41 protein-coding genes and 1 other RNA gene are annotated in these 46917 nt (G+C 64.0%); 31 read left to right on the forward strand and 11 right to left on the reverse strand.

All coding sequences use genetic code 11. The annotated features are described in order from the left end of the window. Positions 1-224: 224 nt before the first annotated feature. Positions 225-1400: a lytic murein transglycosylase gene (locus AC0L2M_RS32780; RefSeq protein WP_023798717.1), complete on the reverse strand. Its 1176-nt coding sequence runs from the start codon at positions 1398-1400 to the stop codon at positions 225-227. 80 nt (positions 1401-1480) lie between these two features. Further along, entirely contained in the window at positions 1481-2272 is a 792-nt protein-coding gene (locus tag AC0L2M_RS32785) for a glycoside hydrolase family 25 protein (RefSeq protein ID WP_023798718.1), read from the reverse strand. Positions 2273-2495: 223 nt separating this feature from the next. Between AC0L2M_RS32785 and AC0L2M_RS32790 the strand changes: the two genes are divergently transcribed. After that, positions 2496-3875: a serine hydrolase domain-containing protein gene (locus AC0L2M_RS32790; RefSeq protein WP_473537013.1), complete on the forward strand. Its 1380-nt coding sequence runs from the start codon at positions 2496-2498 to the stop codon at positions 3873-3875. Between the two features lie 551 nt (positions 3876-4426). On the opposite strand, the gene AC0L2M_RS32795 is transcribed toward AC0L2M_RS32790, so the two are convergent. From AC0L2M_RS32795 to AC0L2M_RS32805, 3 genes are all read right to left on the reverse strand, one after another. Next, entirely contained in the window at positions 4427-5113 is a 687-nt protein-coding gene (locus tag AC0L2M_RS32795) for a class I SAM-dependent methyltransferase (protein WP_023798720.1), read from the reverse strand. Next, positions 5110-6357 (reverse strand): BtaA family protein, encoded by a 1248-nt coding sequence (locus tag AC0L2M_RS32800; RefSeq protein ID WP_023798721.1) that lies wholly within the window; start codon positions 6355-6357, stop codon positions 5110-5112. The genes AC0L2M_RS32795 and AC0L2M_RS32800 overlap by 4 nt, the downstream gene beginning before the upstream one ends. Before the next feature lie 82 nt (positions 6358-6439). Beyond that, positions 6440-10357: a hydantoinase B/oxoprolinase family protein gene (locus tag AC0L2M_RS32805; RefSeq protein WP_473537014.1), complete on the reverse strand. Its 3918-nt coding sequence runs from the start codon at positions 10355-10357 to the stop codon at positions 6440-6442. A 200-nt stretch (positions 10358-10557) separates the two neighbouring features. Here AC0L2M_RS32805 and AC0L2M_RS32810 point away from each other — a divergent pair, with 200 nt between their 5' ends. The 3 genes from AC0L2M_RS32810 to AC0L2M_RS32820 all read left to right on the forward strand — a co-directional run bounded on the left by AC0L2M_RS32810 (position 10558) and on the right by AC0L2M_RS32820 (position 12545). Beyond that, positions 10558-10758 (forward strand): hypothetical protein, encoded by a 201-nt coding sequence (locus AC0L2M_RS32810; RefSeq protein ID WP_023798723.1) that lies wholly within the window; start codon positions 10558-10560, stop codon positions 10756-10758. Between the two features lie 309 nt (positions 10759-11067). Beyond that, the gene (locus AC0L2M_RS32815) at positions 11068-11787 is read left to right on the forward strand and encodes a TerB family tellurite resistance protein (RefSeq protein WP_473537015.1); all 720 of its coding nucleotides are present in this window, start codon (positions 11068-11070) and stop codon (positions 11785-11787) included. Beyond that, positions 11784-12545: an N-acetylmuramoyl-L-alanine amidase gene (locus tag AC0L2M_RS32820; RefSeq protein WP_473537016.1), complete on the forward strand. Its 762-nt coding sequence runs from the start codon at positions 11784-11786 to the stop codon at positions 12543-12545. The genes AC0L2M_RS32815 and AC0L2M_RS32820 overlap by 4 nt, the downstream gene beginning before the upstream one ends. A 164-nt stretch (positions 12546-12709) precedes the next feature. Here AC0L2M_RS32820 and AC0L2M_RS32825 read toward each other — a convergent pair whose 3' ends face one another. Continuing rightward, entirely contained in the window at positions 12710-13030 is a 321-nt protein-coding gene (locus AC0L2M_RS32825) for a hypothetical protein (protein ID WP_473537017.1), read from the reverse strand. 7 nt (positions 13031-13037) lie between these two features. Here AC0L2M_RS32825 and AC0L2M_RS32830 point away from each other — a divergent pair, with 7 nt between their 5' ends. The 4 genes from AC0L2M_RS32830 to AC0L2M_RS32845 all read left to right on the forward strand — a co-directional run bounded on the left by AC0L2M_RS32830 (position 13038) and on the right by AC0L2M_RS32845 (position 14858). Then, entirely contained in the window at positions 13038-13520 is a 483-nt protein-coding gene (locus tag AC0L2M_RS32830; protein ID WP_353816965.1) for a lytic transglycosylase domain-containing protein, read from the forward strand. Positions 13521-13579: 59 nt separating this feature from the next. Beyond that, positions 13580-13977, forward strand: an RNA gene (rnpB, locus tag AC0L2M_RS32835) — RNase P RNA component class A. 306 nt (positions 13978-14283) lie between these two features. Then, the gene (locus AC0L2M_RS32840) at positions 14284-14568 is read left to right on the forward strand and encodes a type II toxin-antitoxin system ParD family antitoxin (RefSeq protein WP_091594133.1); all 285 of its coding nucleotides are present in this window, start codon (positions 14284-14286) and stop codon (positions 14566-14568) included. Beyond that, positions 14565-14858 carry a type II toxin-antitoxin system RelE/ParE family toxin gene (locus AC0L2M_RS32845; protein WP_128246406.1) on the forward strand — a complete coding sequence of 98 codons (294 nt, stop codon included), beginning with the start codon at positions 14565-14567 and terminating at the stop codon, positions 14856-14858. The genes AC0L2M_RS32840 and AC0L2M_RS32845 overlap by 4 nt, the downstream gene beginning before the upstream one ends. A gap of 9 nt (positions 14859-14867) precedes the next feature. Here AC0L2M_RS32845 and AC0L2M_RS32850 read toward each other — a convergent pair whose 3' ends face one another. Beyond that, entirely contained in the window at positions 14868-15995 is a 1128-nt protein-coding gene (locus AC0L2M_RS32850; protein WP_473537018.1) for a cystathionine gamma-lyase, read from the reverse strand. Between the two features lie 426 nt (positions 15996-16421). On the opposite strand from AC0L2M_RS32850, the gene mraZ reads away from it, so the two are divergent. From mraZ to AC0L2M_RS32965, 23 genes are all read left to right on the forward strand, one after another. Beyond that, positions 16422-16880 carry a division/cell wall cluster transcriptional repressor MraZ gene (mraZ, locus tag AC0L2M_RS32855; protein WP_473537019.1) on the forward strand — a complete coding sequence of 153 codons (459 nt, stop codon included), beginning with the start codon at positions 16422-16424 and terminating at the stop codon, positions 16878-16880. Beyond that, positions 16877-17908, forward strand: coding sequence for a 16S rRNA (cytosine(1402)-N(4))-methyltransferase RsmH (rsmH, locus tag AC0L2M_RS32860; RefSeq protein WP_023798731.1), 1032 nt, complete (start codon positions 16877-16879; stop codon positions 17906-17908). The genes mraZ and rsmH overlap by 4 nt, the downstream gene beginning before the upstream one ends. A 4-nt stretch (positions 17909-17912) precedes the next feature. Next, entirely contained in the window at positions 17913-18305 is a 393-nt protein-coding gene (gene ftsL, locus AC0L2M_RS32865; RefSeq protein WP_023798732.1) for a cell division protein FtsL, read from the forward strand. Further along, positions 18302-20029, forward strand: coding sequence for a peptidoglycan D,D-transpeptidase FtsI family protein (locus tag AC0L2M_RS32870; protein WP_287173517.1), 1728 nt, complete (start codon positions 18302-18304; stop codon positions 20027-20029). Before ftsL ends, AC0L2M_RS32870 begins: the two co-directional genes overlap by 4 nt. Positions 20030-20083: 54 nt before the next feature. After that, complete coding sequence (locus tag AC0L2M_RS32875) at positions 20084-21541, forward strand: UDP-N-acetylmuramoyl-L-alanyl-D-glutamate--2,6-diaminopimelate ligase (RefSeq protein WP_023798734.1); 1458 nt, start codon at positions 20084-20086, stop codon at positions 21539-21541. Beyond that, complete coding sequence (locus AC0L2M_RS32880) at positions 21538-22971, forward strand: UDP-N-acetylmuramoylalanyl-D-glutamyl-2,6-diaminopimelate--D-alanyl-D-alanine ligase (protein WP_473537020.1); 1434 nt, start codon at positions 21538-21540, stop codon at positions 22969-22971. Before AC0L2M_RS32875 ends, AC0L2M_RS32880 begins: the two co-directional genes overlap by 4 nt. Before the next feature lie 24 nt (positions 22972-22995). Continuing rightward, complete coding sequence (mraY, locus tag AC0L2M_RS32885) at positions 22996-24078, forward strand: phospho-N-acetylmuramoyl-pentapeptide-transferase (protein ID WP_023798736.1); 1083 nt, start codon at positions 22996-22998, stop codon at positions 24076-24078. Between the two features lie 8 nt (positions 24079-24086). Beyond that, a complete protein-coding gene (gene murD, locus AC0L2M_RS32890) occupies positions 24087-25490 on the forward strand; it encodes a UDP-N-acetylmuramoyl-L-alanine--D-glutamate ligase (protein WP_287259785.1) in 1404 nt (467 codons plus the stop codon). After that, entirely contained in the window at positions 25490-26641 is a 1152-nt protein-coding gene (gene ftsW / locus AC0L2M_RS32895; RefSeq protein ID WP_023798738.1) for a putative lipid II flippase FtsW, read from the forward strand. Before murD ends, ftsW begins: the two co-directional genes overlap by 1 nt. Before the next feature lies 1 nt (position 26642). Beyond that, positions 26643-27770 (forward strand): undecaprenyldiphospho-muramoylpentapeptide beta-N-acetylglucosaminyltransferase, encoded by a 1128-nt coding sequence (gene murG, locus AC0L2M_RS32900; RefSeq protein WP_473537021.1) that lies wholly within the window; start codon positions 26643-26645, stop codon positions 27768-27770. Beyond that, the gene (gene murC, locus AC0L2M_RS32905; protein ID WP_473537022.1) at positions 27767-29173 is read left to right on the forward strand and encodes a UDP-N-acetylmuramate--L-alanine ligase; all 1407 of its coding nucleotides are present in this window, start codon (positions 27767-27769) and stop codon (positions 29171-29173) included. Before murG ends, murC begins: the two co-directional genes overlap by 4 nt. Further along, positions 29170-30135, forward strand: coding sequence for a UDP-N-acetylmuramate dehydrogenase (murB, locus tag AC0L2M_RS32910; protein ID WP_473537024.1), 966 nt, complete (start codon positions 29170-29172; stop codon positions 30133-30135). Before murC ends, murB begins: the two co-directional genes overlap by 4 nt. A 303-nt stretch (positions 30136-30438) precedes the next feature. Further along, entirely contained in the window at positions 30439-31365 is a 927-nt protein-coding gene (locus AC0L2M_RS32915; protein ID WP_473537026.1) for a D-alanine--D-alanine ligase, read from the forward strand. Next, positions 31353-32294, forward strand: a complete 942-nt coding sequence (locus tag AC0L2M_RS32920) for a cell division protein FtsQ/DivIB (RefSeq protein ID WP_473537027.1) — start codon at positions 31353-31355, stop codon at positions 32292-32294. Before AC0L2M_RS32915 ends, AC0L2M_RS32920 begins: the two co-directional genes overlap by 13 nt. Next, a complete protein-coding gene (gene ftsA / locus AC0L2M_RS32925) occupies positions 32291-33598 on the forward strand; it encodes a cell division protein FtsA (RefSeq protein WP_023798744.1) in 1308 nt (435 codons plus the stop codon). Before AC0L2M_RS32920 ends, ftsA begins: the two co-directional genes overlap by 4 nt. A gap of 67 nt (positions 33599-33665) precedes the next feature. After that, the gene (gene ftsZ, locus AC0L2M_RS32930; protein ID WP_023798745.1) at positions 33666-35324 is read left to right on the forward strand and encodes a cell division protein FtsZ; all 1659 of its coding nucleotides are present in this window, start codon (positions 33666-33668) and stop codon (positions 35322-35324) included. Between the two features lie 273 nt (positions 35325-35597). After that, positions 35598-36545 carry a UDP-3-O-acyl-N-acetylglucosamine deacetylase gene (lpxC, locus tag AC0L2M_RS32935; RefSeq protein ID WP_473479898.1) on the forward strand — a complete coding sequence of 316 codons (948 nt, stop codon included), beginning with the start codon at positions 35598-35600 and terminating at the stop codon, positions 36543-36545. A gap of 215 nt (positions 36546-36760) precedes the next feature. Continuing rightward, a complete protein-coding gene (locus AC0L2M_RS32940) occupies positions 36761-37630 on the forward strand; it encodes an outer membrane protein assembly factor BamD (protein ID WP_128174186.1) in 870 nt (289 codons plus the stop codon). Between the two features lie 13 nt (positions 37631-37643). Beyond that, positions 37644-39314 (forward strand): DNA repair protein RecN, encoded by a 1671-nt coding sequence (recN, locus tag AC0L2M_RS32945; RefSeq protein ID WP_128174184.1) that lies wholly within the window; start codon positions 37644-37646, stop codon positions 39312-39314. Positions 39315-39503: 189 nt separating this feature from the next. Then, on the forward strand, positions 39504-41654 hold the full coding sequence (gene ligA / locus AC0L2M_RS32950; RefSeq protein WP_473537028.1) for an NAD-dependent DNA ligase LigA: 2151 nt from the start codon (positions 39504-39506) through the stop codon (positions 41652-41654). Then, positions 41654-42346 carry a DUF2461 domain-containing protein gene (locus AC0L2M_RS32955; RefSeq protein WP_287173579.1) on the forward strand — a complete coding sequence of 231 codons (693 nt, stop codon included), beginning with the start codon at positions 41654-41656 and terminating at the stop codon, positions 42344-42346. The genes ligA and AC0L2M_RS32955 overlap by 1 nt, the downstream gene beginning before the upstream one ends. Before the next feature lie 230 nt (positions 42347-42576). Further along, positions 42577-43305: an AzlC family ABC transporter permease gene (locus tag AC0L2M_RS32960; RefSeq protein WP_128167158.1), complete on the forward strand. Its 729-nt coding sequence runs from the start codon at positions 42577-42579 to the stop codon at positions 43303-43305. Continuing rightward, positions 43302-43598, forward strand: coding sequence for an AzlD family protein (locus tag AC0L2M_RS32965; protein WP_023798752.1), 297 nt, complete (start codon positions 43302-43304; stop codon positions 43596-43598). The genes AC0L2M_RS32960 and AC0L2M_RS32965 overlap by 4 nt, the downstream gene beginning before the upstream one ends. Before the next feature lie 24 nt (positions 43599-43622). Here AC0L2M_RS32965 and AC0L2M_RS32970 read toward each other — a convergent pair whose 3' ends face one another. The 4 genes from AC0L2M_RS32970 to AC0L2M_RS32985 all read right to left on the reverse strand — a co-directional run bounded on the left by AC0L2M_RS32970 (position 43623) and on the right by AC0L2M_RS32985 (position 46711). After that, complete coding sequence (locus AC0L2M_RS32970) at positions 43623-44762, reverse strand: DUF1501 domain-containing protein (RefSeq protein ID WP_473537029.1); 1140 nt, start codon at positions 44760-44762, stop codon at positions 43623-43625. A gap of 37 nt (positions 44763-44799) precedes the next feature. Then, positions 44800-46170 (reverse strand): DUF1800 domain-containing protein, encoded by a 1371-nt coding sequence (locus AC0L2M_RS32975; RefSeq protein ID WP_473537030.1) that lies wholly within the window; start codon positions 46168-46170, stop codon positions 44800-44802. A 72-nt stretch (positions 46171-46242) separates the two neighbouring features. Further along, positions 46243-46452: a periplasmic heavy metal sensor gene (locus tag AC0L2M_RS32980; protein WP_473537032.1), complete on the reverse strand. Its 210-nt coding sequence runs from the start codon at positions 46450-46452 to the stop codon at positions 46243-46245. Next, the gene (locus AC0L2M_RS32985) at positions 46430-46711 is read right to left on the reverse strand and encodes a periplasmic heavy metal sensor (RefSeq protein WP_287173496.1); all 282 of its coding nucleotides are present in this window, start codon (positions 46709-46711) and stop codon (positions 46430-46432) included. Before AC0L2M_RS32985 ends, AC0L2M_RS32980 begins: the two co-directional genes overlap by 23 nt. Positions 46712-46917 lie beyond the last annotated feature (206 nt).

Consider the following 46917-nt stretch of genomic DNA (forward strand, 5'->3'; position numbering starts at 1 on the left):
TCAGTAGTCAGTAGTCAGTAGTCAGTAGTCAGTAGTCAGTAGTCAGTAGTCAGTAGTCAGTAGTCAGTAGTCAGTAGTCAGTAGCCAGTAGTCAGTGGTCAGTAGTCAGTAGTCAGTAATCAGTAATCAGTAATGCGCACCTAGTTCCATTCACCATTTACCATTTACCATTTACCACTCACTACTCACTACTCACTACTCACTACTCACTACTCGCTAACCTGCTACAGCTTCGCCAAAAGCTCCGGTGTCGGCCAGCCGTCGACCGGCAGGCCTAGCCGCATCTGCTCCTTGCGGATCGCTTCGCGGGTGTTGGTGCCCAGGATGCCGTCGACCGTTCCCACGTCATAGCCTCTGGCCTCGAGCTTTGTCTGCAATGCCCTCATCTGGTCGCCGTTGAGGCCGGGTTCGGGATTGCGCGGGTCGAATTGCGGCGCACCCGCCAGCCGCGCGGCGAGATTTGCCGCGGTCAGCGCATAGGTGAAGGACTGGTTCCATTCGAGGTAGACGTCGAAATTGTCGTAGACTAGGAAGGCTGGCCCCTTGCGGCCCATAGGCAGCGCGAGGCCTGCCTTCAGGCCGTTGTCGACAAGCGGCGTGCTGTTCGGGTTGGTGACACCCCACTGAGCCCATTGCGCCAGCGGCAGCTTGTTGGTGCGGCCGGTCTGGTCCCATGGCAAGTCGTCCGGCACGCGGACTTCCTCGATCCAGGGCTGGTCGCGTTTCCAGCCGCGCGACGTGATCTTGTTGGCGGTGGTCATGATCACATCAGGCGCGCTGCCGCGCAGGTCGATCACTTCGTCGCCGTCGCCGTCGACGCCTCGGCCGAGATAGTCGGAAGGCAGCATCTGCGTCTGGCCGATTTCGCCCGCCCAGGCGCCGGTGACGTCGGCCGGGACCACGCCGCGATCGATCAGCGTCAACAATGGCACGATCTGGGGCCGGAAGAGCTGCGGGCGACGACAGTCGTGAGAGAGCGTGACCAACGCGTTCAGCGTTTGGAAATCGCCCTGCACGGCGCCGAAATCGGTTTCCAGCGCCCAGAAGGCGGCAATGACCGGGGCCTGAACGCCGAATTCGCGATCGGCGCGGGCAAACACGTCGGCATATTCCTTTAAAACGACCGCGCCCTGCTTCAGCCGATAGGCCGATATCATGCGGTTCGAAAACTCGATGAAGGTCTGGGTAAAGACGCCTTGGGCGCGATCTCGCGCCAGCACCTTTCCATCGAGAGCGGCGGTTTCCAGCGCCTCAAGTCCGGCAGTGCCGACGCCGGCGTTCTTCGCCTCGGCCACAACGCCCTGCTTCCAGGCCTGGAAATCGCCGCCGCATTGCTGTGCCACCGCCGGCGACGTGGCGGCCAGAAACAGCGCCGCGAGAATTTCCAAGCGCAATCGCATCGCCATCCTCCCGAGAAGATTACCGGCGGTTGCAGGCGTCCTTCATTAGCTGTGTCGAAAAGCAGGCTGCAGGCCCGCTGTCAACGGGTGTTCTGCCGCAGCCATTTGTTCCAGGTGGCTTCCGAGCCGTTGAATACGTTGATATCGGCCTTCCCTGAGATGCCCGGCACAATACCGGTTCCGGTGTACTGCCAGAAGGTGAACGGGTGGCTGCCGTATCTTTTGCGCGGATGGCCGGCCACCGAACGCAGCCAGTAGGGATAGCCGCGGAAGGCCGACAGGCCGTTGTCGTCGAAGAAATCGATCGAGGTGTAGATGATCGGCTTCTTGCCATAGTGCTTTTCGACGATTTCGAGGAAAGTGCTCATCTCGCTGCGCACCGTGGCCGCATTGGGGCGCAGCTTGCAGGTCGGCGATTGCGGGTTCCATTCCATGTCGAGAACCGGTGGCATTGCCGAGCGGTCTCTGGGCACGTTCTGGATGAACCAGCGCGCCTGCGTCGCGGCCGGTGTGCAGAAATAGTAGAAATGATAGGCGGCGCGCGGAATTCCGGCGGCTTTCGTGCGGCTCCAATGCTCGTTGAAATACGCGTCGAAGCGATCGCCACCTTCCGTCGCCTTGACGAAAACGAAGGAAATGCCGCTGGCCCTGGCCGCCGGCCAATCGACCGAGGTCTGGTATTTGGAGACGTCGGTGCCATGGACGGCATAGCTCCACGGCGCGCCGCTGTCCCACTCATGCGGGTCGGAGTCGTCAAAACGGGGTGCGCGCACCGCAACGCTCGGCGCGCCCGATGAGGGAGGCGCAAGATCGTCGACGGTCGAGCAGGCGCCCAGTAGCGTCAGCAAGATGAAAGCCGCGAAACGGCGCATCGCTACTCCTGAACCGGTTTCAGCCGGCCGCTGATGGGTTGTTGCTGCAGGTGGTCCCTCGACCGTGCCCCCAAGCGATCGCCCCACAGGACCGCTCTCCTATCCCTGGTGTATCGCTGATCATGGTTGATATTCCGTTGACAGCGCTCGACCAGAACCGCGATTTTGCCGAAGCAATGACGGCAAATCGATGGCATAGATGAGCTTCCGGGGGAATCGGAAAATGCAGATTGCTCTGAGGCTGGTGAAGTGGCTGCTCGGGCTGGCCGTATTGGCGGTCGCAGCACTCGCCGCCTGGCTTTACATCGCGCCGCCGGAACTGATCCGCGTCGGCTCGGGTTATACGGCCAAGATCGTCTGCTCGAATGTCTTCATCGCCGGACGCGATGCCGATGAGGTGCTCGCAGTCGACGTGCAGGCGCCGGGCCATCCACTGCTGCGGCTGATGAGGATGTCCGTCGACAAGGAACAGGGCACGGTTTCGGCCGGGCTGTTCGGCGTGTTCGGCAAGAGCGTCGCCGTCGTTCGAGACGGGCTTGGCTGCACCGCGGTTCCGGGCGGCGACATCGCCCGGGCCAAAGCAGTCGCCGGGCCGGCGCTGACACCGCCGCCGCCGCTCGACGCGCTCTGGCCGGAGGGCGACAAGGTCGACGCATCGCAAAACCCCGAGATCGCGAAAATCCTCGACGATCCTGCAATGACCGGCGCCGGTATGCGGGCGGTGGTGGTGGTCAAGAACGGCCGCATCGTCGCCGAGCGTTATGGCGCAGGCTTTACCCAAAAGACGCCGCTGCTTGGCTGGTCGATGACCAAGACGGTCAATGCCGCGATCGTCGGCACGCTGGTGAAGGACGGCAAGATGGTGATGACGAACCAGGGCCTGTTCGGGCCCTGGAAAGCGGACGGCCGCGCCGCCATCAGCCTCGCCGACATGATGGCGATGTCGAGCGGGCTGGAATTCAACGAGGATTATGGCGACGTCACCGATGTGACGCGGATGCTCTACCTCGAGCCTGATATGGCGGGCTTTGCCGGATCCAAGCCGCTGACCGGCGAGGTGGGCAAGGTATTTTCCTATTCAAGCGGCACGGCAGCGATGCTGTCGCGGCTTTGGCAGGATGCGGTCGGCGACAAGGACAAGGCGCTGGCGTGGCCAAGGATTGCGCTGTTCGACCCGCTCAGCATGCAGAGCGCGGTGCTGGAGACCGACGAGCACGGCACCTTCGTCGGCTCGTCCTATCTCTACGCCACCGCCCGCGACTGGGCGCGCTTCGGCCAGTTCCTGCTGCAGGATGGTGTCTGGAACGGCCAGGAGGTCCTGCCTGCGGGCTTCGTCGCCTGGATGCGGGAAGCCGCAACCGCCTCGAAAGTCTACGGCAGGGGCCAGGTGTGGATCGAGGGTCCGGGCGACGAGGAGAGCCCCGGCGCCGGCATCGCTGCGGGCCTGCCAAGGGATAGCTATTGGATGGAAGGCCATGACGGGCAGACGGTCGCCATCATCCCCTCGGCGCAGCTTGTGGTGGTGCGGCTCGGCCTGACGCCGGCCAAGCTCGGCTACCGGCCGCAGATCATGCTGGCAGCGCTGGTGAAGGCGCTGCATTAGAGGAATGCGGCGATCGCTCGCCGCAGAGTCTATGCAGCTGTCGCCAAAGGCCTTCCACGATCAATACGCGCCCGCCCGTCGGGCGAGGAGCGAAGCGACGCGACCGATCTTGGGATTCCGTGACCTTGGAGCGCTGCTGCGGTGCAGAACCTTCGATCGCGGAGCGAGGCGCCCCCCTCTGTCCTGCCGGACATCTCCCCCACAAGGAGGGAGATTGGCAGCTCGCGCGCCTCACCCTTCTTTCAACGTTGAAGATTGGCGAAGCCGGACGCGACATCTGATCTCCCCCCAAGTGGGGGAGATGTCCGGCAGGACAGAGGGGGGCGCGAAGGATCGCTACCGTTTTCGTTCTGAGCCGCTGCATCCTTCGGCTGATGTCACGGAATGGATCCCAGGGTCTGCGCCGTCGCTTCGCTCCTTGCTTGACCTAGGATGACGAAGGCGCGGGGGCTTATGGCTAATCGCAGACGTTGGAGATTGGCGGTTGCAGGCCGGTCGGCAGCGACCCTCCACAGGGCTCAGTCAAAGAGCAAATCCTCTGGGCTGCGGAACTAGCTGGCGATCTTGATCACGGCCAGCCAGGCGTAACCGCGATAAAGCGTTCTAAACCGAAGGGTTGCGCCCACTCTTGCAGATTCTGATTGCAGGACGTCCCGCAGGGCCTCGCGCGGCTCGACGTGGAATTTTCTCAGCCAGCCGCGCAGCAGCGTGCGGAACCAGCGGGGCAGGGCCTCCTGCTGGCCGAAATCGACGACGTGCAGCGAGCCGCCGGGTGACAGGGCTGCAAGTGCCGCGGAAATCGTCTTCTCCCAGCCGGGGATCATCGACAGCGAATAGGAGACAAAAATGCGGTCGAAACTTTCGACGGAAAATAGCGCCTTCGCGTCGAAATCGGTGGCGTCGCCGCGCGCCAGCTTGACGCGGCCGGAAAGACCTTCGCGGGCAATGGCAGCAGTGGCCGTTTCCAGCATTTCGGCTGAAATATCGAGACCGAAGAAGCGGGCGTCGGGATAAAGGCGGGCGGCGAGGACTATGTTGCGGCCGGTGCCGCAGCCAAGCTCGAGCACGGTGCCGCCGGCCGGCACTTCCAGCGCTGATATCAACCGGTCGCGGCCGAGCAGGTAATATTTGCGGGTCAGGTCGTAGGCGTGGCGCTGCCAGCGGTAGACGCCGTCCATCAGCTCGGCGTGCCCGGCCGGCGGTTCGCCGTGCCTGGCCGGCAGTTCGGTCGCGCTCATGCGGCTTGCTTCACATAAAGGTGGAAGCCGCCATAGATGGCCGAACGGTCGCGGGCCGAGAATTCGCGCGACGCCTCGTCCGCATAGCTCCACTGGTCGAGCAGCGAATTCGAGACCCGGCCGGGCAACAGGCTGGGTTCGGCCGCGGTGCGGAAGATGACGCGAGCATCGGTCGACGCGGTGCGGGTGATCTCGGCCCACAGCGCATTGAGCTGGTCGTCGGTCATCCAGTCCTGCGCGTCGAGCAGGACGAAGCGGTCGACGGAACCTGCATCCTTGCCGGCAAGGAACTCGATCAGATTGGCATGGTGGATGGCGACGCGGTCGACATTGTTGCGGATCGCCTGGTAGTTGCGTTTTTCGAGATAGGCAGGCAGCGCCGCCTCGCCGGGATTGGGGTAGCGGCGGGCAAAAGCCTGCCAGGCGAAATAGTTGTTCTCCAGCGGAAAATCGCAGGCGAGCTTTTCCAGCCGGGCCTTCAGCACGCTGGCCATGGTGCCGTCGCCCGAGGTGATCAGCGAATCGTACTGCGCCGGCGGAATGCCGAGGCCGAACAGCGAGGCTTTTCGCGATGTTGCCCATTTCAGCAGCGGTTTTTCGAAGACCGGCGCCAGCTCGTCGTCGAAGAAGCGGCGCTGGTCGGCCAGGCTTTTGGCTTCCATGATGCCGGCCGGATCGACGCCGAAGAATTTGGCGGTGCGGTGGCCCATGGCGATGAACAGGCCGAGCAGGCCGGTCTGGTAGAAATTGCGGTCGAAGACGGCGATGCGGCGACGCCGGCGCCAGTTGCGATGTTCCCAGTAATGGCGGCTGACCGGGTCGAGATGCGGCGCGATGAAACGGTCGTAGGCTTGCGAATTGTGACGGGTCTCGGCAGCGCCGAAGAAACGGAACAGGTCGCCCTGCGACGGCAGATGGCGCACCGCTTCGAGCTTCATGCGGTTCAGCGCGATATGGGCGGCGTTGAGATCGACGGCGTCGACCCTTTCGGGTGACCGGGTGAGATAGGCAAGGATGTTGCAGCCGCCCGAGGCGATGGTGACGACGCGGTGGCCCTGGCCAAGCTGCATCGCCTCCATGTCGACGTCGGGGTCTTCCCAGATCTGCGGATAGACGAGGCCGGAAAACAGCAAGGCGAAGAGCCGCTCGGAGAGGCCGGCCTTAGACAGCGGGCGGTTCTGGTAGACGGCCTTGCCAACTTGCTTGCCGCGGCGAAAAACCAGTTCTCCGGAAACATCCGTCATGACAAGGCGATTCCCCGTTTGCTCTGGCGCAAGCGGGTAGCGCAGGTGGATGACAGGCCGGTGACAGTCTGTTGAGGCGAGTTCAGGCGTTGCCAAATCCGCCCGGCGTCGGCGTCGTCACGATGACGGCTTCACCGGCCTCGAGCAGCGTCTGGTCGCAAGCCTTCAGGACTTCGATGCGGCCATCCTTGCGACGGACCTTGGTCGAGCCGACCTCCCCATTGCCGCCGCCGTCCAGGCCTTGCGGCGGGCGGTTGCGATGTGAGGACAGGATCGCGCATTCCATCTTTTCGAGGAAACGGATGGTGCGCTCGGTGCCGTCGCCGGCACTCCATTTGCCTTTGCCGCCGGAGCCTTCGCGGATGTGGAAATCCTCGAGCAGCACGGGGAAGCGCAACTCCAGCACTTCCGGGTCGGTCAGGCGCGAATTGGTCATGTGGGTGTGGACGCCGGAGGTGCCGGCAAAGCCGCGACCGCTGTTCATCCGGCCTGCCGGCGAGCCGGAGCAGATCGTCTCGTAATACTGGTACTGCTTGTTGCCGAAGGTGAGGTTGTTCATCGTGCCTTGCGCATTGGCCATCGCGCCCATGGCGCCGAACAGCGCATTGGTGACATGCTGCGAGGTCTCGACATTGCCGGCGACGACTGCGGCCGGGTAGGTCGGCTTCAGCATGCAACCCTTGGGAATGATGATGTTGATCGGTCTCAGGCACCCGGCATTCATCGGGATCATGTCCTCGACCATGACGCGGAACGCATAGAGCACGGCTGCGCGGGCGACCGGCTCGGGGGCGTTGAAGTTGTTCTTCATGACCGGCGATGTGCCGGTGAAGTCGACGGTCGCCTCACGCTTTTGCCGGTCGACCGATATCTTCACCTTGATGATTTGGCCGGTGTCGGTCGGATACTCGTATACGGAGCTGTCGGGCAACCGCTCCAGCACGCGGCGCACGCTTTCGGCGGCATTGTCCTGGACATGGCCCATATAGGCCTCGACCACGCCAAGGCCGAAATGCGCGACCATCTTGCGCAATTCGGCCACGCCCTTTTCATTGGCGGCAATCTGCGCCTTGAGGTCGGCGATGTTCTGGTGCGGGTTGCGTGCCGGGTAGGGGTGGTCGGTGAGCAGCGTCTCCAGCTCCTTCTCGCGGAACCGGCCGCGATCGACGATGCGGAAATTGTCGAACAGCACGCCTTCCTCGTCGACGGTGGTGGCGAGCGGCGTCATCGAGCCGGGCGCGGTGCCGCCGATATCGGCATGATGGCCGCGCGAGGCGACGTAGAAGAGGATCTTTGGCGATTGGCCGATCTCCCCCCTTGTGGGGGAGATGCCCGGCAGGGCAGAGGGGGGCAACGTCGAGCGCTCAGCTTCGCGGTATGCCGGCTCGCCAATTGGAGGCGTTGGCGGGACAGCGCCCCCCTCTGTCGGCTTCGCCGACATCTCCCCCACATGGGGGGAGATTGGGCGCTCATCCTCAAAGACCGGCGTCACCACCGTAATGTCAGGCAGATGCGTGCCGCCATTATAAGGCGCATTCAGTGCGAAGACGTCGCCGGGGTGAATGTCGCCGGAGTTGAGCCGGATGATGGTTTCCACCGAACGGTCCATGGAGCCGAGATGCACCGGCATGTGCGGCGCATTGGCGACCAGCGCGCCATTGCGGTCGAAGACGGCACAGGAGAAATCCAGTCGTTCCTTGATGTTGACCGAATAGGCGGTGTTTTGCAGCGTCACGCCCATCTGTTCGGCGATCGACATGAACAGGTTGTTGAACACCTCCAGCATGACCGGATCGGCCTCGGTGCCGAGTGCCGCCAGCCGGCGCTTTTTCTCGATGCGACGCAGGAGCACGTGGTTCCTGGCGGTGATTTCGGCCTGCCAGCCCGGCTCGACGACGATGGTCTGGTTCGGTTCGATGACCAGGGCAGGGCCGCCAAGCTTGTGCCCCGGTTTGAGCGCCTCGCGGCGGAAAATGCCGGCGTCTCGCCAGGTGCCGTCGATGAAGATTTGCCGATTTTCCGAAGGGCTTGCGGCGATGTCCTCAAGGATTGAATCACTTTCCTCGCGGCCGGCCGCGCCGCTGTCGATACCTTCGACGCCGACTGATTCCACGATCATCGGCTTGTCGTCATAGACGAAGCCGAACTGCGCCTTGTGCGCTGATTCGAAATCCGCCTTGGCGCGTGCGATCGAACCGTGCTCGAAATTCACCGGCAGCGCGGTGTCGGTGCCGTCGTAGCGGATCTGCAGCACCGGTTTCGAGGCGACGGCGTCCTCGGCAATGCCTTGCGCGGCAAGCTCGTCGATGACGGCTTTGCGCAGCGTCGCGATGAGCTCGTCGATTGCCGGCCTGGACACTTCCGCCAGCGGTTTCAGCAGCGCCTGCTGGCGCGACGAAAAAATCGAGGACAATCCAATGCCATAGGCCGACAGCAGGCCGGAGAAGGGATGGATCAGCACCGCCTCCATGCCGAGTGCGTCGGCAACGAGGCAGGCGTGCTGGCCGCCGGCGCCGCCAAAACAGTTCAGGAGATACTCGGTGACGTCGTAGCCGCGCTGCACGGAAATCTTCTTGATGGCGTTGGCCATGTTTTCGACGGCGATGGTGACGAACCCTTCGGCGACCGCCTCCGGCGTGCGGCCGTCGCCGATTTCGGCGGCGAGTGCGGCGAATTTCTCGCGCACGGTTTGCACATCGAGCGGCTCGTCCTGGCCGGGTCCAAAAATGGCCGGGAAGAAGCCGGGCTGCAGCTTGCCCAGCATGACATTGGCGTCGGTGACGGCCAGCGGGCCGCCGCGCCGGTAGGCGGCCGGGCCGGGATTGGCGCCGGCCGAATCCGGCCCGGCGCGAAAACGGCCGGCCTCGTAGTGCAGGATGGAGCCGCCGCCGGCGGCGACGGTGTGAATGCGCATCATCGGCGCGCGGATGCGCACGCCGGCAACCTCGGTGTCGAAGGCGCGCTCATAGTCGCCGTCATAATGAGCGACGTCGGTTGAGGTGCCGCCCATGTCGAAGCCGATGACCTTGTCGAAACCGGCGAGCTTTGCTGTCTCGACCATGCCGACGACGCCGCCGGCCGGACCGGACAGCAACGCGTCCTTGCCCTGGAACATATCGGCGGCGGTAAGGCCGCCGGATGACATCATGAACATCAGGCGAGGGGATTCCCTCCCACTTGAGGGGAGGGTGGCGGCGAAGCCGCCGGGTGGGGTCGGCTCGACTGGGTTCGACGCTCTGGCGGTGCCTTCTGAGATGACCCCCTCTGTCGGCTTCGCCGACATCTCCCCCTCGAGGGGGGAGAGGACGCCCAGCTCTTGCGCCACCTTCTGCACATACCTTGCCAGAATCGGCGACAGATAGGCGTCGACCACGGTGGTGTCGCCGCGGCCGACCAGCTTGATGAGCGGCGAGACCTCATGACTGACCGAGACCTGCGAAAACCCCAGTTTCCTGCAGACTTTTGCAACCGCCTTTTCGTGGTCGGGATATTTCCAGGCATGCATGAAAACGATCGCCACCGCGTCGATGCCGTCGGCCCTGGCTTGTTCGATAGCCGGGCGCATGGCGGCGATGTCGAGCAGCCTTTCGACGCGGCCGTCGGCGCGCACGCGCTCGTCGACCTCGATGACGCGCTCGTTGAGCTGTTCGGGAAGGATGATCTGCTTGGCGAAGATATCGGGCCGCGCCTGATAGGCGATCCTCAGCGCGTCGCGAAATCCCCTGGTGATGAGCAGCAGCACACGGTCGCCCTTGCGCTCCAGAAGCGCGTTGGTGGCAACGGTGGTGCCCATCTTGATGTCGCCGATCAGGCCGGATGGGATCGGCGCGCCGGATTTTAGCCCGAGCAGATCGCGAATGCCCTGGATGGCGGCGTCGGCATAGGCTTCGGGATTTTCGGATAGCAGCTTGCGCGGGTGCAGTCCGCCTTGCGGGTCCCGGCCGATGACATCGGTGAAGGTGCCGCCGCGGTCGATCCAGAAATCCCATTTGGCGGTCACGGCAGCTCTCCCGGGCATTTTATTGATTCAAATGTGCTAATTCGCCATGGTCTGGTGTTAATTCGCCATGGCTTCGCCGGCAACGCAAAAGCAGATGATGTTACATACGGAAATGCAACGTTATGAAACCCATGGGGCATTTGGTGCATTCTGTCCTCGATCGTCACCGGTAGCGGGGGCGTGATTAGAGGAGAGATGTCATGAAGAAACTCATTCTTGCGTCGGTTTCGGCGCTTGCCCTGCTTGGCGTTGCGGCTTGCAGCGACAGCGGCACGGGCGGGGACGCCACCACCACGCAGAGCACCAATCCTCCGGCGAACGAACAGCCGATGCAGCCGGCTCCTGACGCGACTAAGCCGGCCGAGCCGGCTCCGGCACAGCCATCTGCGCCGGCGCAGTAATTCTTATGTGATGAACAGAAGGCCGGCATCGTGCCGGCCTTCTGACTTCAGGACAATCTTCTTGCGGTCGCCGCCGCAAGCTTGGTCGCCTGTCACTTTTTGGCCCAGCAGAAGGGGCCGAAATGGCGAGGTGGCGAAGGCTTGCAGTTTCGCGCGCTACGCCCCTGCTGCCAGCTAATTTCCATGATCGACGGTTGCGCCGGCTGCTCAGGCGGCCGCGAAATCGGCTGGGCCGGCTTTGCGGCATTGTCTTCCAGCTTGATAGCGGTGGGCTTGATAGCGGCGGCCAGTTAGCCCTAATAGGTGCCCATGTCGATTTGGGATCGCCTCGGCGACTTCATCACCCGCGTTTCGTCCTCAACCTCGTCCGGCGTCGCCGACGTGGTCGAGGCTGTGCGCACGGTTTTCTCCGGCGACCCTGACCTGCGCCGGCGCGTCGCTTTCTCGGTGGCGATGATCGCGCTGTCGGCCAAGATGGCCAAGGCCGACGGCATCGTCACCCAGGACGAGGTGCGCGCCTTCCAGCAGATATTCGAAGTGCCGAAGGAGCAGATGCGCAATGTGGCGCGGCTCTACGATCTGGCCAAGTGCGACATCGCCGGCTTCGAGACTTATGCCGCGCGCATGGCGCAGCTTTGCGGCTCCGGCCATTCGAACTGCGCGATGCTGGAGGACATTCTCGACGGGCTGTTCCATATCGCCAAGGCCGACGGGCTGGTCCACGAGCGCGAAGGTCAGTTCCTGCATCGCATCGCCGAGATCTTCCGGATCGAGGAGGCGCATTACCAGAGCATTCTGGCCCGGCACGTCGATCTGGGTGCGGCCGATCCGTATGTCGTGCTCGGCATCGAGCGGGGAAAAACCTTCGAGGAGGTCAGGAAGCGTTACCGCAAGCTGGTTTCGGACAACCATCCCGACCGGCTGATCGCACGCGGCCTGCCGCAGGAATTCATCAAGATCGCAACCAGCAGGATAGCGGCGATCAACGCGGCCTATGAGATGATCGAACGGGGCCTGCGGCACGCATGAGCGGCTTCCTGCCCGACGAGCCGAGCGCCGAGGTCAGGGTATCGCCGAATTTCGGTCCACGACGCGAGACGGTCGACATGATCGTGCTGCACTACACCGGCATGGAGACCGGCGCCGGCGCCGAAGCATGGCTGTGCGATCCAGCCAGCGAGGTTTCGTCGCACTACCTCGTCCATGAGGACGGCCGCATCGTCCAGATGGTCAGGGAAAGCGACCGTGCCTGGCATGCCGGCAAGAGTTCCTGGTTCGGACGTAGCGACATCAACTCCTGTTCGGTCGGCATCGAGATCGTCAATCCGGGACATTCGCTGGGCTACCGGAATTTTCCGAAACCGCAGATCGATGCCCTGATCGGCCTGTGCAAGGGGATTGTTCAGCGCCATTCCATCCCGGCTCAACGGGTGCTCGCCCATTCCGACGTGGCGCCGGGACGCAAGATCGACCCGGGCGAGAGATTCCCCTGGAAGGCCCTGTTCGAGGCCGGTGTCGGCCATCTTGTCGAAGCGGCACCCGTCAGGCGCGGCGCGGTGGTGAAGGCCGGCGACGCGTTTGCCGAGGTCGAGGCGTTGCAGTCGATGCTGGCGCTCTACGGTTATGGCGTGGAGATATCAGGCGCTTTCGATCGGCAAACCGAAATCGTGGTCGAGGCTTTCCAGAGGCATTTCCGGCAACGCAAAGTGGATGGCGTGGCCGACGGATCGACAATTCGCACGCTGGAACGGCTGCTTGGCTCGGTGAGGGCAGTTCCGTCCAAGTAGTCTTTTCCTGGCTGTAAGTTACAGCCTGTCATTTAAAGTGACTTGCCCCGCCTTTTTTGCCGCCAATTCGACCGTCAAAGGCGATCCGTGCAAGTTGTCGGACCTACAGCCTCCCAAGTGTTCCGACGTTGATTGGCGTAGCTGCGTGAAGTTCTTCGCGCGGTTCAAACAGAACAGGATCCCATGCAGAAATTGACCGTTTTAACGGCAGCTGTTGCTGCCGGCGTAATAACTTTTGCCATCGGTGCGGCCAATGGCACGCCTTTGAGCCAGCGGGCCGACCAGGGTTTCATGACCGCGTCCGATAAGACTGCCACGCCGAAAGCCGGGCAAGATGCCGGAGAAAAAAGGACAGCCTCCGCAACGGCGAAAAAAGTTGCTGCGGTGAAAGCGAAAAAGCCAGCATCCGCAAAGGCGGAAAAGGTCTCTGCAAAGAAGGCAGTCGTTGCAAAGAAGCCAGTCCTTGCAAAGAAGGCAGTCTCCAAGCGGCATGTGGAGCGCAACAGGACCCGCATCGACCAGGCGACGACGGCGTCGATCGGCCGGCAAAGCCGGGCGGCGGCGCCGAAGCCGGCGGCCGCTGGCGATAGCGGCCAGTATTCGACGATCATCGAGCGTCATGCGGCCAGCAATGGTGTGCCGGTCTCGCTCGCCAAGGCCGTCATCATGATCGAGAGCAGGTTTCAGCCGAACCAGGTCGGCCGCGCCGGTGAGATCGGCCTGATGCAGATCAAGCCGTCGACGGCGCGGATGATGGGTTACAGCGGCTCGATCAAGGGTCTCCACGATCCCGAGACCAACATCAAATACGGCATGAAATACCTCGCCATGGCGCGCAACCTCGGCGACGGCACGACCTGCGGCACGATCCTGAAGTACAATGCCGGCCATGGCGCCAAGCGGATGAACCCGATTTCAGCGGCCTATTGCGGCAAGGTCAAAGTGCAACTGGCCGCGCTTGGAGCGCCGGCGTAATAGACCGGGACCTGCTTTTTTGTTTGCGTTTTCGAATGTGAATCCCTTTATACGCCTTGCCAGCTGGCCGGGCGGCCGCACCCGCGAAGCCGAAAGGCTGCGGGTGAGGAAAGTCCGGGCTCCATGGAGACACGGTGCCGGTTAATGGCCGGCGGGGGCGACCCTAGGGAAAGTGCCACAGAAAGCAAACCGCCACGATCCGTCGTGGTAAGGGTGAAAGGGTGGGGTAAGAGCCCACCGCGCGACTGGCAACAGGAGCGGCACGGTAAACCCCACCGGGAGCAAGACCGAATAGGGGCGGTGCGAGGGGAAACCCTCGAGGGCTGTTTCCGGCTCACCGCCCGGGTAGGTTGCGTGAGGCGCATGGCAACATGCGCCCAAGATGAATGGCCGCCACGTTCTCGCGCCGCAAGGGGCGAGGGCCATACAGAACCCGGCTTACAGGCCAGCTGGCAATTTTCGTCCAGATTCTACGTTTTCGTCCAGATTCTTGGGGGGAAACTCCCTGATATCAGCAGGTTGCGTCTTCGGGCGCGCTTGCTGGTTCAGGCGCTTCATTGACCGAAACAGCTTTTACTGGGCTGTGCATGGAGCAAGCGTTTCTTGAAACTGGTGCGATTAAATCGTACTTTCCTAAAGCGCGTCGCGTTCGACCGTCCTCTCGCGACGCGCTTTAGGTTGTTGTTTATGCATGTCGTTATCGCAGAACCGCTGCACACTTTTGCGCGACATGCATTAGTACGGGCGGTATCAGGAGCGCACCATGGGTCAGGTCGACAAACGCAGCATCACGCTTTCGCCGGAATTGGCGGCGGCGGTCGACGATGTGGTCGCCGCCGGCGAATATGCTTCGGCGAGCGAGGTGATCCGCGACGCACTCAGGCAATGGAAGGACCGCCGTGACTTGCACGGCTACACGCTCGAGGAGTTGCGCAAGCTGGTGCAGGAAGGGATCGACAGCGGACCGGCGCTGGACGGCCCGCCAATCATGGAACGACTGCGCGCCAAATATCTGAAAATGGCCGAGGCCAAAGGCCTTGAGGAGTGAAATACCGCCTGCTTCCCCAGGCAGTAATCGACCTCGAACGTATCGGCGACTACATTGCCGAACACAACCCTGATGCAGCGATCCGCCTCGTGAATATCCTGGAGAGGCGCTGTGATTTGCTGACCCTGCATCCTTTCTCGGGCGCACCGCGCGAAGACATTGCGCCCGGCATCCGCCATCTGGTCGTCGGCGAATACCTTACCTTGTACCGTGTCGGCGCGGATGCAGTCGAGATCCTGCGTGTGCTGCATGGCCGGCGCAATATCGAAGCCGACGATCTGGCTTCGTGATCGGTTCGGTCAACCGTCGACGCCGTCCAGCGACGCCTCGATCGCCTGCCAAAGCGCTTCCACCGGCTCGCAGCCGACCGACAGGCGAACAAAGCCGGGCGGCACCGCATCACCCCAGCGGGCGCGCCGCTCGGCCGAAGAGTGGACGCCGCCGAAGGAGGTCGCCGGCTGGATCAGGGCGCAGGCGCCGATGAACGCTTCGGCCCTGGCTTCACTCCCCAGGTCGAGGCCGACAAGGAAGCCGAAACGCTGCATCTGGGTGGTCGCCAGATTGTGTGAAGGGTCATCCTCCAGTCCAGGAAAGCGAACGGAGTTCACGGCCCGATGATTTGTCAGGCGTCGGGCGATCAGTTCGGCCGATGTGCACATGCGGTCGAAGCGGACTTCCAGCGTCTCGAGGCCTCGATGGACCAGCCAGGCTTCGAATGGTCCGGGGATCGAGCCCGACAGTTTGCGCCACTCGCGGATGGCGGTGATGATGCCGGCGTCACGGCTGGCGACATGGCCGAACAGCGCGTCGGAATGGCCATTGGGCGCTTTTGTGTCAGCAGCAACGACGATATCGGCGCCGAGGTCGAGCGGGCGCTGACCGTAAGGCGTCATCGTGGTGTTGTCGGCGACGACCAGCGCGCCGGCCTCGTGCGCAAGGCGCGCCACGCCGGCCAGGTCGCAAATGTCCAGCCCAGGATTGGATGGGGTCTCGACGAACACCAGCCGGTAGCCGGAAAAACCGCCGTCCACAAAGGACTCGGTCGGTCGTGTGTCGAACGGGAGGTCGAACGGTTTGAGGAAGCGTTCGGCAAGCAGGCGCGGCGTGTAGTAACCATCGGATGGCAACAGGATGCGATCGCCGGCCTTGAGCAGCGCGAAGAAGACCGCCGCGATCGCCGCCATGCCCGACGGGAACGCTACGGACGGCGCGTCCTCGAGGTGGCCGAGCATGTCTTCCACCGCCTCCCATGTCGGATTGTCGTAGCGCCCGTACTGGCTGACGCCGGCCGGATTGCCGGGCAGATGGAAAGTGGTCGTCATTGTCAGCGGCAGCGAGACCGGGTCGCCCTTGGCGAGCTTGACGCCACGCAAATGGGCAAGGGTGGCCGCGCGGGTGGCCGCGCGCGATTTGGCTGTTTCGGACATGTATTTTCAACCTTCTGACCGAGAAAAGAACCTGTTTCTGACCGAGAAAAGGCAGGCCGACGCTATGCGTGGTGGCGCTCCGCGGCAAGCCGCCTCCGGTTAGGCCAAACCGCTCTAAACGCTTCGTTAGGCTTAATGGAGCATAAACACGGGAGTGCCGTCAAAGCTGCCCTCATCGGTTGTGGCGCGCGTTTTGTGAAGCCTATTCCCGTTGACGCCCATAGTACCCCATGATATCCCATTCAGATATTCAAGCCTTCGTTCCGCGTCAGGGTGAAGCGTACGCCAATCGGGCAGCCGCGGCGGCTGCGCGTTCGCCTGTTTTTGCCTTTTGGAGCGAAGTGAGTTTTGGGCAGGGACCGCGCTGCGGCGGCGCGGGCGGGAAGATGCAGAGGGGTGCGGCGGCGCAAGCGGCCGTAACGCGTAATGGACCGGTTTCTGTCAAGCGCGGTGAACAGGATCGATGCGAAGGGGCGGGTGTCCGTTCCAGCGCATTTCCGTGCGGTTGTGCAGAAGCGCGGTTGTTCGGAACTCTATGCGCTGCGCTGCCTGGACCGTCCGGCGATGGATGTCGGCGGGCTCGACCTGCTCGACCGCTACGAGCAGCGCATCGCGCAGGAAGACCCCTTCCTGCAGACCTCGGACGACATGTCGTTCTTCTGCCATGGCGATGGAACCTTTCTCAAGCTCGATCAGGACGGCCGCATCTCGATGACCGATTTCATCCGCGAGCATACCGGCATTTCCGCGGAAGTGGCTTTTGTCGGCCGCGGCAATTTCTTTCAGATCTGGGAACCTGGACGGCTCACCGCCTATGGGGCGGAAGCACGCGCCCGGCTTTTGCAGCTTCGGCAGGGGACGAAGCCCGGGGAGCGGCCGGAATGATGGCGGGCTACGGCGATGACCCTCACGCCGTTGGCGGACCAGCCCGTCACATTCCGGTCCTCCTTGCCGAAGTGCTGGAGGCGCTTTCGCCCAAGACGGGCGAGGTGGTCGTCGACGGCACATTCGGCGCCGGCGGCTACTCCAAAGCCATTCTGGCGAGCGGCGCCTCGGTTGTCGCGATCGACCGCGATCCGGATGCGATTGCTGCCGGTCGTGTTCTCGAGCAACAATCGGGCGGCAGGCTCCGGCTTGTTCAGGCGCCGTTCTCGACATTGGACGAGCATGTCGAAAGCGCTGACGGCGTCGTGCTCGACATCGGCATCTCCTCCATGCAGATCGATCAGGCGGAGCGCGGTTTTTCGTTCCGTGCCGACGGACCGCTCGATATGCGCATGGCGCAGGCTGGCCTCAGCGCCGCCGATGTCGTCAACTCTTTCAAGGTGGGCGATCTTGCCCGCATCTTCGGGTTTCTTGGCGAAGAGCGCCATGCCGGCCGCATCGCCCGCATGATTGAAAGCCGTCGCGAAAAACATCCGTTCGAGCGCACGCTCGACCTTGCAGACGCCATTGAGACGCATATCGGCCGCGCGCCGAAGGACAAGATCCATCCAGCGACCCGCGTCTTCCAGGCGCTGCGCATTTTCGTCAATGACGAACTCGGCGAACTGGCCAAAGCGCTGTTTGCGGCTGAACGCGTGCTGAAACCGGGCGGACGGCTGGCCGTGGTGACGTTCCATTCCCTGGAAGACCGCATCGTCAAGCGCTTCATCGCCGATCGCGCCGATGCGGCGACCGGATCGCGGCACCTGCCCGAGGCGCAGGCGCGCAGCGCCACCTTCAAAAAGGTGGGCAGCGGCGTGACGCCCGGTGAGGCCGAGATATCGGCCAATCCGCGGGCGCGCTCGGCAAGGCTGCGCGCGGCGATCCGCACCGACGCGCCGGCGCGCGCCGGCGATTTTTCGATTTTCGGGCTTCCAAAACTTCCTGATCCAAAACTTCCCGGTGCCGAGCGGCCGGGAGAGAGGTGAGCACGTGTTTCGTACCAGCGACATAGTCCTTATCGCCGTCATGGTTTCGGCCGCGGCCTTGACCTTCAAGACCAAGCGCGAGGCCGAGGAACAATTGGCGGCGGTGCACAAGATCCAGGCGCAGATCCGCTACGAGGAGGATACGATCGATCTCCTCAAGGCGGACTGGAGCCTGCTTACCCAACCGTCGCGCCTGCAAAAGCTGGCCGAGACCTATAAATCGCAACTCGAGCTCGAGCCGGTCAGCGCCCGCCAGATCATCGGGCTGGACGATCTGCCGGCAAAACCCCTCACCATCGAGGACCTTTCGTCCGAGCGGCTGGGCGGCATGGCCGACAGTTCCAGCAAGGAACCGATGGGCAACGACCCCGTGGTCACCGGAGGCATCGTCCAATGATCGCCAGACTCCCAGTGATCACCAGTCTGCTGACGCGCCGCGCCAAGTCCGGTGACGACGGATCGATTGTGGTCGAAGGCGCCCGCAAGGCGACCGGCGGCAAGGGCAGGACCCGCGTCGTGATGACGATGGCGGTGTTTTTCGGCATCTATCTGACCATCACCGGGCGGCTGGTCTATCTCGGTTTCCAGAACCCCGACCTGTCCGGCGGTCCGCAGAGCCGGGTGACGGCGTCGCGGCCCGACATCGTCGACCGCAACGGCGAAGTTCTGGCGACCGACATCAAGACGGCGTCGCTGTTTGCCGAACCGCGCCGCATTGTCGACGCCGACGAGGCGATCGAAAAACTGGCGACGGTGCTTCCCGAAATCGACTACGAGCAGACCTATCACAAGCTGAAGAGCGGCGCCGGCTTCGTCTGGCTGCAGCGGCAACTGACGCCCAAGCAACAATCGGAGATTCTGCAGCTCGGCATTCCGGGCATCGGCTTCCGCACCGAAAAGCGCCGCTTCTACCCGGCCGGCGAAACCTCGTCCTACATTGTCGGCCTCACCAACATCGACAACCAGGGCATCTCCGGCATGGAGAAATACATCGACGAACAGGGGCTGAGCGATCTTCAGGCGTCCGGCCTGGCGGTGGCCAAGGATCTGAAGCCGGTGCAGCTCTCGATCGACCTGCGCGTCCAGCATATCGTGCGTGATGAGGTCGCCACCGGCATGGAAAAATACCGCGCAATCGCGGCGGGCGCCGTCGTTCTCAACGTCAAGACCGGCGAAGTGGTCGCGATGGCCTCGGTTCCGGATTTCGATCCGAACAACCCCTATAATGCGCACGACAAGGACCGCTTGAACCGCATGTCGGCCGGGCTCTACGAGATGGGCTCGACCTTGAAGAGCTTTACCACCGCCATGGCGCTCGATTCCGGCAAAGTGACGCTGGAAAGCCGTTTCGACGCTACGCGCCCGATCAGGATCGGCCGCCAGACCATCCATGATTTTCATGGCAAGTCCCGGGTGCTGTCGGTGCCCGAAGTGTTCATCTATTCGTCCAACATCGGTTCGGCCAAGGAAGCTGAAGCGGTCGGCATCGAGGGGCACCGCGAATTCCTGCATCGCCTGGGCATCCTCGAGAGAATGCAGACGGAACTGCCTGAGGTCGCCCGCCCGACCGAGCCAAAAGTCTGGAAACAGGTCCATTCGATCACCATCGCCTTTGGTCACGGTGTGTCGACGACGCCGCTGCAGACGGCGGTCGGCTGTGCCGCGCTGATGAACGGCGGCTATCTGATCCAGCCGACATTCCTGAGACGGGCGCAGGAACAGGCGATGTCGGTGGCCAAGAAAGTCGTCAGCGACAAGACATCCGAGAACATGCGCTATCTCTATGCACTCAATGCCGAGAAAGGCTCAGGCAGGAACGCCAGGGTCCCAGGTTATCGCGTCGGCGGCAAGACGGGAACGGCCGAGAAGGTTGTCAACGGTCGCTACTCAAAGGACAAGAACTTCAACGCCTTCGTCGCGGCGTTCCCGATGGACGATCCGCAATACATCGTGCTTACCATCGCCGACGAACCGAAGCCGGAAAAACCCGGCATGGGTGCGACGGCCGCCTCGAATGCAGGCGCCATGGCTGCAAACATTATCCGACGTTCGGCTTCCATGCTTGGCGTGAAGCCAGATTTCAGCCATGAAAATGGCGCAACGCTGGTTTCCTATCAGTGATTCTGAGGGCGCGCCGGCAACTGCGCGCTATTTTGTTGCTATGAACGGGGTTCGATGAAGCTGAAAGACCTAGCCGGTATCCTGCCTGTCGAGGGGACAGCTTCCTTCGATACGGAGGTTACCGGGATTTCTTCGGATTCCCGCCAGGTAGGACCGGGCGTGGTCTTCTTCGCGCTCGCTGGCACCAAGACCGATGGCGCGGCCTATTCCGCCGATGCCGCCAAGCGCGGCGCCGCAGCGATCGTGACCGGCAAGGGCAGCGGCGCCGTCACCGGACTGCCGGTGCCGGTTTTCGCCGTCGACGATCCGCGCCTGGCGCTGGCGCTGAGTGCGGCCCGCTACTTCGGCAGGCAGCCGCAAACCATGGTCGCGGTGACCGGCACCAGCGGCAAGACATCGGTTGCGGCTTTCACCAGGCAGATCTGGGAGCAGTCAGGCTTTGCCGCTGCTTCGATCGGCACGACCGGCGTGGTGGCGCCGGGCCGCAACGAGTACGGCTCGCTGACCACCCCCGACCCGGTCGACCTGCACAGGCTGCTGCGCGAACTGGCGGATGCCGGCGTCACCCACGCATCGATGGAGGCCTCCAGCCATGGTCTCGATCAGCGCCGGCTTGACGGCGTGAAACTCGCAGCCGGCGGGTTCACCAATCTCGGCCGCGATCATATGGACTATCATCCGACAGTCGAGGACTATCATCGCGCCAAGCTGCGCCTGTTCGACGCGCTGCTGCCGAAGGGCGCGCCGGCCGTCATCTTTGCCGACGATCCCTGGTCGGAGCCGACGATCCAGGCGGCAAGGGCCGCGGGACTGGATGTGCTGACGGTCGGCCGCCACGGCGAGTTCCTGACACTGAAGCGGGTCGAGCACGAGCGCCACCGCCAGCGTGCCGAGGTGGAAGTCGATGGCGTTCTCCACGAGATCGACCTGCCGCTGGCCGGCGATTTCCAGATCGCCAATGCCCTGGTTTCGGCGGGCCTCGCCATTTCTACTGGAACACCTGCCGCCAAAGCCCTGATGGCGTTGGAGAAATTAAAGGGCGCCCCGGGCCGGCTGGACCTTGTTGGCACCGCTGCCAACGGTGCGCCGGTCTATGTCGATTACGCGCACAAGCCGGACGCGCTGGAAAACGTGTTGGCTTCGGTGCGGCCGTTCACCACCGGCCGCGTCATCGTCGTGTTCGGCTGCGGCGGCGACCGCGACCGTGGCAAGCGTCCGATCATGGGCGAGATCGCCACGCGGCTCGCCGATGTCGTCATCGTCACCGACGACAATCCGCGCTCGGAAGTGCCCGAAACGATCCGTGCCGCGATTCTTGCCGCTGCACCCGGCGGCATCGAGATCGGTGACCGGCGCAAGGCGATCCACGAGGCAGTCGCCATGCTCCATGCCGGCGATACGCTGATCGTGGCCGGCAAGGGGCATGAGGAAGGCCAGACCGTCGGCGCCGAGACGCTGCATTTTTCCGACCATGAGGAAGTCCGCGCCGCGCTCCAGGAGCACGCCGCATGAGCTTGCTGTGGACGTCAGAGGATCTCGTCGCCGCCATGGGCGGACGACCGCTCGGTCCGATGCCGGAGGGTATCGGCGGCATCTCGATCGACAGCCGCAGCCTTGAGCCGGGCGATGCTTTCTTCGCGATCAAGGGCGAGGCGATGGACGGCCATGATTTCGCGACCGCCGCCATCAAGGCCGGCGCCGGCGTGCTGGTCGTCGCTGAGGGCAAGTTGCCGTCGCTCGGGCGGCTGACGGCGCCGATGATCGTCGTGCAGGACGTCTTGGCCGCGCTGGAAAAGCTGGGGCTGGCCGCGCGCGCGCGCTCGAATGCCAAGATCATCGCGGTGACCGGTTCGGCGGGCAAGACCACCACCAAGGAAGCGCTGCGCCATGTGCTGTCCGTAGTCGGCAAGGTGCACGCATCGGCGCAGTCTTTCAACAACCACTGGGGCGTGCCGCTGACGCTGGCGCGGCTGCCTGTGGATTGCGACTATGCCGTGTTCGAGATCGGCATGAACCATCCTGACGAGGTCCGGCCACTGGCCAGGATGGTCCGGCCGCATGTCGCCATCGTCACGCTGATCGCCGCGGCACATCTCGGCTTCTTCCGCAACCTGGACGAGATCGCCAGGGCCAAGGCCGAGATTTTCGAAGGACTGGAACCGGACGGCGCCGTCCTTCTCAACCGCGACGACCCGCGCTGGAAGCTTCTGGACAAGATGGCGAGAGCCGCCGGCGTCGAGCACATCTACGGCTTTGGCGAGAATGCCCGTGCGACCTTCAAGCTGCTGACATGCGCGCTGCATGCCGATCATTCCGTCATCACTGCCAAGATCGGCGGTCAGGAGATCACCGCCAGGGTCGGCGCGCCGGGCCGACACATGGTGCAGAATGTGCTGGCCGTGCTGGGCGCCGCGCACCTGGTCGGCGCCGACATCGCCAGGGTGGCGCCGGCGCTGGCCGATCTTTCGGCCGAACGCGGACGCGGCAAGCGCCATGTGCTGCGCCACCCGAAAGGTCCGATCACGCTGATCGACGAGAGCTACAACGCCAATCCGGCGTCGATGAGCGCAGCAATGGCGCTGCTCAACGCGACGCCGGTGTCGGGCGAAGGCAGGCGCATCGCGGTGCTCGGCGACATGCTCGAGCTCGGCGACCATTCGGCGAAGCTGCACGCCGCCCTTGCCGATCTCATCGCCGGCACCGACACGCGCACGGTCTTTCTCGCCGGCCCGCAAATGCGGGCGCTGGCCGATATCCTGCCTGATGAGATCGAGACAGAATATCGCGCCGGCGCAGAGGATCTGAAACTGGTGCTTCTGTCGGCACTGAAGCCGGGCGACGTGGTGATGATCAAATCGTCGAAAGGCATCGGGTTTTCCAAATTGGTCGACGCACTGCTCAGCAAATTTCCGGCGGCAGCCGCAACCGCCAAACAGACCTAGAGCCAGGTCCGGGGACCGAATCGCATGTTCACACTGCTCGTCGAATTCGCGGACAAGATCTCGGTCTTCAACGTCTTCCGCTACATAACCTTCCGCACCGGCGGCGCGCTGATCACCGCGGCGCTGATCGTCTTCATCTTCGGCCCGGCCATTATCAATTCGCTGAGGCTGCGGCAGGGCAAGGGCCAGCCGATCCGCGCCGACGGGCCACAGACGCATTTCAAGAAAGCCGGCACGCCGACCATGGGCGGGCTGATGATCCTGTGCGGCATCATCGGCTCGTCGCTGTTGTGGGCGAACCTGTCCAGCATCTATGTCTGGGTGGTGCTGCTGGTGACCCTGGGTTTCGGCTCGATCGGGTTCTACGACGATTATCTCAAGGTGACGAAGCAATCGCATCTCGGCTTCTCTGGCAAGGCGCGGCTGGGGCTTGAATTCGTCATCGCCGGCATCGCCGCCTGGGTGATCATGCACAATGGCCAGGCGCCGTTCTCATCGTCGCTGACCTTCCCCTTCGCCAAGGAGTTCCTCATCAATCTCGGCTGGTTCTTCATCCCGTTCTCGTGCTTCGTCATCGTCGGCGCCGGCAACGCGGTGAACCTGACCGATGGCCTCGACGGCCTTGCGATCGTGCCGATCATGATCGCGGCGGCGTCCTTCGGCGTCATCGCCTACCTGTCCGGCAATGCGGTGTTCGCCGAGTATTTGCAGATCCATTTCGTGCCCGGCACCGGTGAATTGGCGGTGGTCCTCGGCGCAGTGATCGGCGCCGGCCTCGGCTTCCTGTGGTTCAACGCACCGCCGGCGGCGATCTTCATGGGCGATACCGGCTCGCTGGCGCTTGGCGGCCTGATCGGCACGGTTGCGGTTGCCACCAAGCACGAGATCGTGCTGGTCATCGTCGGCGGCCTGTTCGTTGTCGAGATCCTGTCGGTCATCATCCAGGTCGGCTACTTCAAGATGACCGGCAAGCGGGTATTCCTGATGGCGCCGATCCACCATCATTTCGAAAAGCTCGGCTGGACCGAAAGCCAGGTGGTGATCCGCTTCTGGATCATCGCCGTCATCCTGGCGCTGGTCGGCCTGTCGACCCTCAAGCTGCGATAGGAGGCCGCTTGATCCCCGCCGCATCCTTCGCAGGCAAGCGCGTTTCACTCTTCGGGCTCGGCGGCTCGGGGATCGCCACTGCGCGCGCGTTGATCGAGGGCGGGGCGGAGGTGCTCGCCTGGGACGACAATCCCGGCAGTGTCGCCAATGCCGCGGCCGTCGGTATCGCGACCGGCGACCTGCGTGGCGCCGACTGGGCGAAATTCTCGGCCTTCGTGCTGTCGCCCGGCGTGCCGCTGACGCATCCGAAGCCGCACTGGACAGTGGAACTGGCGCGCGCTTCAGGCGTCGAGATCATTGGCGACATCGAGCTGTTCTGCCGTCAGCGGACCTTGCTGGCGCCGGCTGCACCCTTCGTCGCCATAACCGGCACCAACGGCAAATCGACGACCACGGCGCTGACGGCGCATATCCTGAAATCGGCCGGACGCGACACGCAGATGGGCGGCAATATCGGCCGCGCGGTGATGACGCTCGATCCGCCGGAGCCGGGGCGGCATTATGTCGTGGAATGCTCGTCCTACCAGATAGACCTGGCGCCCTCGATCAATCCGACTGCCGGCGTCCTGCTCAACCTGACGCCCGATCATCTCGACCGTCATGGCACGATGCAGCACTACGCCGCGATCAAGGAGCGGCTGACGGCCGGCAGCGAAACGGCCATCGTCGGCGTCGACGATTCCTGGTGCGCCCAGCTCGCCGACCGGCTGGAGCGGGCAGGCCGGCACGTCATCCGCATTTCGAAGCGCCTGCCGCTGACCGACGGCTATTTCGCCGAGGGCACCGATCTGATGGAGGCGGTGCACGGCCGTTACAGCCGGGTCGCCTTTCTCGAAGGCATCGGCTCGCTGCGCGGCCAGCACAATGCGCAGAATGCGCTGGCCGCTCTCGCCGCCTGCCTCAAGGTCGGGCTCGATCTGGGCGAGATCCAGTCGGGGCTGGAGAGCTTTCCCGGGCTGGCGCACCGTATGGAGCAGGTCGGCCGCAAGGGCCATGTGCTGTTCATCAACGATTCCAAGGCGACCAATGCCGATGCGGCTGCGCCCGCATTGTCCTCCTTTCCGCGCATCTACTGGATCGCCGGCGGGTTGCCGAAAGAGGGTGGCATCGAGCCGTTGCGCGGCCTCTTTCCGCGCATCGCCAAAGCCTATCTGATCGGCGAGGCCGCACCAGCCTTCTCGGCGACGCTTGGCGAGGCGGTGCCCTACGAGATCTCCGGCACTCTGGCGGCAGCTGTCGAGCATGCGGCAAGCGACGCGGCCAGGGACGACTGCAACGGCGAGGTGGTGGTGCTGCTTTCACCGGCCTGCGCCAGTTTCGACCAGTTCAAGAATTTCGAAGTGCGCGGCGAAGCCTTCAGGCAAGCTGCGAGCACTATTGATGGCGTGAAGCTCATCGGAGGGGCACGATAATGCAAAGCCGTCTGGACAAAAGCCCGGTTGCCACTTGGTGGTGGACGATCGATCGCTGGTTCCTGGCTGCGTTCCTGTCGCTGATGGGGCTCGGCATCGTGCTGTCCTTCGCGGCAAGCCCGGCGGTGGCCCAGCGCATCGGCCTGGACAGTTTCCACTTCGCCACGAGGCAGATCATCTTCACCATTCCCGCACTTGGCGTGATGCTGGCCGTCTCCTTCCTGGAATCGCGGCAGATCAGGCGCATGGCCCTGGCGATGCTGTGCATCACGCTGGTGCTGATGTTGGCGGTGCTCTACATCGGCGTCGAGGTGAAGGGCGCGCGTCGCTGGGTGTCGCTCGCCGGGGTGTCGCTGCAGCCGTCGGAATTCCTGAAGCCTGCCTTCGTCGTCATCTGCGCCTGGCTGTTTGCCGAACACAAGCGCCAGCCCGACATTCCAGGCAATCTGTTCGCCATGCTGCTGCTGGCCCTCGTCATCTCGCTGCTGGTGGCGCAGCCCGATTTCGGCCAGACCATGCTGGTGCTCGGCACCTGGGGGGTGATGTTCTTCATGGCCGGACTGCCATGGCTGTGGATCATCGCGCTGGGCGCTGTCGGCATCGGCGGCGTGTTTGCCGCCTATACCGTGTTCCCGCACGTCGCCGGCCGCATCGATCGCTTCATGACCGGCGAGGGAGACACGTTCCAGGTCGACATGGGCCGCGATGCGCTGATCAATGGCGGCTGGTTCGGCGTCGGTCCGGGCGAGGGCACCGTCAAGCGGGTGATACCCGACAGCCATGCCGATTTCGTCTACTCGGTGGCCGGCGAGGAGTTCGGACTGATCATGTGCTTCTTCATCATGATCATCTTCGCCTTCATCGTGCTGCGCGGCCTCGGCACCGCGCTCAAGGAGCAGGACGATTTCACACGCTATGCGGTCGGCGGCCTGGTCACGGTCTTCGGTCTGCAGTCGGTCATCAACATGGCCGTCAATCTGCAGCTGATGCCGGCCAAGGGCATGACCTTGCCGTTCATCTCCTATGGCGGCTCTTCGCAGATCGCCATCGCCATTTCGATGGGCATGGTGCTGGCGCTGACGCGCAAGCGGCCGGAAAAGCGCAAGCAGTTGGGCTTCGCGCCGTCGCAGCGCGCCATGCCGGCGGAGTGAAATGTCGAGGGGCGCGATCCTTTTGGCGGCCGGCGGCACGGGCGGGCATCTCTTCCCGGCCGAGGCGCTGGCGCACGAGCTGATCAGGCGCGGCTGGACGGTGCATCTCGCCGCCGATGATCGTGCCGAGCGTTTTGCCGGCCAGTTCCCGGCCGCGGGTATCCATCCGATCCAGTCGGCGACCATCGGCTCGAAAAATCCTTTCGCCGTGCTCGCCGCCTTCTGGAAGATCTGGGGCGGCGTGCGGCAGGCATCGGCCGTGATCGGCCGGGTCAAGCCAGCCGTCGTGGTCGGTTTCGGCGGCTATCCGACGCTGCCGCCGCTCTATGCGGCGACGCGGCGCAAGGTGCCGACGCTGATCCACGAGCAGAACGCGGTGATGGGGCGCGCCAACCGGGCGCTCGCCGGGCGTGTCGATGCCATCGCCGGCGGGTTTTTGCCAGAAGATTCAAGCGCTGCAGGCGCCAAGACGGTGACGACCGGCAATCCGGTCAGGCCGCAAGTGCTGGAGGCGGCAAAGACGCCCTATGCGGCGTCGACCGGGGAGCAGCGGTTCCGCCTCCTGGTGTTCGGCGGCAGCCAGGGCGCACAGTTCTTTTCCGATGCGGTGCCGGCGGCGGTTCGACAGCTTTCCGATGCACAACGCGGGCGGCTTGATATCACCCAGCAGGCGCGTGCCGACGATGTCGAGCGGGTGAAGGCGGCCTATGCCGCCCTTGGCGTCGAGGCTGAGGTGTCGCCCTTCTTCACCGACATGGCGGCGCGCATGGCTGCGGCGCATCTGGTGATGTCGCGGTCCGGCGCATCGACCGTATCGGAAATCGCGGTGATCGGCCGGCCGGCGCTGCTGGTGCCCTATCCGCATGCGCTCGACCACGACCAGGCGGCCAATGCCGCGGCATTGGCCGCGGCAGGCGGCGCCGAAGTGCATCCGCAATCGACGCTTTCGTCCGAGCGCATCGCCGCGCTCGTCGGAGCGCTGATGGACGATCCGGAGCGGCTGACCACGATGGCAGCGGCGGCGAAATCGGCCGGAAAACCGGACGCGGCACGGTTGCTCGCCGATCTGACAGAGGCTATTGCGTCGAGGAAAAGCGTATCGGAATTCAGGAAGGAGACGCACGTATGAAGATGCCGCAGACGATCGGCCTCGTGCATTTCATCGGCATCGGCGGTATCGGCATGAGCGGCATCGCCGAGGTGCTGCATAATCTCGGCTATCAGGTGCAAGGGTCCGACCAGGCCGACAGCGCCAATGTGCAGCGGCTGCGCGACAAGGGCATCGAGTGCTTCGTCGGTCACCATGCCGACAATATCGGCGATGCCGAAGTGGTCGTCGTCTCGACGGCGATCAAGAAATCCAATCCGGAGCTGAAGGCGGCACGCGAGAAACTGCTTCCCATCGTCCGTCGCGCCGAGATGCTGGCGGAACTGATGCGCTTCCGGCAGGCGGTGGCCATCGGCGGCACGCATGGCAAGACGACGACGACCTCGATGGTGGCGACGGTGCTCGAGGCCGGCGGGCTCGATCCGACCGTGATCAATGGCGGCATCATCAATGCCTACGGCACCAACGCCCGCATGGGCGATGGCGAATGGATGGTGGTGGAGGCCGATGAGAGCGACGGCACGTTCCTGAAGCTGCCGGCCGAGATTGCCGTCGTCACCAACATCGATCCCGAACATCTCGACCATTACGGCTCCTTCGACAAGGTGCGCGAGGCCTTTCGCCAGTTCGTCGAAAACGTGCCGTTCTACGGCTTCGGCGTCATGTGCACCGACCATCCGGAGGTGCAGGCGCTGGTCAGCCGCATCGAGGACCGGCGCGTCATCACCTATGGCGAGAACGCACAGGCCGACGTGCGTTTCATCAATCACCGCATGGATGGCCCGACCTCGGAATTCGACGTGGTGATCCGCGACCGCAAGACCGGCGGCCAGTCGACGATATCAGGCCTGCGCCTGCCGATGCCCGGCCGTCACAACGTCGCCAATGCGACGGCGGCGATCGCCGTCGCGCATGAGCTCGGCCTTTCGGCCGAGGCGATCAGGAAGGGCCTGTCGTCCTTCGCCGGCGTCAAGCGGCGCTTCACCCGTACCGGTTCGTGGAACGGCGTCGATGTGTTCGATGATTACGGCCACCATCCGGTCGAGATCACGGCGGTTCTCAAGGCGGCGCGCGATGCCACCAAGGGCCGCGTCATCGCGATTGCCCAGCCACACCGCTTCACCCGGCTTCACGACCTGTTCGACGAGTTTTCCGTCTGCTTCAACGATGCCGACACGGTGATGGTGGCGCCGGTCTATGCGGCAGGCGAAGAGCCGATCGACGGGGTGACGTCCGAGGCATTGGTGTCGCGCATCCGCTCCGGCGGCCATCGCGACGCGCGCTACATCGAAGGCCCCGCGGCGATTGCGCCGGTTATCCGCGACCTGGCCAAACCAGGCGATTTCATCGTCTTCCTCGGTGCCGGCAACATCACGCAATGGGCCTACGCGCTGCCCAGGGAACTCGGCGGTACTGCCTCATGATGCGTGGCCAGGCATTGATCGACAAGCTTGGCGGCCGGCTTGCCGGCCTGCGCGGCCGCATCACGCCCAATGCCGAGATGGACAAGATCACCTGGTTCCGCGCCGGCGGGCTGGCCGACGCGCTGTTCCAGCCGGCCGACGAAGACGATCTCGCTGCGTTCCTGGGAGCCGTGCCCGAAGAGATACCGCTGACCACCGTCGGTATCGGCTCGAACCTGCTTGTCCGTGACGGCGGTATTGCGGGCTTCGTCATCCGGCTTTCGGCCAAGGGCTTTGGCGAAGCCGAAGTGATTGCGCCGACCACGATCAAGGCGGGCGCGGCCACGCCCGACAAACGCCTTGCCGCTGTCGCCTATCAGGCTGGCATAGGCGGCTTTGAGTTCTACCACGGCATTCCGGGCGCCATCGGCGGTGCGCTGAGGATGAATGCCGGCGCCAATGGCGTCGAGACGCGCGAGCGCGTCGTCGAGGTGCGGGCGCTCGACCGCAAGGGCACTGTGCACACGCTGAGCAACGCCGATATGGGTTACGCCTATCGCCATTCGGCAGCACCTGCCGGGCTGATCTTCACATCAGCGGTGTTCGAAGGCGTTGTGGCAGACAAGGCCGCGATCAAGGCGGCGATGGACGCCGTCCAGCATCATCGCGAGACCGTGCAGCCGATCCGCGAAAAGACCGGCGGCTCGACATTCAAGAATCCGGAGGGCACCTCGGCCTGGAAGGAGATCGACAGGGCGGGCTGTCGGGGGCTGATGATCGGCGGCGCGCAGATGTCGCCGATGCATTGCAACTTCATGATCAACACGGGAACCGCGACCGGCTACGACCTTGAATATCTTGGCGAGACAGTGCGCGCGCGCGTGCTCGAACGGTCGGGCATCCGGCTGCATTGGGAAATCAAGCGCATCGGCAAATTCCGGCCAGGGCACGAGGTCCAGGAATTCCTCGGACAGTTGCTGTAAGGACTCAACAACACAGTTTTCGCGGCCATTTTTGCGGAAAGTGAATCTCGCGGAATCGTAAGGACTTGCCAGCGATTCAACTCTCTGATTCTCTGCCCTGAAGCGTTTCCTGATTTGAGTCGTTTCGACGCGTCACCAGCGTTTTTCCGTCAGGGGCTGCCTGCCGGGAAACTCGGGGACTCGATGGTGCAGAAATCGTCAGAGCAGGGACTGCTCCGAGCGTTTGAGTGTATGGCCCTTTCCGGGGCGTGTGAGATGCAGACCCGCAGTGAAAGGGCCCGCCGTGATAGGGAATGACGGGAAATGAAAAGCAAGCACGTGGCCGTCCTTCTGGGTGGATTCTCGTCCGAGCGGCCCGTGTCCTTGTCTTCGGGGAAAGCCTGTGCCGATGCGCTCGAGACGGAAGGCTACCAGGTCACTCGCGTCGACGTCTCGCGCGATGTTGGATCGGTGCTGGCTGAGCTCAAGCCTGATGTTGCCTTCAATGCGCTGCATGGTCCTTTCGGCGAGGACGGCACCATCCAGGGCATCCTCGAATATCTTGCCATCCCCTACACCCATTCCGGCGTGCTCGCCTCGGCGCTTGCCATGAACAAGGAGCAAGCCAAGAAGATCGCCAAGTCTCACGGCATTCCGGTCGCCGAATCGAAGGTCGTCAATCGCTTCGCCATCCAGAACAAGCACCCGATGAAGCCGCCCTACGTCGTCAAGCCGGTCAATGAGGGGTCGAGCTTCGGTGTCGTCATCGTGCACGAAGGGCAGTCGCATCCGCCGCAGGTCATCGGTTCGTCCGACTGGAAGTATGGCGATACCGTCATGGCGGAGCGCTATGTGCACGGGCGGGAGTTGACCTGCGCGGTGATGGGCGATGTGGCGCTCGGCGTCTGCGAGATCATCCCGACCGGCCATTCCTTCTACGACTATGATTCAAAATACGTCGCGGGCGGATCAAAACACGAATGCCCTGCAAAAATTTCACCGAATATTTACCAAAAAATACAGACACTGACGCTCAGGGCTCACCAAGTTATCGGCTGCCGGGGCGTTTCCCGGTCGGACTTCCGTTATGATGATCGACACTCCGAGAACGGCGAAATTGTCTGGCTCGAGGTCAACACTCAGCCCGGCATGACGCCGACATCCTTGGTGCCTGAGATCGCCGCGCAGGCGGGACACTCGTTCGGCGATTTGTTGAGTTGGATGGTGGAGGACGCTTCGTGTCTGCGTTGAGGTGGGGACAGGGCAAGGGGAAGGGTGCGGCCGGGCCGACGCTGTTCGGTGTGGCGTTGTCGTTCGACCATTTCGTGCTGCCGCGCCTGCTTCGCCGGCCGGCTCGCATGCTGGCGCGTCTGGGCGAGGACGACTTCGAGGTGCCGCCGTTTTCCGCAGCCGTGCTGTCGGCGGCGCTGCTCGTATCGGGCAGTGCCTATGGCGCCTATCTCGGCGGGCATGTCGACGCTATCGTCCAGGGCATCACCGCGCGCACGGGCTTTGCCGTCGACCAGATCAAGGTCGTCGGCAACCGCGCAACCTCCGAGATCGATATTCTCGACAGGATGCAGTTCGATGGCTGGACGTCGCTGATCGGCTTCGATGCCGAAGCCGCGCGGGAACGCATCGCCACGCTGCCCTGGGTCGAGGTTGCGGCGGTGCGCAAGGTCTATCCGCACACGCTGGAGGTGCGCATCGAGGAGCGTGAGCCCTTCGCGCTCTGGCAGCAGGGCAGCGAGCTTTCGGTCATCGAGCGCTCCGGCGCCGTGATCGCGCCATTCTCCGGCGGCAAGCAGTCGCTGCTGCCGCTGATCGTCGGCACCGGCGCCCCGGCCAAGGCGCCGGATTTCCTGGCCAGGATCAAGAAATACCCAGAGCTTGCCGCACGGATCAAAGGCTACATCCGCATCGGCGAACGACGTTGGGACCTGAAGCTGGAAAACGGCATCACGGTCAAGCTCCCCGAGGATGGCGAGGACCAGGCGATCGCCGATCTGCTGAGGATGGACCGAGAGAACGGGCTTTTGACGCGCGATATCGCCGCCGTTGACATGCGCCTTTCCGATCGCCTCGTCGTTCAGTTGACGCCGGAGGCGGCGACGCAGCGTCAGGCCGCGCTCAATGAAAAGCCGAAAATGCCGAAGCGCAAGCCGGAGACGAAGATATGAGCTGGCTTGGCGGCAACAGCGATGCCTCGTCGCGCCGATCCGGCATCATGACGGTGCTGGATGTCGGCTCGAGCAAGGTCTGCTGCGTGGTGGCCAAGCTCAAGCCGCGCGAGGACGGCATGCTGCTGCGCGGGCGCTCGCATCGCATACAGGTTATCGGCATCGGCCACCAGAAATCGCAAGGCGTGAAATCGGGTGTCGTCATCGATCTCGACAGGGCCGAGCACGCCATTCGCCTTGCCGTCGATGCCGCCGAGCGCATGGCCGGGCTGACCGTGGATTCGCTGATCGTCAACATGACGGCCGGCCGGCTGAAGAGCGAAAGCTTCTCGGCAACCATCAACCTTGGCGGCCATGAGGCGGACGAGGCCGACATCAAGCGCGTGCTTGCCGCCGGCGCCAAGCAGGCGCTGCGGGCCGAGCGCGAAGTGATCCATTCGCTTCCCGTCGGCTTTTCGCTGGACGCCGAGCGCGGCGTGCGTGATCCGCGCGGCATGGTCGGCGACCAGCTCGGCGTCGACATGCACGTGCTGACGGGTGACGCGGCACCGTTGCGCAATCTGGAGCTTTGCATCAACCGTTCGCACCTGTCGGTCGAGCGCATGGTGGCGACGCCCTATGCCAGCGGTCTTGCCGCACTGGTCGACGACGAACTCGAGATGGGCGCAGCCTGCATCGACATGGGCGGCGGCACCACGACGATCTCGATGTTTTCGGAAGGCAAGTTCGTTCATGGCGACGCCATCGCCATCGGCGGCAACCACGTCACGCTGGACATGGCCAAGGGCCTGTCAACCTCGCTCGATGCCGCCGAGAGGCTGAAAGTGATGCATGGCTCGGCGCTGCCCGGCAGTGCCGACGACCGCGACCTGGTCTCGATACAGCCGATCGGCGAGGACGGCGAGGTGCCGCTTCAGATCCCGCGTTCGGTGATGACGCGCATCATCCGGGCGCGCATCGACGAGACGCTCGAACTGTTGCGCGACCGGCTGAACAGGTCCGGCTACGGCAACGCGGCCGGCAAGCGCGTCGTGCTGACCGGCGGCGCCAGCCAGCTTTCCGGCCTGCCCGAGGCAGCGCGCCGCATTCTCGGACGCAATGTGCGCATCGGCCGTCCGCTCGGTGTAGCGGGCCTGCCGGAGGCGGCCAAGGGGCCGGCTTTCTCGACGCCAGTCGGGCTTCTGATCTACCCGCAGATGGCGAATTTCGAGAGCCATCCGGCGAAAGGAATTTCTGGTCTCAGGATGACCGGAACTGGCGGAAAACTGCATCGAATGAGTCAGTGGTTGAGAGACAGTTTTTAAATTGACGGGGACAGCCCCATAGGCGGCCGCAGCGGCGAAGCGGCGGGAAAGGCAAAGGACGGAGACAATGACCATCAATCTGCAAAAGCCGGACATCACCGAGCTGAAGCCGCGTATCACCGTGTTCGGTGTCGGCGGCGGCGGCGGCAATGCCGTCAACAACATGATCACCGCCGGCTTGCGCGGCGTCGAGTTCGTGGTGGCCAATACCGATGCGCAGGCGCTGACCATGTCCAAGGCGGATCGCCTGATCCAGCTCGGCGCGCATGTCACCGAGGGCCTGGGTGCGGGGTCGCAGCCGGAAGTCGGACGCGCCGCGGCGGAGGAATGCATCGACGAGATCGTCGATCATCTCTCCAACACCCATATGTGCTTCGTCACTGCCGGCATGGGCGGCGGCACCGGCACGGGGGCCGCGCCGGTCGTTGCACGTGCGGCGCGCGAGAAGGGGATTCTCACCGTCGGCGTCGTCACCAAGCCGTTCCATTTCGAAGGCCAGCGCCGCATGAAGACGGCGGATCTGGGCATCGAGGAATTGCAGAAATGCGTCGATACCCTCATCGTCATCCCCAACCAGAACCTGTTCCGGCTGGCCAATGACAAGACGACCTTTGCCGACGCTTTCGCCATGGCCGACCAGGTGCTCTATTCCGGCGTCGCCTGCATCACCGACCTGATGGTCAAGGAAGGGCTGATCAACCTCGACTTCGCCGACGTCCGCTCGGTCATGCGCGAGATGGGCAAGGCGATGATGGGGACGGGCGAAGCTTCCGGCGAGGGGCGCGCCATGGCCGCCGCCGAAGCCGCGATCGCCAATCCGCTGCTCGACGAGACCTCGATGAAGGGCGCCAAGGGGTTGTTGATCTCGATCACCGGCGGCCGCGACTTGACCCTGTTCGAAGTCGACGAGGCGGCGACCCGAATTCGCGAGGAGGTCGACCAGGAAGCCAACATCATCCTGGGTGCGACCTTCGACGAGGATCTCGAAGGCGTCATCCGCGTCTCGGTGGTTGCTACCGGCATCGACAAATCGGCGGCAGAAATCGCTGCCGCGCCGATCGCCATCCGCACGGCTCCGCCAAAGCCGGTCAGCCGTCCGGCCGCTCCGGTCACGGAAAGCCGTCCGGCGCCTGTCCAGCAGGGAGGCTACGAGCCGCGCGCCGCCGATCCGGTCGCCGAGGCAATCCAGCTCGCCGAGGCGAATGCGGCGGCGATGGCGCGTCCCGCGCCGGCCTCCCAGGCGGAAGATTTCCGCCCGCAGAGCAAGATCTTCCAGGCGCCGCCGGCCCAGCCGCAGCCGATGCTGCAGCCAATGGTTCAGCAAACGATGCAGCCCGCGCCGCAGCGTGAAGTGCTTCAGCCGGCAGCGCCCCAGCGCATGCCGCGCGTCGAGGACTTTCCGCCGGTGGTGAAAGCCGAGGTGGAAGCCAAAAGCCGTCCGGCCGACCACGAGAACAGCGGACCGATGGGACTGCTCAAGCGCCTGACCAACGGCCTTACCCGTCGCGAAGAAGAGCCTGCACGGCTGCAGCCGGCGCAGCCGCGCGAGCCGAAACTGCGCCAGGCGGCACCCGAAGTGCGCCGCCTTGCCAGCCAGGATCCGCAGCTTTACGCGCCACGCCGCGGCCAGTTGGACGACCAGGGCCGGCTGACGCCGCAGAGCAGGGCTGTCCAGGAAGACGATCAGCTGGAGATTCCGGCATTCCTGCGCCGCCAGGCCAACTAACCTGTTAACGGACCGTAACAGTTATTAACAGGCAGACAAGAAATTGTTTGCCTGTTAACGCTAAAAGTGCCTGTAAAACAAGGAGTTATGAGACCGTATCCGGTTCGGATCGCGGTTACAGAAAGTAAGAAACCGTGATTTGGAGACTTCCTGCCGGACCACTATCTTCGCCGCGATCAATTTCGGTTTGCTGGGATTCGGGGAAGTGGCCCTGCCTGCCGATCAAAGAGCCGCGCCCTTGGGCTTATGAAGCGGACGTAGGCAGTATGGGCTATGGGGTTTGTTTTGCACGACTATCAGACGACACTTAGATCGCGTGCGACGCTGACCGGCACCGGCGTTCACAGCGGCAATTCCGTTACCGTTCATTTCCTGCCGGCAGACGCTGATGCGGGTGTCGTGTTCCAGCTTTCGAATGGAAGCGAAGTCCGGGAGTTCCGCGCACTTGTTTCCGAGGTCGGCGCCACCGATCTGTGCACCATGCTCGGCGATCCGGCAGGCGAGCACATCGCCACAGTCGAACATCTGATGGCCACGGTTTTCGGGCTCGGCATCGACAATGTCGTCATCGAGATCGACGGCCGTGAGGTTCCGATCCTTGACGGCAGCGCCATGGCGTTCGTGGAGGCTATCGACCAGGCGGGCATCGATACGCTGCCGGTCAAGCGCCGCTACATCAGGGTGGTCAAGCCGGTTCGCATCGAGAACGGTGCCTCCTGGGCGGAGTTCAGGCCCTATGACGGCACGCGCTTCGAAATCGAGATCGATTTCGAAAGCCCGGCGATCGGCCGTCAGCTGTTTGCATCCGACATGAACGCCGACATTTTTCGCCGCGATATCGCGCGGGCGCGCACCTTTGGTTTCATGAAGGACGTCGAGCGGCTCTGGGCAGCCGGCTATGCGCTCGGCTCCTCGCTGGAAAACTCCCTGGTGATCGGTGACGACAACCGCGTGATCAACATCGGAGGCTTGCGCTATCCCAACGAATTCGTGCGCCACAAGACGATGGATGCCATGGGCGATCTGGCGCTGGCCGGCGCCCGGTTCATTGGCTGCTTCCGTTCCTATCGCGGCGGCCACAGGCTGAATGCGGCAGCCCTGCGCCGCCTTTTGTCGGACCGTTCGGCGTTCGAGATCGTCGAGACGACACGCCGCGAGCGCGGTCGCACCGTCGAAAAGAGCGCCGTCTATGCACCTGTCTACGCGCCCTGGATGATCTGATTCTTTACGTTTTTCGGGTTTTATGGCCGCCGGCCTGTGTTGCATGAATGCACCATCGGCCGGCGAAATCACGCAAGTGTGCGGGTTGCGCCAGGCTGCCACAAAAATGTGCGAATGGCCGGAGATAGCGTTGCCGGGCACGGCGATTATGGTTATGCCTGCTGCCCCAGGGCGAGATGTCGACTGAAATGACGCCGAAAGGGCGGAATCCAATCATGTTCTTTAAGCGAATTGGTCAATCGAAAGCGCCGCATCGGGCTGTTTTCCTGGCGCTTTCGGTGGTTGTTCCATCGCTGTTCCTGTCGGCCTGCATGTCGTCCGAAAAGGATGTCGACCTGTCGACCTATGTCGAGCAGACCGAGCCGGCAGACGTTCTCTACAATCAGGGCCTCGCCAATCTGAATGCCGGGCGCCTGCAGGAGGCGAGCCGCAAATTCGGTGCGGTCGACCGCCAGCATCCCTATTCCGAATACGCCCGCAAATCGATGGTGATGGGCGCCTTTGCCGACTATCGCCAAGGCAACTATACCGAGGCGATCGGTTCGGCCAAGCGCTATCTCACGCTCTATCCGTCGACCGACGACGCTGCCTATGCCCAGTATATCATCGGGCTGAGCTATTACCGGCAAATCAGGGATGTCACCCAGGATCAGAAGGAAGCGCGTCAGACCGTGCAGACGATGCAGGATCTGGTGACGCGCTGGCCCGATTCCGAATATGTCGACGACGCCAAGGAAAAGATCCGCTTCGCCAACGACCAGCTCGCCGGCAAGGAGATGCAGATCGGCCGCTATTATCTCGAGCGCCGTGAATACATCGCCGCCGTCAAGCGGTTCCGCGTCGTGGTGGAGACCTATTCCAACACGCGCCATGTCGAGGAAGCGCTCGCGCGTCTTACCGAAACCTACTACGCGATGGGGCTGACATCGGAAGCGCAGACTGCCGCTGCTGTGCTCGGCACCAACTATCCCGACAGCGTGTGGTACAAGGATTCCTACAAGCTCCTGCAGACTGGTGGGCTCGAGCCGCGCGAGAATGCGGGCTCGTGGATCGCCAAGGCCGGGAAGCTGATCACCGGCGCCTGAGCGGCGCGTCACCATGCTTTCCAGACTGTCGATCCGCGATATCGTTCTGATCGAGAAGCTGGACATCGACTTCTCGTCCGGTCTTTCGGTGCTGACCGGCGAAACCGGTGCTGGAAAATCCATCCTGCTCGATGCGCTGTCGCTGGCGCTTGGCGCCCGCGGTGACGCCTCGCTGGTGCGGCATGGCGCAGCACAGGGCCAAGTCATCGCCGTGTTCGACGTGCCGCGCAACCATCCTGCCCGCATGCTGCTTGCCGACAACGCTATCGAGGACGATGGCGACATCATCCTGCGCCGCGTGCAGACGGCGGATGGCCGTACCCGCGTCTTCGTCAACGACCAGCCTTCCAGCGTGACACTGATGCGCGATGTCGGTCACGCGCTGGTCGAGATCCACGGCCAGCATGACGAGCGTGCCTTGGTCGATCCCGGTGCCCATCGCGAATTGCTCGACAGTTTTGGCGGTCATCTCGGCGCTGTGCGGGCGACCGGCGAGGCATGGCGGTACTGGCGGGCCTGCGAACTGGAACTTTCGCGGCATCGTGCCAAGGTGGAAGCGGCGGCCCGCGAGGCCGACTATCTGCGCGCCGCGGTCGCCGAATTGACGAAGCTCGATCCCCAGCCAGGCGAGGAAGCCGACCTCGCCGAGTTGCGCGCCTCGATGATGCGGGCGGAAAAGATCGCCTCGGAAATCCACGATGCGCAAGATGTGCTCTCGGGCCCGTCTTCGCCCCTGCCGCAACTCGCCAGCCTGTTGCGACGGCTGCAGCGCAAGGTGACCGAGGCGCCCGGCCTGCTCGACGACGTGGTCAAATCGCTCGATGAGGCGATGCTGTCGCTCGACGCAGCGCAATCGGGCGTGGAAGCGGCACTTCGCGCCACCGAGTACGATCCGCGGCGGCTGGAACAGGCCGAGGAGCGGCTGTTTTCGCTACGCGCCGCCTCACGCAAGCACAGTGTGGCGGTCGACGATCTGGCGCAATTGCGCGATACGATGGCCGCCGATCTCGCCGATCTCGACGCCGGCGAGGAGCGCCTGCACGGGCTGCAGAAGCAGGCCGCCGCCGCGTGCGAGACCTATGACATTTCCGCTGCCCAGCTTTCGTCGCTTCGCCATGCGGCGGCGGTCGGGTTGACCAGGGCGGTGATGGCCGAACTGCCGGCGCTGAAGCTCGAACGGGCAGCCTTCATCGTCGAGATGGCAAGCGAGGCCGAGAGCCGCATGGAAGACGGCATCGATCAGGTCGAGTTCTGGGTGCGCACCAATCCCGGCACAAGACCGGGCCCGATGATGAAAGTCGCCTCCGGAGGCGAACTTTCGCGGTTCCTGCTGGCGCTGAAGGTGGCGCTGGCCGACCGCGGCTCGGCGCCGACCTTGGTCTTCGATGAAATCGACACCGGCGTTGGCGGCGCGGTGGCGGACGCCATCGGCCAAAGGCTGGCGCGGCTGTCAAAACGCGTGCAGGTGCTTTCGGTTACGCACGCGCCGCAAGTGGCGGCACGCGCGGCGACGCATTTCCTGATCTCCAAATCCGGCAGCGCCGATCGCGTCGCCACCGGCATCGCCGAGATGGACCGGGCGGCGCGCCAGGAAGAGATCGCGCGGATGCTCGCCGGAGCGACCATCACCGACGAGGCGCGTGCGGCCGCCGAGCGGCTGCTTCGCGAAAACACCGCGGCATAGCAGAGCTCATGCTCGGCGTTGTGGATCGAGTCAGGATGTGGCTCCATCCTGCTGTTCAGCAATGATTTTCTCAAAATCCTGATCTATTGTGGCGCGCCGCGCGTCCTTCGAACGCGCAAGGACGCTGTAGCAATTTGATTTCGCGCATGGCCCAGGAAATCGTTCCGGGTCAGCGTCGAGGAGCCGTGCATGCTCGAAAAACCAGTCGATTCACTCAGCGAAAGTGAAGCAGCCAGCGAGCTGAAGCGGTTGGCCGAGGAAATCGCCGCCCACGACCAGCGTTACCACGCCGAGGACGCGCCGACGATTTCGGACGCGGCCTACGATGCGCTGCGGCGGCGCAACCTTGCCATCGAGCAGCGGTTTCCTGCCCTTGTGCGCGAGGATTCGCCTTCACGCAAAGTCGGCGCGGCGGTGTCGGAGAAATTCCGCAAGATCGTCCATGCCATTCCGATGCTGTCGCTCGACAACGCTTTCGCCGATGCGGACGTGATCGATTTCGTCGGCCGCATCCGCCGTTTCCTCAGGCTCGGCGCCGACGCGCCGCTGGCGATGACTGCCGAGCCGAAGATCGACGGCCTGTCGCTGTCGCTGCGCTACGAGGCCGGACGGCTGGTGACGGCGGCAACGCGTGGCAACGGCCAGGTCGGCGAGGATGTGACGGCCAACGCCCGCACCATCGCCGAGATTCCCAACGTGCTCTCAGGCGATTTTCCCGATCTGCTGGAAGTGCGGGGCGAGGTCTATATGCGCCTCACCGACTTTGCCGAGCTCAATCGCCGCAATGCCGAGGCCGGAAAGCAGGTTTTTGCCAATCCGCGCAACTCGGCGGCAGGCTCCTTGCGCCAACTCGACACCTCGATCACAGCCAGCCGGCCGCTGCGGTTTTTCGCCTATACCTGGGGTGAGGTGAGCGCCATGCCCGCCGACACGCAGATGGGCATGGTGGCGGCGTTCGAGCGCTTTGGCTTCAGGGTCAATCCGCTGATGAAGCTGTTCGACAGCGTCGAGGGACTGCTCGAGCAATACCGGCTGATCGAATCCAACCGGGCGACGCTTGGCTACGACATCGACGGTGTCGTCTACAAGGTGAACAGCCTCGAGCTGCAGCAGCGGCTGGGCTTCGTCTCGCGTTCGCCGCGCTGGGCGATCGCTCACAAATTCCCGGCCGAGAAGGCGACGACGATCCTGACCGGCATCGACATCCAGGTCGGCCGCACCGGCGCGCTGACGCCGGTGGCGCGGCTGGTGCCGGTGACGGTCGGCGGCGTCGTGGTGACCAACGCGACGCTGCACAATGAGGACTACATCAAGGGCATCGGCAACAACGGCCAGCCGATCCGCGAAGGCCGCGACATTCGCATCGGCGACACGGTGAGCATCCAGCGTGCTGGCGATGTCATTCCGCAGGTCATCGACGTGGTCATGGAAAAGCGGCCGCCTGACAGTGTGCCATATGCTTTCCCAGTGCTTTGCCCGGCCTGCGGCAGCCACGCCGTGCGCGAGGAGGGGGAAGCAGTCAGGCGCTGCACCGGCGGATTGATCTGCCCCGCGCAGGCGGTGGAGCGTCTGCGCCATTTCGTCTCTCGGGGTGCTTTCGATATCGAGGGGCTCGGTGAGAAGCAGATCGAGTTCTTCTTCCACGCCGAGGATCCTTCACTACGCATCTATTCGCCGGCCGACATTTTTACGCTGAAGAAGCGGCAGGCAGCATCGCTGACCAAGCTCGAGAACGTTGACGGTTTCGGCGCGACCTCGGTACGCAAGCTGTTCGCGGCAATCGACGATCGGCGGCAGGTCGAGTTCTCGCGCTTCCTCTATGCGCTCGGCATCCGCCACATCGGCGAGACCAATGCCAAGCGGCTGGCCCGCCATTTCCTTTCCTTTGCCGCTTTCCGCGAAACCGGGCAAAGCGCCGTCATGCCGGCCGGCAAGGGTGACCCTGGCAACGCTGCCTGGCAGGAGTTGAACGGCATCAACGGCATCGGCTCGATCGTTGCCGAGGCGGTGGTCGATTTCTTCGCTGAAGACCATAACCGGCAGGCGCTCGATGCATTGCTGGCGGAAGTAACAGTGCTCGACGAGGAGCCGGTCGGTGGCGTGTCGTCGCCGGTCTCCGGCAAGACGGTGGTCTTCACCGGCGCGCTGGAAAAGATGTCGCGCGACGAGGCCAAGGCGATGGCCGAAAAGCTCGGCGCCAAGGTCGCCGGCTCGGTGTCGAAGAAGACCGATCTCGTCGTTGCCGGGCCAGGTGCCGGCTCCAAGCTCAAGCTCGCCACCGAATTCGGCATCGAAGTGATCGACGAGGATGCGTGGTTGGCGCGGATCGGCAAGGCGTGATGGAAGGCGCGTTCACCGGTTTCGGCCAAAAGGCCATTCCCTTCCTCAAGGCGCTCGATTTTCATCAGAGCCGGGAGTGGTTTCTGGAAAACCGCGACCTCTTCGAAAGCGAGCTGCGCGACCCCTTCGGCGATCTGGTCGAAACGCTCTCCGAGCGCTTCGCAGCGGCAGGGCTGGGTTTGCGCGGCAATCGCAAGAAGTCGCTGTTCCGGATCACTCGCGACGTGCGCTTCGCCAAGGACAAGCGGCCCTACAACCGGCATCTGTCGGCAATCCTCTCGCCTGATGGCACCAAGATGGAACAGGGCGTGTTCTTCATCCATATCGGGCTTGAGCGCTGCTTTGCCGGCGTTGCCTGGTGGCAGCCGGGGCCGGCGCTGCTGCTGGCGATGCGCCAGGCCATCGCGGCGCGGCCGGGTGAATTCCGGGCGCTGATCGAGGCGCTGAAGCAAAACCGCCTCGAACTCGATGCGGAAGGCTGCATGAAGCGCGCGCCACGCGGCTTCGAGCATGTCACGGCGGCCGATCTCGCGGCGGCCATCCGCAACCGGCATTTCGCCGTCCGGCACGAAGTCGACCCTGCGGGAATCCACGGGCCGGCGCTGGTCGACGAGCTGGTCGATTTCGCCTTGCGGGCCAAGCCGCTGCTCGACTGGGGCAGGGCGATCGAAGCCAAGGTCCCGGTGGACTGAGCACTGGCCGAAACGCGCACGCCTGAACCTGCGACGAGGATCACTTCCGCTGATTGTTGGCTCAAGCGAATTGGTGTGACAAGGCTGACAGCGCTCCCTACATACCAGCTTTCCCCCCGCATCGGCCCGAAAATCGGGATCGATTTTCGGATGGCCCGACGCGTGGATTCAAAGTGTTAGAGCGTCCTTTGATCGTCCAAAAGGACGAGCGGTGCTCCGAGGAGTGGCTGATGTCGGCGGAAGCAATCTCCGAAAACCGCGCAAAAAGCGATTTCTGGCAAGGCGTGCGGCTCAGCATGCCCGTCGTGGTGGCGGCGGCGCCGTTTGGACTGCTGTTCGGGGCGCTCGCCGTAGACAACGGATTTTCGGTGCTTGAAGCCTTGCTGATGAGCGCCATGGTTTTCGGCGGCGCCAGCCAGATGGTCGGCATCGAATTGTTCGGGCAGCATGTCGCGCCATGGCTGATCGTGCTGTCGATCTTCGCCGTGAATTTCCGCCATGTGCTTTACTCCGCGGGCATCGGCCGGCGCATCGCGCACTGGCCGCCGGTGCAGCAGGCGGTCGGCTATTTCCTGCTCACCGATCCGCAGTTCGCCGTGGCCGAGCGCAAGGCGGAGGCTGGCGAGACGGTCGGCTTCGCCTGGTATATGGGGCTTGGCCTGCCGGTCTATGTGTTCTGGGTGACCGAAAGCGCGCTTGGCGCGGTATTCGGCAGGCTTATTCCCGATACCCATGCGCTGGGCATCGATTTTCTGCTGCCGATCTATTTCCTCGGACTGGTCATGGGCTTTCGCAAACGGCCACTGTGGCTGCCGGTGGTCGTCGCCAGTGCTGCTGCCTCCATCATCGCCTACAAGACGGTGGGCTCGCCCTGGCACGTCTCGATTGGCGCCGTGGCCGGCGTGCTGCTCGCGGTCATCCTGCCGCCGCGCCACAGCGGCGTGGAGGCGCGGCCATGAGCACGACCTTGTGGATCATCATCGCCGGCGCGATCGCGACCTATCTGACCCGCATCGGCGGCCATCTGGTGATCTCGCGCTTCGAAAACATCCATCCGCGCGTCGAGGCCGGGCTGAACGCTGTGCCTGCCGCAGTGCTGACGACGCTGGTGGCGCCGGCAGCACTTGGCGGCGGGCCGGCGGAATGGGCTGCATTGATCGTCGCCGGGCTGGTCTCGCTGCGCAGCGGGCTTATGGCGATGTTTTTGGCCGGCGCCGTCGTGCTGGTGCTGGCCCGGCAGTTCGTCGGATAACCGGACCGGCTGAGTACGCCAGTCCTATTTGCGCACGATGTTGGAGATCGCGGGATCGAATCGACCTCCTGCAAAGAGCCTGCGCATCGTCTCTTGCGGATCGAGACCAAACGTTTCGGCTGATGTCACCGCAATCAGCGCGTCGAGGTCGAGCGTCGGGGCGAGGTCGCGTCCTTGGTAGAGTGCACCGGTAGACAGTCCCGGCCAGTCGGCCAGCACCCGCCCGCCATTCACCGCTCCGCCAGCGATCATCGCAGCCGATGCCGTACCGTGGTCGGTGCCGCCAGTGCCGTTGACGGCGACAGTGCGGCCGAACTCGGTGGCGACCAGCACGGTCGTATCCTTCCAGATATCGCTGAGGCCAACGTGCAACCCATCGATGAGCGCGTCGAGCGCTCTGAGCTGGTTGGCCAGCCTGGCTTGCTGGCCGCTATGGGTGTCCCAGCCGCTGGTTTCGATCATGGCAACGCGCGGTCCGCCGGCCTTGGCGAGGAAGCCCGCGCCGGTGCGGCCGACGCTCGCTGCGTCCTTGCGCTGCGCGTTCACCGCGCCCAACGCCCGTGTCTCCATCGCGCTGCTCCACAGCGCATGCAGCTGTTCGTCGGCGTCATAGAGCTTGCCGACGCGTGTCATCAGGTCGTCCGGCGCCTCCGGCAGGGCGGACGGCGCATAGGAGGTGACGTCTGCCTCGCCTCGCAGCGCCAGCGGGATGGTCGGTGCAAAAGCGATTGCTTCGCCGCGAGACTTCGGCAGCATGCCGACCAGCCGGTTCAGCCAACCGTCCTTGCGCTCGTAGGGCGAGCTGCCGCCGCTTTCGAGCACATTTTGACCGTCGAAATGCGAGCGCTCGCGATAGGGCGAAGCGACCGCGTGGACGAACAGCGCCTGCTTGTCCTGATGCAGCTTGCGGAGACCGGTGAGCGAAGGATGCAGGCCAAACGTGCCGTCAAGCTTTATCGGATCGTCGATGGCCAATGGGCCGCGCAGTGCGCGGTAGGCGGGGTCGGCATAGGGAACGATGGTGTCCAGCCCGTCCGCGGCGCCGCGCTGGATGATGAGAACGAAGCGGCGATCGGTTTCCACATTGGCGAAGACGATGCGCGGCGCGATCAGCATCGAGCCGAGGCCGGCGCCGGCGAGAGTAAGGAATTGACGGCGTTCCATCTTGGTCATCTCCTCTGGAAATCATCTTCGCTGAAAGTCATCTTCGTTGGAATTCGGGCGACACGAGCAGCAGCGCGATGCCGGTGCGCCGGCTCTCGGCGCGCTCGATCCCGGCCATCGTCAGGTCGCTGAGTGAGCCGGCAAAGAGTTTTCGCGCGAGATCTCGCGGATCGATATCGCCAACTTGCGCGGCGAGGCGCTGCGCCACCTCGACCCGGCGGACCAGTGCGTCGGGTGCTGCCCAGCTCCCGGCAACATCGTCATAGCCGGCCGGCGAACGCGGCCGCCATACCGGTTGGCCGAGTTGGTTGAGCAGTTGCGCCAGACGCGGCTTGCCGAGTTCGCTGCGGCCCAGGCCGCGCAGCGCCGAGATCGTCCATTCCCACGGCGTCTTGAACTTCGCCGCTGCTGGTTGCCAGGCTTCTGGACTGTCGAGGAGCGCGCGGTAGACCGCGACGAGATCGCCCTTTGACCGGCGAAAGGCTTCGGCGAGCCGCGTCACGACCGCGGCCGGCGGCTCGTCGGCGATGAAGTGGCGCGCCAGCTTGGTTGCGATGTGCGTTGCGGTTGCCTCGGCCGCCGCGAGGTCGCCGAGCACGGCGAGCGCCTGTTTGTCGCCGCGCTGGTCGTAGGTCTGGCCGATGATCGTGCGTTGGCCCGGTTCGTGCAGCCCGGGTCGAAAGGTGAAAGCGCCGGCCTGGCCTCGCCCTTTAGCGCGTCCGGTGCTGAAACCGGTCAGCGCCAGTGCGAATTCGGTCACGTCGGCCTGGCTGTAGCCGGAGCGTGCACCGAGCGTGTGCAGTTCCATGATTTCGCGGGCCAGGTTCTCGTTGATGCCGGGTTTGCGCTTGGCGTTGCGTTTCGCGGCGCGGTTAGCAAATTTTGAGTTGGGACCGATCGAGCGCACCTGGTCGATATAGAACAGCATCGCCGGGTGGCGCTCGGCGGCGAGCAGCATATCCTCGAAGCGACCGAGCACATGTGGGCGGATCGCCTCGCGCTCGAAGGCGCCGGCGATCAGGGTCACCTGCGGTTTCTCCGCCGAGATGGCGAAATGGTTCGACCAGAAATGCACGAGCCGCTCGATGAAGGGCGTCGATGTTTCGAGCGCCGCGCGTGCTCGCAGGTCGACCTCGTCGCGATAAAGCGCTTGAGCCTCCTGGCGTGCCGCCTTGCGGGCGGCCATCTTTGCGGCCGCGTCGGCGTCTTTGGCCTCGAGCATCGCTGCGGCATAGCCGGCGCCGAGTGTGGCCGAGTCCTGCGCGCCGGAAAAGACCGCCGGGTTTGCGTCGTAACTTTCGAACTGCGCTATCAGCCAGGATTTCGGGTCGGCCGGCGCCTCGTCGTCGGGCCGGGCGCCCAGGCCGAAGCGGTTGAGCGCAACCGCGACATCGCTCGGACTTGCCAATGGTGCCTCCGTCAGCATTGCTTTTGGAGGCTTCAACGCGGCAGCGACTGGAATCCGTCGCTGTTTCCAGCTCTATTTTTCGCCCGCTCGGCGCAGCATGTTGCTGCGGCCGCGCAGGCCGTCGACAAGTCGCGCCCTGTCGGCTGGCGTCAGTCCCGTCGCGAAGGTCACGATTGCCTGTTCGAGCCGGCCGCGCAGCGCCATATCGGCTTGCCGGACCGAGGCGAGCGTCTCATTGACCGCCGCTGCGTCGATCGGCTCAGCCTCGATCAGGCGCGCCACCGCCTCGCGGCCGACCCGAGCCGCTTCGATGTCGGCAGCCGACTGGCGCCGCGCCTCTGCGAAGCGCCTGGCGGAACGCCTTGCGCTGGTCGGGCGACAGGCCGGCCGCGGCGAAGCGCAGGCCGCGCTGGTCGCCCGCTCTGTCGCGCTGCCCCTGCTGCGCCTGCCATATATAGCCAGCGCCGGCGGCGGCGCCGAGCACGAAGACGTTCAGTGCCAACGAGACGGCAAGCAGGATCCTGATGCTGCGTTCGCTCATTGCACGTCCCCCTGCATGTCGCCGAATGCGGTTAGCGCATAGGTGTCGCCATCGTCAGGGGTGCTGTTGGGTGGCAGCAGCACGGCGACTGTCAGCGCCCCGGCCACCGCGCCCGCCAGTCCGATGCCGGCCAATCCGGCTCAAGCCGAAGCCGCGCTTGCACCGGCGGTGGAGCTCGACGATCTGCTGTCGCGCATCGCGTCGCA

The organism is Mesorhizobium sp. WSM4806 (assembly GCF_055811635.1).

What these genes read in the sequence shown, in the direction of transcription:
- AC0L2M_RS32780 (WP_023798717.1), bottom strand. Translation starts at nt 1,400, where the DNA reads ATGCGATTGCGCTTGGAAATTCTCGCGGCGCTGTTTCTGGCCGCCACG.
- AC0L2M_RS32785 (WP_023798718.1), bottom strand. Translation starts at nt 2,272, where the DNA reads ATGCGCCGTTTCGCGGCTTTCATCTTGCTGACGCTACTGGGCGCCTGC.
- AC0L2M_RS32790 (WP_473537013.1), top strand. Translation starts at nt 2,496, where the DNA reads ATGCAGATTGCTCTGAGGCTGGTGAAGTGGCTGCTCGGGCTGGCCGTA.
- AC0L2M_RS32795 (WP_023798720.1), bottom strand. Translation starts at nt 5,113, where the DNA reads ATGAGCGCGACCGAACTGCCGGCCAGGCACGGCGAACCGCCGGCCGGG.
- AC0L2M_RS32800 (WP_023798721.1), bottom strand. Translation starts at nt 6,357, where the DNA reads ATGACGGATGTTTCCGGAGAACTGGTTTTTCGCCGCGGCAAGCAAGTT.
- AC0L2M_RS32810 (WP_023798723.1), top strand. Translation starts at nt 10,558, where the DNA reads ATGAAGAAACTCATTCTTGCGTCGGTTTCGGCGCTTGCCCTGCTTGGC.
- AC0L2M_RS32815 (WP_473537015.1), top strand. Translation starts at nt 11,068, where the DNA reads ATGTCGATTTGGGATCGCCTCGGCGACTTCATCACCCGCGTTTCGTCC.
- AC0L2M_RS32820 (WP_473537016.1), top strand. Translation starts at nt 11,784, where the DNA reads ATGAGCGGCTTCCTGCCCGACGAGCCGAGCGCCGAGGTCAGGGTATCG.
- AC0L2M_RS32840 (WP_091594133.1), top strand. Translation starts at nt 14,284, where the DNA reads ATGGGTCAGGTCGACAAACGCAGCATCACGCTTTCGCCGGAATTGGCG.
- AC0L2M_RS32850 (WP_473537018.1), bottom strand. Translation starts at nt 15,995, where the DNA reads ATGTCCGAAACAGCCAAATCGCGCGCGGCCACCCGCGCGGCCACCCTT.
- mraZ (WP_473537019.1), top strand. Translation starts at nt 16,422, where the DNA reads ATGGACCGGTTTCTGTCAAGCGCGGTGAACAGGATCGATGCGAAGGGG.
- rsmH (WP_023798731.1), top strand. Translation starts at nt 16,877, where the DNA reads ATGATGGCGGGCTACGGCGATGACCCTCACGCCGTTGGCGGACCAGCC.
- AC0L2M_RS32870 (WP_287173517.1), top strand. Translation starts at nt 18,302, where the DNA reads ATGATCGCCAGACTCCCAGTGATCACCAGTCTGCTGACGCGCCGCGCC.
- AC0L2M_RS32875 (WP_023798734.1), top strand. Translation starts at nt 20,084, where the DNA reads ATGAAGCTGAAAGACCTAGCCGGTATCCTGCCTGTCGAGGGGACAGCT.
- AC0L2M_RS32880 (WP_473537020.1), top strand. Translation starts at nt 21,538, where the DNA reads ATGAGCTTGCTGTGGACGTCAGAGGATCTCGTCGCCGCCATGGGCGGA.
- mraY (WP_023798736.1), top strand. Translation starts at nt 22,996, where the DNA reads ATGTTCACACTGCTCGTCGAATTCGCGGACAAGATCTCGGTCTTCAAC.
- ftsW (WP_023798738.1), top strand. Translation starts at nt 25,490, where the DNA reads ATGCAAAGCCGTCTGGACAAAAGCCCGGTTGCCACTTGGTGGTGGACG.
- murG (WP_473537021.1), top strand. Translation starts at nt 26,643, where the DNA reads ATGTCGAGGGGCGCGATCCTTTTGGCGGCCGGCGGCACGGGCGGGCAT.
- murC (WP_473537022.1), top strand. Translation starts at nt 27,767, where the DNA reads ATGAAGATGCCGCAGACGATCGGCCTCGTGCATTTCATCGGCATCGGC.
- murB (WP_473537024.1), top strand. Translation starts at nt 29,170, where the DNA reads ATGATGCGTGGCCAGGCATTGATCGACAAGCTTGGCGGCCGGCTTGCC.
- AC0L2M_RS32915 (WP_473537026.1), top strand. Translation starts at nt 30,439, where the DNA reads ATGAAAAGCAAGCACGTGGCCGTCCTTCTGGGTGGATTCTCGTCCGAG.
- ftsA (WP_023798744.1), top strand. Translation starts at nt 32,291, where the DNA reads ATGAGCTGGCTTGGCGGCAACAGCGATGCCTCGTCGCGCCGATCCGGC.
- ftsZ (WP_023798745.1), top strand. Translation starts at nt 33,666, where the DNA reads ATGACCATCAATCTGCAAAAGCCGGACATCACCGAGCTGAAGCCGCGT.
- lpxC (WP_473479898.1), top strand. Translation starts at nt 35,598, where the DNA reads ATGGGGTTTGTTTTGCACGACTATCAGACGACACTTAGATCGCGTGCG.
- AC0L2M_RS32940 (WP_128174186.1), top strand. Translation starts at nt 36,761, where the DNA reads ATGTTCTTTAAGCGAATTGGTCAATCGAAAGCGCCGCATCGGGCTGTT.
- recN (WP_128174184.1), top strand. Translation starts at nt 37,644, where the DNA reads ATGCTTTCCAGACTGTCGATCCGCGATATCGTTCTGATCGAGAAGCTG.
- ligA (WP_473537028.1), top strand. Translation starts at nt 39,504, where the DNA reads ATGCTCGAAAAACCAGTCGATTCACTCAGCGAAAGTGAAGCAGCCAGC.
- AC0L2M_RS32955 (WP_287173579.1), top strand. Translation starts at nt 41,654, where the DNA reads ATGGAAGGCGCGTTCACCGGTTTCGGCCAAAAGGCCATTCCCTTCCTC.
- AC0L2M_RS32960 (WP_128167158.1), top strand. Translation starts at nt 42,577, where the DNA reads ATGTCGGCGGAAGCAATCTCCGAAAACCGCGCAAAAAGCGATTTCTGG.
- AC0L2M_RS32965 (WP_023798752.1), top strand. Translation starts at nt 43,302, where the DNA reads ATGAGCACGACCTTGTGGATCATCATCGCCGGCGCGATCGCGACCTAT.
- AC0L2M_RS32970 (WP_473537029.1), bottom strand. Translation starts at nt 44,762, where the DNA reads ATGGAACGCCGTCAATTCCTTACTCTCGCCGGCGCCGGCCTCGGCTCG.
- AC0L2M_RS32985 (WP_287173496.1), bottom strand. Translation starts at nt 46,711, where the DNA reads ATGAGCGAACGCAGCATCAGGATCCTGCTTGCCGTCTCGTTGGCACTG.